Here is a 56747-nt window from a genome sequence, read left to right as displayed (position 1 = left end):
CGCCAGTGTGAAAACAGCGTCTACCGTAACCGCTCTCGGCCTTGCCTTCAGTATCAGATCGGGCGTTGCCTTGGTCCCTGCGTTTCAGGTCTGGTCACCGAAGAGGACTATGCCCGGCAGGTGGACTATGTTCGCCTGTTTTTAGCGGGGAAAGACGATCAGGTGCTGACGCAGCTTATTTCCCGCATGGAAGCAGCGAGCAAAAATCTTGAATTTGAAGAGGCCGCGAGGATCCGCGATCAAATTCAGGCGGTCCGACGTATTACCGAAAAACAGTTTGTCTCCAACACTGGCGACGATCTGGACGTTATTGGCGTCTCCTTTGATGCAGGCATGGCTTGCGTGCACGTCTTGTTCATTCGCCAGGGCAAAGTTCTTGGCAGCCGCAGCTACTTCCCGAAAGTGCCGGCAGGCACCGAACTTAGTGAAGTGGTGGAGACGTTTGTCGGGCAGTTCTACCTGCAGGGCAGCCAGATGCGCACGCTGCCGTCTGAAATTCTGCTCGACTTCGCGCTGGCGGACAAATTGCTGCTGGCGGACTCGTTGAGTGAGCTGGCCGGCCGTAAAGTGAATGTCCAGACCAAACCTCGCGGCGACCGGGCGCGTTACCTGAAGCTGGCCCGTACTAACGCGGCAACGGCGCTGGTGACAAAACTTTCTCAGCAGTCCACCATTCATCAGCGCCTGAAAGCGCTGGCCGAAGTGTTAAACCTTCCAGAAGTGAAACGGATGGAGTGTTTTGATATCAGCCATACGATGGGGGAGCAAACCGTCGCTTCCTGCGTCGTTTTCGACAGTAACGGCCCGCTTCGGGCGGAATACCGTCGCTACAATATTACCGGTATCACGCCGGGCGATGATTATGCCGCGATGAATCAGGTGCTGCGCCGTCGCTATGGTAAAGCTATAGAAGAAAGTAAAATCCCTGACGTGATCCTGATCGACGGCGGGAAGGGGCAACTGGGGCAGGCGAAGGCGGTGTTTGCTGAACTGGATGTGCCCTGGGATAAGCATCATCCTTTATTGCTTGGCGTGGCTAAAGGCAGTGACCGCAAAGCCGGGCTGGAAACATTGTTCTTTGAACCGGAAGGTGAAGGGTTCTCTTTGCCGCCTGATTCTCCGGCGCTGCATGTGATCCAGCACATCCGCGATGATTCCCACGATCACGCGATCTCCGGCCACCGTAAAAAACGGGCGAAGGTGAAAAGTACCAGTTCGCTGGAGACGATTGAAGGCATCGGGCCAAAGCGCCGTCAGATGCTGCTGAAGTATATGGGCGGATTGCAACCGTTAATCAATGCCTCTATTGAGGAGATCGCAAAAGTGCCGGGCATCTCGCAGGCATTGGCAGAAAAGATCTACTACTCGTTGAAACATTAAGGGCTCTGTAGCAACATAGAGACAATTTCCACTTATGACAGATAGTTAACTGGCACTATGCGATTCAATATCCCAACACTGCTCACGCTGTTTCGTGTCATCCTTATCCCGTTCTTTGTGCTGGCGTTTTATCTGCCGTTCAATTGGGCACCTTTCCTTTGTGCGTTCATTTTTTGGCTGGCAGCCATCACCGACTGGTTTGACGGTTTTCTGGCGCGTCGCTGGAACCAGAGCACCCGTTTTGGCGCATTCCTCGATCCGGTTGCCGATAAGGTGATGGTGGTTGTGGCGCTGGTGCTGGTGGCGGAACACTATCATGCCTGGTGGGTGACCCTGCCTGCGGCCACGATGATCGCCCGTGAAATTATTATTTCGGCACTGCGTGAATGGATGGCGGAAATCGGCAAACGCAGCCGCGTGGCGGTTTCCTGGATAGGCAAAACCAAAACGATGGCGCAAATGCTGGCGCTTATCGGCATGCTGTGGCGGCCAAATATGTGGATTGAGTACACAGGTATCGCGCTTTTCTTCGTTGCGGCGGTGCTGACGTTCTGGTCAATGTTCCAATATTTAGCTGCTGCGCGGGGCGATTTGCTCGAACCGTGATCTATCCGGCGCAAAATTCAGCAAACGATTCGTAGTGTTAGAAAATTTCATTGACTCATTGCGTCAGGTAAGTAGAATGCAACGCATCGAAAGGCAGCAAGGTTTGCCGGAAGATAATAAAATCAAGTGATTAGCTTAATAGCTACCAACAGTCACTTGTACAAAAAGCGGGAATAGCTCAGTTGGTAGAGCACGACCTTGCCAAGGTCGGGGTCGCGAGTTCGAGTCTCGTTTCCCGCTCCAAATTCAGGTAATAGAGTTTCTGTTACCGCCTGAAAAGGCAAAAAGATTTTGGCGCGTTAGCAAAGCGGTTATGTAGCGGATTGCAAATCCGTCTAGTCCGGTTCGACTCCGGAACGCGCCTCCAATTTCTTCCCGAGCCCGGATGGTGAAATCGGTAGACACAAGGGATTTAAAATCCCTCGGCCTTTGGCTATGCGGGTTCAAGTCCCGCTCCGGGTACCATGGGAATAAAAAGAATAAAATCAATGATAAGCAGTGTCGTGTAAACCACCTTCGGGTGGTTTTTTATTGCCTGCGATTTGGCACTGTTCCGACCCTGGCAAACAGTGCACGCCGCAAGGGTTGCGGCGTTGTCGTTGATAGCCTGAAAAGATGCTCGCTCATCGCCGTTTTACCCTGAAATATTGATTACGTGAGAGCATCGCCAGGCGCCATTCAGGAAAAATTCTTCCATTGCTCTTCGCTAATGATTTTTAGCGGGATTCCTTTTTCATCTCTGTAAGAGACGGCTTTTTCTATCTTTCGGCCGTGCGCTTTGTATCGCCAGTCCCGGGAGCTCAATGTCCCAATAATCAGATAGTCGAGTTTTTGAGTGATATTACTGATGACATTCGCCCCCTTAAGACGAAGTTCTGCTTCACACAAGCTTCGCTTACCATAAATAAATTCACCCGTAAGACAAACGGTAGCACCTGCGAAATCTAAAGTATCGATATTATCAATGGGCAGCTGTGTTGACAGGCCATCTACAATACCAGATGCTAAATCACATCCCGTAAATGAAATAAGGGCCTGCTTGAGTAATTCACGTTCATCTTCTGTGATAACCCCGTCAGCCAAAATATCTTCTATAAGGCTATACAGCTCTTTGCCGGGATAGTTATTTTTAAGCGCACCATTGACGGAGAGAAACCATCTTAAATACTTTATCTCGGCATCATTGAGCTGGTGGTTCGCCAGCATCCCTTTGCACAGCCCTTCGAGCAGGTGTCGGTCTGATTCAATAGAATCCAGGTTGAGGTGGGGAAGGTCGATGAGCTCCTTCTGAATCTTAAGCAAGTCCGTTTTAAGCGACTTGATTTCTGAGGGCTCAATCACGCCATCGGCCTGTATGTCCGCAATTCTACGACGGATGGCTTTTACGCAATGGTTATCACTGATTTCTTCGGAGTCGAGTAACCAGGTATCTAAATAGAGTATTTCTTTTTGATCAAGGTGACCATCGCTAAGCAGACCATCAATAATGCTAATTAAATTAGCGAATGCCTTGTCCCTGTTTTTAAAATAATTAAATCGAGAATACTCACTCATGTTTATTTCCTCCCTGGATATTAACTGTCATTGGTATTTTACTGGCGTGATTATATCAGGAGCATTTTTGGTTATTCCTTGATGAATCACAACATATTGCTGTTCACTGGCTCATATGCTTACGGCATTAATCATGAGGAAATAAACAAATGAAACTGAGCCAGGAAGGTTTTGCTTTGCTAAAAAAATTTGAAGGTTGTGAACTCTCGGCGTATCAGGATCCCGTGGGAGTCTGGACGATAGGCTATGGCTGGACACAGCCAGTTGAAGGCCGACCGGTTGCTGCCGGAATGGTCATTACTCAGGACGTGGCCGACAGCCTGTTGGGCAGCGGTATCGTGCAGTATGAAAAGGAGGTGGCGGGACTGTTAAAAGTCGATGTGAACCAAAATCAGTTCGATGCCCTGGTTGATTTTGCCTATAACCTTGGCCCCAGGGCCCTGAAAGGTTCTACGCTGCTGAAAAAACTCAATGCCGGTGATTATGCGGGCGCGGCAGAAGAGTTTTCAAAGTGGAACAAAGCTGGCGGTAAGGTTCTAAAAGGGCTGGTTGCGCGCCGGGCTGCAGAGCGTACGCTCTTTTTGTCATAAAATGTTGGGGCTTACTTAGGAATGATAAAGATGCGATGCTAACTCATCGACTAATATCGCACCAGGCAGCCATGAACACTTTCTCCCGACACCCATTTGATGTCGCTTTTCAGGGCCGCACGCTCAAGGCTGACAGTATTTTTGCCAGTAAAGGTCACATTCTGATGATCCACGGTGGTTCAAAAGACCGCGAGGTGGGTCTTCGCTACCGGCACTTAATGGCGGAGCTGGGCTTTGGCAGCACGGCTTTTGATTGCATCGGCCACGGGGAAACTGGTGGGGATCTTTCTCACTCCTCTTTAATCAGCCGCACCGGGCAGGCGCTAGCGGTTGCCGAACATTTAGGTCCTCAGTTGACTGGCTGCATGGGCGTCAGCATGGGGGCGTACAACGCTTTGCACCTGAGCAAATCCGTGCCTTTGCGTTCCCTTATCCTGATGGTGCCGGGCGTGTATCACCCTTCGGCTTACCGGGTAAACTTCGGGCCTGAATTTTCCGCCATTATCCGCCAGCCGCGAAGCTGGGCCGAAAGCGACGCCTGGCAGACTGTGGCTGAATTTGGCGGTAATGTCCTGGTCATCGCCGCGGCAGAAGATCGGGTGATCCCGGCAGAGATCCCACCGCGGCTTTATGATTCGGCGTCGGGGCAGGGCAAACATGCTTTGCTGACCGTGCCGGGTGCTGACCACAACAGCGTCTGGCAGGCGCTACAGCACACCCCATCGCTCTACGACAAAACCTGTCAATTGTTGGTGGAATGCCTGACAAAAGCGGAATGAAAATGACTCGTCGCGCGCAGAACGGGTACACTACGCAAAATTTTATTCAAAACGCGAGACGAGGAAGCCAAAAATGTCCCAGGGACCGCTGAACGAAGACGAAATTATCTGGCTGGATGACATCCTGCTGAAATATGGCACGGCGCATTCGGTGATTGATGTGGCTGAGCTGGACGGGCTACTCACGGCGCTATTGTCGGGGCCAGCTGTGACCGAACCTGCCACCGTGCTGCGGGCGGTATGGGGTGGCGATGTTGAGCCAGAATGGGAAAGCAAAGAAGAGCTGACGCGCTTTAGCGTACTGGTCTTCCAGCATATGAACGACATTGCCGAACGCCTTGCAGAGTACCCGGGTCAGTTTGAGCCTCTGTTTGGTACCAGCGAAGTGGATAACCGCGAAATCACCATCGTGGAAGAGTGGTGCTACGGCTACATGCGCGGTGTGTCACTGGAAAGCTGGCCTTCGCTGCCGGCAGAACTTCAGCCAGAGCTGGACGCCATTGCCCTGCATGGACTGGAAGAGAATGAAGCGAAGTTTGAGAGCCTGACGCCGGAAGCATTTCTGGCGAGCATTGAGGCGATTAAACCTGCGGCACTGGCGCTATACGGGTACTGGCACAGCCAGCGAAACGGCGGGGCGCTGCACTAAAATGAAAATAGCAGGCCGGAATGGCCTGCTATTTCACGGCAATTAAGCCTGAGCGTCCAGGGTAGCCAGCTCTTTATCGACAAAGTAAAGGCCTTCGCCGCTTTTGCCCACCAGACTGAGTTTATCCAGCACGGATTTAAACAGTTTTTCTTCTTCATGCTGCTCGGCAACATACCACTGCAGGAAATTAAAGGTTGGATAATCCTGAGAGGTCATCGCGGAATGTGCCAGCGCATTAATCTGGCGAGTAATTAGCTGCTCGTGCTCGTAGGTGGCTTTAAATAACTCGTCCAGTGAAGCGTATTCTAAATACGGGGACTGAATGGCGTTAATACGCGGCATGCTTCCGGTATCATTTAAATAAGCAAACAGGCGCTGCATGTGCTCCATCTCTTCCTGAGCGTGGCGGCGCAGGAACGCGGCCGCCCCTTCGAAGCTGTGATAGCTGCACCAGGCGCTCATCTGCTGGTAAAGCAGGGATGAGTAGAGTTCAAGGTTCATCTGCTCGTTCAGTTTTTCAATCATTTCCGTCTTCAGCATCACAGGCTCCATATTTTTTGAGGGGCGTTAATATGGCGCTACTTTAATTATTAATTTTCCATAATGCAAAGAAATTGTTAATTATATTAGTGTAATGAGAATGGTTGTTACTATTATTTTATTTGTGACAAAATGAATTAATAATGAGAATTAATCTTGTTCCGCTTCGCTATTTTATTGCCAAATAACGTGTCATGAATTAGTCATATTTAGCCGCGCAAAATGGTAACCATGCTAAGAGTAAGCCTATGTTGTCATTGGAAAATCTTATGGCTAAATATTCTTATGTCCGCCATTTACCTGACGCAGGAGCTGTGGCTAAATACGTTTCTTTCAAAATTAGACTGCACATGAACATTCTTCATTTTCTTCTCGCACTTTTTGTCATCATGGGACTGGCGTGGCTGGTGAGCTTCGATCGTAAAACCATCCGCATCCGCTATTTGTTACAACTTGTCGTCATTGAAGGCCTGCTGGCGTTCTTCTTCCTGCACTCCGACAGCGGGTTGTGGGTGATTAACGGCGTGTCCGGTTTCTTTGGCCATCTTCTGACCTTTGCCGGGCAGGGCAGCGATTTCGTCTTTGGTGGGATGAGTAAAGCGGGCCTCGCGTTTATCTTCCTCGGCGTACTGTGCCCGATAATCTTTATTTCGGCGCTGATCGGTATCCTGCAGCACTTCCGCATTCTGCCGATCATTATTCGCATCGTCGGCACATTGCTTTCTAAAGTGAACGGTCTGGGCAAGCTGGAATCATTCAACGCCGTGAGCTCGTTGATTCTGGGCCAGTCTGAAAACTTCATTGCTTACAAAGGTGTGCTGGGCGACCTTAGCTCTCGCCGCCTGTTCACCATGGCCGCGACGGCGATGTCCACGGTTTCGCTCTCCATCGTCGGGGCTTATATGACGATGCTGGAGCCGAAGTATGTGGTCGCGGCGCTGATCCTGAATATGTTCAGCACGTTTATTATCCTGTCGATCATTAACCCGACCCGCCCTGGCGCTGAGCCAGAAATCAAGCTTGAGAAGCTGCACGAATCCCAAAGCTTCTTTGAAATGCTGGGGGAATACATCCTCGCAGGCTTCAAAGTGGCGATGATTATTCTGGCGATGCTGATTGGCTTTATCGCGCTTATCAGCGCCATTAATGCGCTGTTCGCCACCGTCTTCGGCCTGAGCTTCCAGCAAATTCTGGGCTACGTTTTCTATCCGTTTGCGTGGCTGGTGGGTATTCCTCAGGCGGATGCGCTGAAAGCGGCCGGGATCATGGCGACCAAGCTGGTGGCGAATGAATTTGTGGCGATGATTGAGCTGCAGAAGATCATGGCGACGCTGTCACCGCGCGGGCTGGGGATCCTGTCGGTCTTCCTGGTCTCGTTCGCTAACTTTGCTTCCATCGGCATTGTGGCCGGGGCTATCAAAGGGCTGAACGAAAAGCAGGGGAACGTGGTTTCTCGCTTTGGCCTGCGCCTGGTGTACGGCGCGACGCTGGTCAGCCTGCTGTCGGCAGCGTTTGCCGGGCTGGTACTGTAAAAATAAAAACGGCGGGTTTCCCCGCCGTTTCTTCCCTTCACAACAATCAGAACGCGGCGCAGACCGGCTGGTCAACGCGCATTACGGATTCCTGCGCAAAGCGGGTTTTATAGATAGCGCGCAGTTCGTCTACCTTTTTGCTGCTCTCTGCATCGCTGCCGCGAATCAGCATGATCGCTTTGCTCGGTTCGTGGGTCACTTCACCTTTAGCGTTCAGCCACTGGCCTTTGGCATCATATTCAGTCAGCCCTTCGCGGAAACGTGGGGTCACGTCTTTATCCACAAAGCTGCGCCATTCATTGGCGGTAATTTCCGCCCCGGATGGGCGGCTGATGCCGAAATAGAGCGTGGTTTGCGTCATTGCATCACCAACCTGGCACTGTTTAGCCGGGGCGGTAACCGCTGATGTGGTTTTCGCAGGCGCGACGCAGCCCGCCAGAGCCAGAGCTAAAGCCCCGGCAAGTGTTGCTTTATAAAATACCATTATCCACCTGTCTTACTGTCATCATCATTATTAAAATTAAATGCGGAATGATTCCGCCGCGATATCAAATTACAATTCCGCACTTTTCGCAAGTCACCGAGCATCAACAGGGCAAGAATAATCCCGCAGATGCCGCTGCCGGGCAGTACCCACTGTGCCGGGAAGTACCCGGCAATCGTCCCCGTGACCAGAGGAGCGATTAACGTAATGCCGAGCTGGAGTCGCCAGGTTGCCGCCATGGCAGCACCAACCTGCGGGCTAGGGAAACTGTCCATTACGTTGAGCGTCGCGACCAGATAAAACCAGTTGCTGAACAAATGTGCGAGCACGATGAGCGGCACGGCCAGCCACAATGTGCCCGAGTACGCTACGGCGAAATAACACAAAGTGAAAAGCAGCAGCACCAGCATCAGCGGGAAGCTTTTACCCGCCCGGTTGCGTACCTGTTTTTCACTTAGCAGGATCGGGGCGAGCAGTTGCCCTGCGCTGCGGGCAAACAGCAGCGCCAGGCCATTGGCTGTGTTATCGCCCGGCAACGCAGGGGCCAGAGCAGGGAGCAAAGCCATCACGGGCGCGCCAACCAGGGCAAGACTGGGCAGCAGCAGCAGGCTACGCTTTTGCACCGGGGTAACGTGCCGCCAGCTAAATTTTTCGCTTTCGCCGGGGGCGTTGTTTTCTTCTCCCGTGATAACAAAAGCCGCTGAGGCTCGCCAGAGTAGCCCCATGGCAAAAGTGAAACTGAGCGCATCCAGAAACAACATCAGCCACAGGCTGACGTGGCCATATAACAATGTCCCCATTCCCACGCCGAAGATAACGTTGGCTGCAAACACTAGCGTTTCAATACCTGCGGCGGCGGGCATTAATGCTTTAGATAAGCCTTGTTTGAAGAGCTGGCTGAGCACCGGCACCGTGAGACCGGTGCTAAAAGCGGCGGCGGCCTGGCTCAATAAGAGCATGGTCGGGTGATCATTCAGCAGCGCAAGGCACGGCAGAACCAGACCCGTAAGGCCTAAACCCTCACCGAGAAGCAGAACGGAAAACGCCGGCCAGCGCTTTAATAACCACACGCCAACAAAGCTGGCGGGTAAGCCGGGGGCAAGCGCGAGGACGTAAGCGAGAGAAAGCCAGGCGGGCGTAGCGTGGCTGTTTAACAGCTGGCTAAAGACCAGAACATAGGTCAGGCCGTTACCTACCGAAGAGAACAGGAGCGCCAACCCGAGCAGCGAGAACCAGCGGTGCTGGCGCAGGGCGCGTAGCAATAAAAGAAGCATGTTAATTTCCTGATGAACAAATAGAGTCAAGCCGCCGTGGGAAGACGGCGGCGCGAGATATTTATCGTCAGGAACGGGTTACATTGGTGTCAGGCTTCTCTTTGTGCAGATGTCTCTAAAAATAGAGGAGTATTCACAAATTACCAGTTACTGGTGACGCCCGCATACTGTGGGCCGGTCACGCCACGGCACTGGTACTCCAGCACCACCTGGGTGTTCAGGCAAAGGGTGCCGCTGTAGGTGGTACAGGTCTTGATATCGCTGCCGTAAGGAATGGCGCTGGCATAGCCCCATTGCTGGCACTGGCGCGAAGCCGTGGACTGGGCGAGGAATTTATCCACTTTGGCCGTTTGCAGCGGCGGCAGGCTATAGGCGAGGCGAACAACACCGGCAGGCGCATTGGCATTGAGCGGAACAGGCGTTTTGCTTACTGTGCATCCGCCCAGCAACAGGGCAGTAACGGCCAGAGAAATGCGCTTCATCTTTGATTCATACCTCATACTTAACCGCTTTCATGGTAGCACGCGCGGCGGGCAGAAAAGCCTGTTCAATTAAGCTGGCCGTAAATTCCATAAATTTCGAATTTTAAATAATCCTTAATTCAAATTGTGGAATAAAAAAGTCTTACTTAACATAAATTCCCCACAAAATGCGCGGCGATTTTTTGATCAAATACGCGTCAAGTTTTGCTGAACCGTGCCGACAATAGCGCTACGGCGCGATTTAATTTCACTTATGCAGGTATACAAGGGAATAAATCAGGACGCGCGTCGCTAAAGCCGCACAGGAAGTGCATTTTATTTTTACCGGGGAACCAAAAAATGAACATTATTCGCAATATTAAAATTCGCGCGATGGTGGTGCTGATACAAATCTTTTCAACGCTGGCTTGGATCTGCGTGGCGGGCGCGACGCTGTGGCTATTACATAACCTCAAACAACAGCTTGCGCTGAACCCGGATCAGTTGACGTGGATTAACACGGCCCAACGGATGCTGATGCTCTCCATCGCCATCAGCATCGCGATCGTCATTTTTACAGAACGCTATCTGTGGTTTTGCCTGGTGAAGCCGGTCAATACGATCCGCCACCACATGCATGTCCTGGCGCAGGGCGAACTGGTTGCCGCGCTGCCGGATTTGGGGCGTAACTGCATAGGCCTGATGGTGCCGCCGATTCAAAAGATGCAGGAAAACTGGCAAAGGGCGGTGAGCCGGATCCGGGACAGCGCCGAGGCTATTCGCAGCAACGCCACCGAAGTGTCCGGGGTGAATACCGACCTGTCATCCCGCTCGGAACAGCAGGCGGCCGCGCTGGAGCAGACTAGCGCCAGCATGGCGCAGCTGAACAGTACGGTGAAGCTGAACGCCGACAATGCGAATCACGCCAGTCACCTCGCGCAGAATGCCACTAACACCGCGGTAAACGGCGGGGATTCTGTGAAGCAGGTGGTGAAGACCATGGACGTGATTGCCAGCAGCGCGAATAAAATTGTCGATATCACCACGGTGATTAACAGCATCGCTTTCCAGACCAACATTCTGGCGCTAAACGCCGCGGTGGAAGCGGCAAGGGCGGGAGAGCAGGGCAAAGGCTTTGCGGTCGTCGCCAGCGAAGTGCGTAACCTGGCCAGCCGCAGCGCCGGGGCCGCCAAAGAGATTGAAACGCTGCTCAACGACTCGGTCAGTAATATTCACACCGGGTCGCAGCAGGTGCGAAAAGCAGGAGAGGCAATGGACGAGATCCTCCGCGCCGTGAAGCAGGTCAACGACATTATGGGGGAGATTGCCAGCGCTTCCCTGGAGCAAAGTCAGGGCATCGGGCAGGTCGGGATCGCCGTTAGGGAAATGGACAGCGTGACGCAGCAGAACGTGAACCTGGTCCAGAAGTCGGTACTCTCTTCCGTTGAACTGGAGAAGCAGGCGCACCATCTGCATGACGCGGTGGCGATGTTCCGACTTAACGCAGTCTGAAAATCACGTAAATGACAAAGCAGCCTCCGGGCTGCTTTTTTTACGTCTTATACATGCGCGGAAACAAAAATATGTGACGCAGCTTGGTTAAATAATATTCCCCGCAGGCATTGGTGTCAGGCACCATGCGGATAGTTAAAATTCGGCTAAGCTTATGCTTTTTAGGCACATTTACAAGCGATCGCGAGTGTCGCACTATGCGGGCTCTTATTGAGCAAGGAGTTTCTGAAGCAATGCGTAAACCTCTGGTATTGTCGGCGCTGGTCGCCGCGCTGGCCCTGGCCTTAAGCGGCTGTGATGACGCTAAAAAAGAGACCGCGGCGGCACCCGCCCCGGCAAAAGAAGCGCAGCAGGGCGGCAGCCTGATAATCGGCATCACCTCCGGCGACCCGCTGGCCATGAACCCGCTGTACGCCAGCGATCGTACTACGTTAACCATCATGCAGGCGCTTTACTCGCCGCTGTACAGCTACAACGGCGATAAGATCGAGTGGGGCCTGGCGGAAAGCCTGACGCCGTCGGCCGACAACCTCACCTGGACGCTGAAACTCAAGCCCGACCTGAAATGGCAGGATGGGCAGCCGATCACCGCCGATGACGTGGTGTTCACCTTTAATAAACTGCTCGATGAAAAGCAGCACAGTTTCTTCCGCAGCATGTTTGTTTATGGCAACAAGCCGCTGGCCGTGAGCAAAGTGGATCCGCTGACGGTTAAATTTACGCTGCCGCAGGTCAGCGCCGCGTTCGCCGGTACGCTGGTGCAAATCTTCCCGATCCCACAGCATATCTTCGGCAGCGAAGCGGGCGATCTGGAAAAAAGTACCCGCAATGATGCGCCCGTCGGCTCCGGCCCGTTCAAGTTTAAAGAGTACCGGGCGGGGCAGTACTACGCCCTGACGCGGTTTGATGATTACTGGAACGGCAAACCGAAACTCGACTCGGTCACCTACCGTTTTGCGAAGGATGCCAACTCGGCCAACCTCGCGCTGCAGAACGGCGAAATCAATCTCAAAATGGTCGATCCGCAGGATGTTTCGCGCCTGAAAGCCACCGGCAAGTTTGATTTTGTTATTTACCCGGAAGGGCGCCTGGCCTACATGACGTTTAACCAGAACGTTGACAGCATGAAGAGCAAAGATCTGCGCCAGGCTATCGCGTATGCGCTGAACAAAGATGACCTTGTGCAAACGGCGTTCACCTCGCTCGATTATGCCAAACCTGCGGCTTCTATTTTGACCCCGGATACCCTCTACCAAACCAGCGATGTGGAGCCGTATAAATTCGATCTCGAAAAAGCCAAAGCATTGTTTAAAGCGTCCGGGCAGCCGGAGGGCCTGAAGCTGCGCCTGGCTTACATCAACAGCAATAAAACCCAGGAAAGCATGGGGCTCTACATTCAGCAGCAGCTGAAGGCGATAGGCATCAACGTTGAACTGCTGCCTCTGGATGCGAACGCGATGTCTCAGCGCAGCCAGGACATGAAAAACACGGCCTATGAGCTAAGCCTGGGGGGTTACATCATGGGCTCTGAGCCGGATGGCTATAAATCGCTGTATATGAGCAACGAAGCCTACAACTACGCGCATTATAAAAACCCGGTGTTTGATGCGTTGTGGGAGCAGGGCGCAACGGAAACGGATGCGGCTAAGCGCGCGGCTATCTACAAGCAGATCCAGCAAACCGTCGCCAGCGATATGGCCTGGTACCCAATTGCTTACACCAACGCGGTGGTGGCCGTGGACAAACGTTTTGGCGGGACGAAAGAAGCCGAGCCTAAGCCCGTTTATATGTTCCAGGATCTGTCTAAGATTTATCAACAATAACAATGAGTGATCCTCCTCTCGGCCCGTTTTGTGCAGGCCGGGCGGAGGAAGGCGAAACTATGAATAACCTTCTTTTCCGGCGTTTACTGCAGCTGCTCCCGATGCTGCTTTTTATCTCGCTGGTCTCTTTTTTACTGGTGAAGCTGGCCCCCGGCGATCCTGTGCAGGCGTATATCACTCCTCGCATGAGCCCGGAGGATATCGAACGTATCCGCCAGAGTATGGGGCTGGATAAACCGCTGCCGGTGCAGTACCTGCTGTGGCTGAAAAATCTGCTGCAGGGCGATCTTGGCTACTCCCTGATTTACCACCGTCCGGTGCTGACGATGATTGGCGAGCGTATCCCGGCCACCCTTGGCCTGATGGGCGCGTCCCTGGTGTTAGCTATCCTGCTGGCGATCCCGCTTGGGCTGCTGGCGGGCGCGTTCAAACACCGCTGGCTCGACCATGTTCTGAACCTGTTCGCTTACGTCGGGATCTCGGTACCGATCTTCTGGTTTGGCATCCTGCTGATTACCGTGTTTTCGATGCAGCTGAACTGGCTGCCGAGCATGGGGATGCGAACCATTGGCGCGGAGGATTCCTGGCTCGATGTGATTCGTCACGGTATTCTGCCCTGTATCGCTCTGACGTTTTACAACCTCTCCAGCTACGTGCGCTACATCCGGTCGAATACTATCAGCCAGCTGTCCGCCGACTATGTGCAAACCCAGTTGGCCTACGGGGCGACCCGCCGCACCATTCTGTTCCGGCACGTGCTGAAGAACGTGCTGCTGCCGGTGATCACGCTGTTTGGCCTCTCTTTTGGCGAGCTGGTGGTGGGCGCCTACGTGACGGAAAGCGTCTTTTCCTGGCCGGGGATGGGGTTGCTGGGGATCCAGGCTATCACCTCCCTCGACTACCCGCTGATCATGGCCATTATTTTGCTTTCAGCATTGGTGCTGATCGTAGGGAATCTGCTGGCCGATCTTCTGTATCGCGTGGCGGATCCGCGCATTAAGGCGCTGAGATAACTATGAGCAGAAGATGGAATCAGGTTAAACAAGGCCTGAAACACAGCCGCCCCGCGCAGCTTTCTCTGGCGGTGTTGGTGATTTTTGCGCTGGCTTCATTATCGGCTTTTCTAAGTCCGTGGGACCCCAATCAGATGTCGCTGCAGGCGAGAATGCTGCCGCCGGGGGCGGGCCACTGGTTTGGCACGGATGAATATGGCCGGGACTATTTCACCCGCGCGCTTTACGGCGGGCAAATCTCCCTGATGGTCGGGTTTTTAGCCATGCTGTTTTCCACGCTAATTGGCACGCTGGTGGGTACCGTCAGCGGCTACTTTGGCGGGAAAATTGATAACCTGCTGATGAGGCTGGTGGACATCTTAATGGCGATCCCGGCGTTTTTCCTGCTGCTGGTGCTCAATGCTTACCTGAAGCCTGGGATTGCTAACATCATTTTAATTATCAGCGCGCTGACCTGGATGAATATGTCGCGGCTGGTACGGGCAGAAACGTTGACGCTGAAAGAGCGGGAATACGTGATTTATGCCCGGGCTTCCGGGGAGCATCCGCTGATGATTGTCGCGCGGCACATCATCCCGAATATTTTGCCGACGATTATCGTGGCGGCAACGTTGAATATCGCCTCGGCGATTTTAATGGAGTCAACATTGAGCTTTCTTGGTCTTGGCGTGCAGCAGCCGGATGCCTCCTGGGGCAGCATGCTGAATAACGCTCAGTCCTATATCGGTGAAGCCTCCTGGCTTGCTATGTTCCCGGGCGTGCTAATCCTGCTGACGGTGCTGAGTTTTAACGTTCTCGGCGATGTGTTCCGGACTGCTTTCGAGCCGGGGGCAAATCGCGATGCGTAATTTGCTGGAAATAGAAAACCTGAAAACCTCTTTCTATACCCGCGAGGGCGAAGTTCAGGCGGTACGCGGCGTTACCTTCAGCGTGCAGCGCGGGGAGGTTGTTGGCATTGTGGGCGAGTCTGGCTGTGGCAAAAGCGTTACCTGCAAATCGGTTATCAATTTGCTGGGCAGTCACGGCAAAGTGGTGGGAGGCCATATCCGTTTTCAGGGAGAAGACCTCGCGCGTAAAACGGCAGAGCAAATGCGCCACCTTCGCGGCAGCGAAATCGCGATGATTTTCCAGGATCCGATGACGGCGTTAAACCCGGTGCTGACTATCGGACGACAGATGAGTGAGATCCTGATTCGCCACCAGAGTTTGAGTAAGAAGGCGGCGAAAGAGAAGGCGATCGCGATGCTGGGGCAAGTGGGCATCAGCCAGCCGGAGAAACGTTATGACCAGTACCCGCACGAGTTTAGCGGTGGGATGCGCCAGCGGGTGATGATCGCCATCGCGCTGTCGTGCCATCCGTCATTGCTGATTGCCGACGAGCCGACCACCGCGCTGGACGTGACGATTCAGGCGCAAATTCTGCGCCTGCTGAAACACCTTCAGCAGCAGACGGACACCGCGATTTTACTGATCACTCACGACCTCGGCGTGGTGGCGCAAGTCTGTTCCCGGGTGGTGGTGATGTATGGCGGGCTGGTTATGGAACAGGGCAGCGTTGAAGCGATTTTTTATCGCCCCGCACATCCTTACACGCGAGGTTTGCTGGCCTCGCTGCCTCGGCCGGACGCTAACGAAGAGCGCTTATCGCCGATTGAGGGCAGCCCTCCGGGTCTACTCAACCCGCCGCCCGGCTGTCCTTTTGCCGCGCGTTGCCCGCAGCGCATGGCCATTTGCGACACGGCGGCACCCAAACACACGCTTGCCGACGGCCATGAAGTCAACTGCTGGCTGTGGGAAAAAGAGGCCGTTCATGCCTGAAATTACTCCTTTGATTCGCGTGCGTAATCTGCACAAGCATTTCATCGCTCGTCGGGGCTGGTTCGGGCCGGGGACTACGGTCAAAGCCGTGGATGGCGTGAGTTTCGATATTTTTCCGGGGGAAACTTACGGCCTGGTGGGGGAATCGGGCTGCGGTAAATCGACGCTCGGGCGAAGCGTATTGCGGCTATTTGAACTGACCGACGGGGAAATTGAGTTCGATGGGCAAAATATTGCGGCGCTTAACGAGCGCCAGCTAAAGCCTGTTCGCCGTCGGATGCAGGCCGTTTTCCAGGATCCCTATTCGTCGCTAAACCCCGGCATGACGGTGGCGCAGCTGATCGCTGAGCCAATGCGTATCCACGGTTATGATGCGGCACGGCGTAAAGCCCGCACTCTGGAGCTGCTCGGGCAGGTGGGATTAAACCCTGAGCATCTGAACCGCTTTCCCCATGAGTTCAGCGGTGGCCAGCGGCAGCGCATCAGCATTGCCCGCGCGCTGGCGGTGAATCCTGAATTTATTCTTTGCGATGAGCCGCTGTCTGCCCTCGATGTCTCTGTGCAGGCGCAGGTGGTGAATATCCTGCAGGATCTGCAGCAGGCCTTCGGGCTGACTTATCTTTTTATCGCCCACGATTTGTCGATGGTTCGCCACATTTCTGACCGTATTGGGGTGATGTACCTGGGATCGCTTGTGGAGGAAGCGCCAGCGGAAACGCTGTATCACCAGCCTGCTCATCCGTACACCCGGGCGCTGCTCGCGTCCATTCCCGTTGCCGACCCGCATGTTCAGATGCTGGAGCAGGGAGGGATAAAGGGCGAAATAGCCGGTGATACAGGGGAGAGCGTTGGCTGCAAGTTTGCCAGCCGCTGCCCGCGAGCGATGGGCCAATGTCAGCAGCAAGCTCCCCGCATGCAGGAGATCTCACCGGGTCACCGCGTGGCCTGTTGGTTGTTCGAAAAATGAGTTGGCGGGGGCATTTGCTCCCGCTTCTTCTCTCTGCCAACGAATGGGCTGTTGCCTCGTACGGAGGCGCGCAGGTAGACTGTCGCGCAAATAAAACAGGAGATTAAAATGGCCGAACAACTCTCTGCCGATCAGGAACTGGTTTCCGATGTCGTGGCGTGCCAGTTAGTGATTAAACAAATTCTCGACGTGATTGATGTGATCGCGCCCGTTGAAGTCCGTGACAAGATGGCCGAACAGCTGAAAACCATCGATTTTACTACCCATCCGGCGGCCGTTGACCCGGTCACGCGCCGTGCGATTCAAAAAGCTATTGCTTTGATTGAGCTGAAGTTTACTCAGCAGAAAGAAGCGCACTGAAGCTTTTATCCGCTGCCAGAAAGCAAAAGCGCCGCCTGGTTGCGGTGCTTTTTATCTGAGTCGAAGCTGTTCAGTGATAGTCTCGTTCGACAAAGCTGAGCACGCGCCTGTCGGTCTGGCTCATACACAGGCCCGCTTTTTTTGCGTCGCGCACTTCTTCAAGAATCGTTTGTAGCCGTTCTCCCTCACGATCCTGCTCTAAGCCTAGCGCCATTAAAAAACTCACAATCTTACCGGCATTGATGGCTTTAGCTTCTTCCTTAAGCGTGGTCAGCGTTTCTTGCCTGAGATGATAGTCATCCAGCGTTTGTTGAAACAGCTCTTCCAGCGTCAGGCAGTCGCAGTCTGGGGGGACATGGTGCCGACGCTAGGCATGCCGCCGGATTGCTTCATAAAATTGAAGACCCGCATCATGTGGGTCACGTTGTTTTGAGCCTGACTGCGTAAAAAATTCGCACTCCCTGTCAGGCTATGTTTGGCACACCAGGCACTCAGGTGCAGACACAGATGGGAGGCGTAGAATTCACGATTAATTTGCGCATTCAGTTTCTGGATCATGCTGGCAGTAGGCATATCAATATCCTTATTTCATGAGCAATTTTATGAAGAGATGAAATAAACATACGCTGCTATTAATGGTGAGAAAAGTCCTAAGTGGCGCTATTTTTCATTTCTTTAATTTTATTTAAGATAAAAGAAGCTTAATTCTTTGTTCCTTGTGTTGTTACATAACTTGCTGTATTTGATATAAAATATATTTTTCTCATTGGCGTGGTGCTATCTCTGTGGGGCTATGTCAAAAGTGCGATTAATTGGATTTGTTTATTTTCCAATGTGAATCATTTTATCTTTTTTGGTTGTGTTTTAGATTTTGATTTATGCGCATCGAGATCATGTTTGTCTGTTTTGCATCTTATACGGAGGTTTGAAGATCCGTGGTTAAAAAAGTTTTGCTCTCAGGTGTCACGCTGTTCCGCGGCTAAGGAGATCTCTTGTTGTGCAAGAACAGGTGATGAGTACAAAAAACAAGCTGTTTTGGGCCAGGGAAAACACCAGAATCTGCTGGTACGGCTAATGAATTGATTTTTTTATCTATCGGAAAAAAGTATGCCTTAGTGAGGCGATAATGCCGCGCAAGGGAGTCCGCATCTCGCTTGCAACGTGTCCTCACAGTAAGCCGTACCTCATTAACAATGATGAAACATGGAAATCCAGCCGTTTATTGGAGCGTGTTTTTTCTTCTTTCCAGCGGCAGTGAAACGGCAGGATAAAAACGCGATTTTTGAAAAATTATCGTGATTAGTCGCTATGGAATAATCGAATAAGCAGCGGAGTTGGGGGTGAAAAAGCGGAGCAGGCTCCGCTTTCTGTCAGGGAAAGACTTAAAGCGGGACTAGCAACACATCGACCCGGCTGGAAGCCACAACAGTCTTGGCCGAACACATGACTTTGCTGAAAAAACTCTGATTATGATTACCGCAAAGGACTAAATCGACATCGTGTTTTTCACAGATATCCAGAATGTGCTCGCTTAGTTCCCCTGTGGAAATAATTACCTTTTCAACAGGATATTGCGCTTTCTCTTTTAGCTCATCGAGAAAAAGATGGGTTTCTTCCAGCATCAGATCGCGCAAACTTTCCAGCATAGGGGCGGCAAGCTGGTTATACAGTTCGGGATCTGACGCGAGCGTGACGAGGGTAATTTTTCCGTTGACGGGTTTAACGATGGAGACGGCCTTTTGTACCAGACGATGGCTTTCAGGCGTGATAGCAACGGCAACCAGCACATGACGATAGCTCATATAACCCCTCCACATTTAGTGTGAATTGTTAACATTTTCTTACACCAGTTGTGCCCGAGGCGCAACGCTTGTCGCGGTACGAAATGTGAAGCCACTCATAGAAATTGTTTAGTTATTCTTATGAAACGAATTTGCAACATTGTTTCGTAGACGAAATGTAAAAATTTTCCATCAGACGAATGGATTAATTTCAGAACCTGGATCGCGCGATAACTTTCGGTAACAGGCGCTTTTGAAATCATAACGGTCAGTTAAAATGCCGCTATAATTTAACTTAAGTCCATGAATAACAGCAGATTACTCCGAATAGCTTTCACAAAGTGTGATCGCTAAGGTATTCCTGGCCGCCCGTATCGGATAAAAAGCAATGACAACTCATAGAGTTGTGATCTTTCCGTGTCACTATTCATCTGTCGGCTTCGGTAAAATTCTTAATCAGATGAAAAAGTAAGCAAATGAAAAGCGATTCTGATGCTTTTCATCCCAAAGGATGATGTATTTATGTGATCTGCGTCACATAAATTCCAAAATCGCAGGTGCCCGCATTGTATGTGCCAGGGGCTGCGAGTAGAGTTTGCCCGAATTAGGAAAAATCTTAGTTTTTTGTAATAAAATGATGAACGACAACAGGCGTTCGGGCTCTGTCAGGGAAAGGGCTTCTTCTGTGGGATGCGAAGGAGTTTAGTCAGAGCTAAAGATTTATCCGTGCATTTTGGCCGTAACGATTGTTTTAATTTAACCGGGGAGACCCGGCGACATCGCGGGGTGCGGTAACAACCCCCTAATAGTTCAGAAAACAGTAATGGCGCGAGATATGCGCTTCGGCTTCTTACAACTGTAAGTTTCTGGAGAATTTACTCGCGCTGACACGTTACTGTCATCCGACATATTTAGGCTGGGCCGCATACAATAATAGTTGGTTATTCGGGATGGAAAAAATGCATACTTCCGAGTTGCTAAAACATATTTACGACATCAATTTGTCGTACTTATTGCTTGCACAGCGTCTTATTAGTCAGGACAAAGCCTCTGCTATGTTTCGCTTAGGTATCGCTGAAGATATGGCAAATACGCTTGGGGAACTCACGTTGCCTCAAATGGTAAAATTGGCAGAAACTAACCAATTAGTTTGTCAGTTCCGGTTTAGCGAAAGTCAGGCAATTACTCGCTTAACACAAGACTCCCGTGTGGATGATTTACAGCAAATTCATACCGGTATTTTGTTATCTACCCGTTTATTGAATGAGGTGTCGACGCCTGCCGAGGCACCTAAGAAAAAAAGGGCATAACAAATGAGCGAGAAAAGTATTGTCCAGGAAGCTCGCGACATTCAGCTCGCTATGGAGCTGATAACACTGGGTGCCCGACTGCAAATGCTGGAAAGCGAAACGCAGTTGAGCCGTGGTCGCCTGATCAAACTCTACAAAGAACTCCGTGGAAGTCCTCCTCCAAAAGGGATGCTGCCTTTCTCTACTGATTGGTTTATGACCTGGGAGCAAAATATTCATGCTTCCATGTTCTGTAATGCCTGGCAGTTTTTACTTCGTAGTGGGCTATGTACCGGCGTTGATGCGGTGATCAAAGCCTATCGACTCTACCTTGAACAATGTCCTTCTCAGTCTGACGGCCCTCTCTTGGCGCTGACTCGCGCGTGGACGCTGGTTCGATTTGTTGAGAGCGGTATGCTCCAACTGAGCCAGTGTAACTGCTGTGGAGGCAATTTTATTACCCACGCACACCAGCCTGTCGGCAGCTTTGCCTGCAGTCTGTGCCAGCCGCCATCGAGGGCGGTAAAAAGACGTAAACTTTCCCAGAATGCTGCCGATATTATTCCACAACTGCTGGATGACCAGGTGGAACAGGCTGTGTAACAGATTCTGTGTTTGCGTATTCCAGCAGCGGTGAGAGATTACCGCTGCTTTTTTTATGCCCAAACACGACGCTACACCTGCCTCCTGGGCATCCTCGCTACACTCAACGGCGTAAGGATGATCTCGTGCTGATTTTAATAGGTTACCTGGTTGTTTTAGGGACAGTGTTCGGCGGTTACATGTTGACCGGCGGCCACCTTGGCGCACTTTATCAACCTGCTGAATTTGTGATCATTGGTGGGGCGGGTATTGGGGCGTTTATTGTAGGGAATAACGGCAAGGCGATTAAGGGCACCTTAAAAGCGCTGCCGTTGCTCTTCAGACGCTCAAAATATACCAAAAGCATGTATATGGACTTAATGGCATTGCTTTATCGTCTGATGGCTAAGTCGCGTCAGCAGGGTATGTTTTCACTCGAAAGAGACATTGAAAACCCTAAAGAAAGCGAAATCTTCGCCAGCTACCCGCGTATTCTAGCGGACACCATGATGCTTGATTTTATTGTCGATTATTTGCGTTTAATCATCAGCGGAAATATGAATACATTCGAAATTGAAGCGCTGATGGATGAAGAAATCGAGACCCATGAAAGCGAAGCGGAAATACCGGCCAACAGCCTTGCGTTAATGGGGGATTCATTACCGGCCTTCGGTATCGTTGCTGCGGTAATGGGGGTTGTTCATGCCCTGGCATCCGCTGACCGCCCCGCAGCGGAATTAGGCGCATTAATTGCGCACGCCATGGTGGGAACTTTCCTCGGTATTTTACTGGCCTACGGTTTTATTTCCCCATTAGCGAGCGTGCTGCGCCAAAAAAGCGCTGAAACGACTAAAATGATGCAGTGCGTGAAGGTCACTCTACTCTCCAGCCTCAACGGTTATGCGCCGCCAATCGCGGTGGAATTTGGCCGTAAAACGCTTTATTCCAGCGAGCGTCCATCGTTCATTGAGCTGGAGGAACACGTCAGAGCGGTACGTTCCCCGAACGCGCAGCGCGCGACGGAAGAAGAAGTATGAAAAATCAGTCCCATCCCATCGTTGTCGTAAAGCGCCGCAAGCACAAGGGACACGGCGGGGCGGCTCACGGCTCCTGGAAAATTGCCTACGCGGACTTTATGACCGCGATGATGGCTTTCTTTCTGGTCATGTGGCTGATTTCCATCTCCAGCCCGAAAGAGCTGGCGCAAATTGCGGATTACTTCCGCACTCCGCTGGCTCAGGCCATTACCGGCGGCCAGCGTATCGCCGACAGCGAAAGTCCCATTCCCGGTGGCGGTGACGACGTCACTCAGCAGCAGGGCGAAGTGAAAAAACAGCCCAACATCGAAGAACTGCGCAAGCGCATGGAAGCCAACCGCCTGAAGAAAATCAAAGGGGATTTGGACCAGTTGATTGAGTCTGACCCTAAGCTGCGTGCGCTGCGTCCGCATCTGCAAATCGACCTGGTTCAGGAAGGGTTGCGGATTCAGATTATCGACAGCCAGAACCGCCCGATGTTTAAAAACGGCAGTGCGGAGGTCGAGCCTTACATGCGCGACATCCTGCGCAAAATCGCCCCGGTGCTGAACGGTATTCCTAACAAGATCAGTTTGTCCGGCCATACCGATGACCTGCCTTATGCCAACGGCGAGCGCGGCTACAGCAACTGGGAGCTTTCCGCCGACCGTGCGAATGCTTCCCGCCGTGAGCTGGTGGCAGGCGGCCTCGACGATGGCAAAGTGCTGCGCGTCATCGGGATGTCCTCGCAGATGAGCCTCTCCAAACGCGGAGGCGGGGACGCCATTAACCGTCGCATCAGTTTGCTGGTGCTTAATAAACAGACCGAAGACGCCATCATGCATGAGAACTCAGAGAGCGAGAACCAGCCTCTCAGCGTTCTGCAGCAGGATCCAACGGCGGCTCCGGCGAATAACACAGTTGCGCCACAACCAGGCACGAGGTGATAGCGTGAGCATGGATATTAGCGATTTTTACCAGACATTTTTTGACGAAGCCGACGAACTGTTGGCCGATATGGAGCAGCATCTCCTGGATTTGGTGCCTGAGGCGCCGGACTCCGAACAGTTGAACGCTATTTTCCGTGCGGCCCACTCCATCAAGGGCGGAGCGGGGACATTTGGCTTCTCCATCCTGCAGGAAACGACCCACCTGATGGAGAACCTGCTTGACGAAGCGCGGCGCGGTGAGATGCAGCTCAACACCGATATCATCAACCTGTTTTTGGAAACCAAGGATATTATGCAGGAACAGTTGGACGCCTATAAAAACTCTGAAGAGCCGGATGCCGCAAGCTTCGACTACATCTGCAAAGCGCTGCGTCAGCTTGCCCTGGAAGCCAAAGGCGAGGCACCCTCGGCGCCGGCCAAACTCTCCGTGGTTGAAACTGAACAACCTGCGTCGGCTCCTGCCGACAGCGGCGGTAAGCTGCGCGTAGTGATTGATGGCTTGAAAGAGGCTGAGCGTGACCTGATGCTCGAAGAGCTGGGGAACCTGGGTACCCTGAGCGAAGTAGTTAAAGATACCGCTTCCGTAACGGCCACGCTGGAAACCAGCGTCAGCGAAGACGATATTACTGCTGTACTTTGCTTCGTGATTGAGCCAGAGCAAATCAGCTTTGTGCCGGTTACAGCAGCCAGCGCGCCAGCGGTGGCAGAAACCACTTCGGTGGCGGTGCCTGAAGCGCCTGCTCAAACGGCAGTTGCCGTGCAAAAAGCTGGTTTGCCTGAGCCGCTAACCCCTGCGACAGGGCGCGTTGAGCGCGATAAACCTGCCGCTCGCGCATCCGAATCGACCAGCATTCGCGTAGCGGTAGAGAAAGTTGACCAGTTGATTAACCTGGTTGGTGAACTGGTGATCACCCAGTCCATGCTGGCCCAGCGTTCTAACGAGCTCGACCCGGTCAACCATGGCGATTTGATCACCAGCATGGGGCAGCTGCAGCGTAACGCGCGCGACCTCCAGGAGTCGGTGATGTCTATCCGCATGATGCCGATGGAATACGTCTTCAGCCGTTTCCCACGCCTGGTCCGCGATCTGGCCGGGAAGCTGAACAAGCAGGTAGAACTGACGCTGATGGGCAGCTCCACCGAGCTGGATAAGAGCCTGATCGAGCGCATTATCGATCCGTTAACGCACCTGGTACGTAACAGCCTTGACCACGGTATCGAGTCGCCGGAAAAACGCCGTGCGGCAGGGAAGTCAGAAGTCGGTAACCTGATTCTGTCTGCGGAGCATCAGGGCGGGAATATCTGTATCGAAGTAACCGATGACGGGGCTGGGCTTAACCGCGAACGTATTCTGGCGAAGGCGATTTCCCAGGGGATGCCGGTCAGTGAAAGCATGACCGATGATGAAGTTGGGATGCTTATTTTCGCCCCGGGCTTCTCCACCGCCGAGCAGGTCACCGACGTGTCTGGCCGTGGTGTGGGCATGGACGTGGTGAAACGTAACATCCAGGAAATGGGCGGCCACGTCGAAATCCAGTCGAAAGCCGGGGCAGGGACAACTATTCGCATTCTGCTGCCACTGACGCTCGCTATCCTCGATGGCATGTCGGTTAAGGTGAGTGACGAAGTCTTTATTCTGCCGCTGAACGCTGTGATGGAATCTCTGCAGCCGCAGGAAGAAGATCTGCACCCGCTGGCGGGCGGCGAGCGCGTGCTGGAAGTACGTGGGGAATATCTGCCGCTGGTTGAGCTGTGGAAAGTCTTTGACGTTCAGGGCGCCAAAACCGAAGCCACGCAGGGCATCGTTGTGATCCTGCAAAGCGCCGGACGCCGCTACGCGCTGTTGGTTGACCAACTGATTGGCCAGCATCAGGTTGTGGTGAAAAACCTTGAAAGCAACTACCGCAAGGTGCCGGGCATTTCTGCAGCCACCATTTTGGGTGACGGCAGCGTGGCGCTGATCGTCGATGTTTCTGCGCTGCAGGGGCTAAACCGTGAACAACGTCTGGCGCTAACCGTCGCCTGATTAACCGCTTAAAAGAATAGGTACGCAAATGACTGCACTAACGAATGTGACAAAACTGACCGGGGAAAATGTAGGCCAGGAGTTTCTGGTGTTCACCCTCGGCGCTGAAGAGTACGGCATTGATATCCTGAAAGTGCAGGAGATCCGCGGTTACGATCAGGTGACGCGCATCGCGAACACGCCTGCTTTTATCAAAGGCGTTACCAACCTGCGCGGCGTTATCGTGCCGATTATCGACCTGCGCCTGAAGTTCGAACAGGATGGCGTGGAATATAACGACAATACCGTGGTTATCGTGCTGAATCTGGAAAAACGCGTGGTCGGGATTGTGGTTGACGGCGTGTCTGACGTGCTGTCACTGACCGCTGACCAGATTCGTCCTGCGCCAGAGTTCGCTGTGACGCTGTCGACCGAATATCTTACCGGTCTGGGCGCGCTGGGTGAACGTATGCTGATTCTGGTGAACATCGAGAAGCTGCTGAACAGCGAAGAGATGGAGTTGCTGGATTCTGCGGTTGCTTAATCGCATTTAATCGAAAGAAGAAGGGCTACCCGAGGGTAGCCCTTCTTTTATGCCTTAACTTCTTCCACCGGCACGGTGTCAGTGTCGGTGTCTTCCAGCATCCCTTCGTTCTTGGACAGCATCGCGGTAGCCACGCCGTTGCCCAGCACGTTGATCGCCGAGCGACCCATATCCAGGAAGTGGTCAATCCCCATTAACAGCAGGATCCCCGCCACCGGAATATTGAAGCTTGGAATTGTTGCCGCCAGTACAACCAGCGCGGAGCGCGGCACGCCCGCAATCCCTTTGGACGCCAGCATCAGCGTCAGCATCAGCACGGCAATCTCAGAGAGGGAGAGGTGCACGTTGTAAGCCTGGGCAATAAACATGGAAGCGAAGGAGCAGTAGACCATCGACCCCACCAGGTTAAAGGAGTAGCCGATGGGCAGCACAAACGAGGCGATGTTACGGGAGCAACCAAAGCGCGTCAGCTGATCCAGCGTTTTCGGATACGCCGCTTCGGAGCTGCTGGTGGTAAAGGCCACCAGAACAGGATCTTTCAGCATCGCCAGCAGGCGGAACACGTCACGCTTCAGCACCATGTAGCCAACGCTAATCAGCACGATGCAGGTGAGCACGATAGCCACATAGTAGCCGCCGATAAACGAAGCGTAATTGAGCAGAATGCCCAGGCCCTGGGTGGCAATCACTGAAGAGATGGCGGCGAAAATAGCCAGCGGCGCGACATACATCACATAACCGGTCACTTTCAGCATGATGTGGGAGACAACGTCCAGCGCGCTCACCAACGGGGCGTTAAATTTCTCGCCCAAAGAAGCACCGGCAATACCGAAGAACATCGAGAACACCACAATCTGCAGGATTTCGTTGTCCGACATCGCCCCGGCAATGCTGGTTGGGATGGTATGGGAAATAAAGGCTTTCAGCGTCATCCCGCTGACCGCCAGACCGGTCTGCACGGCTTCAGCCGGCACTTCCAGGTTCATGCCCGCACCCGGATGCTCCAGGGTGACAATAAACAAGCCGACCAGAATAGACAGCACGGAAGAAGAGACAAACCAGATCATCGCTTTACCGCCTACGCGGCCAATGGTGGAGGTTTCGCCCAGCTTCATGATACCGACTGTCAGCGTGCTAAAGACCAATGGCGCAATCACCATCTTGATCAGTCGCAGGAAGATATCGGTAAACAGCGTGATGTTATCGGCGTAGCTTTTGATAACGTCGGCGGCGGCGTATTCGTGGATGGCCGCGCCGGTGAAGATCCCCGCTATCATGAACAGAATGATGAATAGCGTGAGTTTGTTTGAACTTGCCACTGACTTAGTAACCCCGTAGTTGACTGTAGTTAATGTGTGTTTTTTTGTAACTTACTGACCCCTATATAATTATTGTTTCCGGGCCGTAAATGCGCGGAGCATAAATTGAATCAAACCGCGCCGATATACAACTCTTTTTTATAAATTCTGTTAATTGTTAATTAAGCAGCACTTAATCATTATTTGTGATTAACGTCACAAAATAGCGGATATATTCTTTTCACTTTGCAGGCTTCTGAGGTGTGTGCTGGTTAACGACTTGTTTTGATTGGTAATAATGTGTCAATCGGCCGCTAAGGCGAATTTTGGGGGGGAGTCTGGTTATTTCCCATTCTCTAAACTAAATTTCAACTAAGTGATGGCGTAACGTACTGATTTTTTTCTTACCGAGAGGTCTATAAAGGGGGCGGTCAGACACTGTTTTGCCTGCTTGTGAAGTGAACGATTGGGATTAATTTGTGGGCAGAACCATGCTCCCCGCAGCATGAACGGTATTTAGAGTCAGCCATTTGGCTTCATGACGAATTATATAAACGACAAGTTATGGTGTCCGCCGTCTTTATTAAAGCGGAATATAAACTAACGTTAAATCATCCCGTGCCGCTTCGTTGTGTATTCACGAAGCACGATTGAGTCATTTGAATGAGGGTAAGGATATGAATTCAGCCACTGCAGCACGCTTAATTCTCTCTTGTACTGCGTTTGCGATTATTCCATCGGCTAATGCTGCGGTGGCAAACGGTACATTTCAGGTCCTCATTACTATTACGAAGTCCTGTGCAGTAACGGCGGGTACGGCCTCGAATATTAACCTGGGTTCGGTTGCAGCTAGCGCAGTAAACACCTCGCAAAGTAATACTTTCACCGTTAACTGCTCCAAGGCAACGCCCTATTTTATTGGGCTTGCGCCTTCTGCGGCCAACGGCGGAACCACCACCGGTTCGGGGGCAATGTCGTCTGTGCTTAACGCCGCAACCAACACCGACAAAGTCCCTTATCAGTTGAACCAAACCTCGGCTACCGGGCCAGTTTGGGGTAACACCGCTACCACATCGACAGTGGGTAACGGTGTGGCGGGGGTGGGCACAGGGCTTGCTATCTCGTATACGGTTTATGCCACTGCGGCTAGCGCCAACTACACGCCAGACAGCTATGCGGATACTGTGACCGTCAACGTTAACTACTGATTTCAGGACAACGGATGAAAATGAAATTAGGCGGACGCCCGGCCTGCGCATGCCTGTTGCTGGCGCTGGCCCTGGGACAAAATGCGTTGGCCGGTGGCCTGCAGATATCGCCGGTTAACCTGACGTTGAGCGCCGCACAAAATGCGGACGGTATATGGTTAAGTAATGAAGGGACTGCGCCGCTCAACGCGCAGGTTCGGGTGTTTAACTGGCAGCAAAGCGGCAATGCCGACAGGCTGTCAACCTCTCAGGGGCTGGTCATTAGTCCGCCCATCGTGACGCTGCCCGCCGGGGAGCGTCAACTTGTCCGCGTGATCCGCACGACGCCTGCCACCAATCAGGTGGAACAGGCCTACCGTTTGTTTATTGATGAACTTCCGCCTGCCAAAGTGCAGAAAAATACCCTTCAATTTGTTATGCGCTATTCCGTCCCGGTGTTTTTGCAGCCTGTCGGGCAGGCTGAAAACACAGCGAAGCTAAAATGGGCATTGGTGCAAACCGATGGCAAAACATTTGTCGATGTGAGTAATCAGGGAAACAGCCACGCCCAGCTTTCTGCCATGACATTTATTCAGGCTAATGGGGCGCGAAAAACGATTACGCCAGGTCTGTTAGGTTATGTTCTTCCAGGTTCAACTATGCGGTGGATAATATCTTCGTCTGCCAGTGATGCTTATCACAGTGGAAAGGTTGAAGTCACTATCAATGGTCAAAAAACAGAACAAAATCTATGACTGGCCATATTCTTTGGTAAATATTGTATTGCTTAATGGTTTATTTTTCTCAGGCATGACAGCAGCACAAAATACTAATAATGACTTACCTCAGAATGCGGCCAGCAATGATACAGCTCAGCCTGTAGGCGTGGATTTATATCTGGACACGACGGTGAACGGGAATGCCGTGGGTCTGGTTCATCTTGGCTACGCGCAGGGAAAACTTTACGGCGACGCAATGGCCCTGCGTCAGTTGGGCTTTCGCCTGCCGGAAAATGCAAAGCCGCCGTATTACCTGGATGACATTGCTCAGGTCAAAGTTGACTATAACGTTCAGCAACAAACCCTGGCCCTGACCGCACCGCTAAGCCTGTTAGATCTGAAAACCACCCAGCTCAACCAGTCCGACATGTCCGCGCCGAAGGCCGCCAATGCCTTTGGGGCATTGCTGAATTACGACCTCTACGGCGACAGTGGCAAGAGCAACAACTTCAACACGTTCAGTGAGTTCCGGGCGTTTAACTCGGCAGGCGTCCTGAGTTCGACCCAGCTTACCCGCTACAGCACGGAACAGAATAGCAATCAGTCTTTTAGCCGCCTGGACACCAGCTGGCGCTCCTCCTTTCCCGATAAAATGCTGGCGGTAACCCTTGGCGATACGCTCACCAGCTCGCTTTCTTGGTCCCGCCAGACCCGCATTGCCGGGGTGAAAATTGGCACGGATTTTGGCCTCAACCCTTATATGCCGACGACGCCGCTGCCCGCGTTTCTGGGTTCGGCCACGCTGCCCTCAAGCGTTGAGCTGTATGTCAACGGGGTTAAATACTATAACGGCGAGGTTCCGGCGGGCAGTTTCCAGTTAAATACGCTGCCAAACATCACCGGCGCAGGGGATGCTCAGGTGATGATGACCGATGCCCTCGGCAGAACCAGCGTGCAGAACTTCTCTTTTTACAACGATCAGCTTCTGCTGAGGGAAGGATTGACGGACTGGTCGCTTGAGCTGGGCGTGGTCAGAAAAAACTACGGCTATTCCTCTTTCGATTACGCCAGCGAACCGGCGATCAGCGGCACCTGGCGACGTGGCTTTAGCAACAGCCTGACTGCAGGTGGCCATATGGAGGCCAGCGACAGCCTGGTCAACGGTGGCGTTAGCAGCGACTGGATCCCCTGGAGTCAGTCCGGGACGATTTCAACCGCGCTGGCGGCAAGCTCGGACGCCGGGGAGAGCGGCTATTTATATAGTCTCGGGTACCGCTGGTCCGGCGGGCGCTTCAACTTTAGCTCCAGCGCCACGGCTACCTCCGGCGACTATCACGATGTGGCGACGCGGTATGGCGCCCCGCCGGCTGCCTTCAGCGGCAGCGCGGTGGTGGGGTATAACTTTGGCGTAGGGGGGAATCTCAGCCTGAGTTACCTGCAGTTTCGCTACCCTGACCAAAGCGCTATTCGTTACGCCAACGCCAGCTGGTTTAAACCGATCACGGAAAACATCTCTTTAAGCGCCAGCTTTAACCAGAACATTGATGATACCCGCGACCGCAGCGTCTACCTGATGTTGACAGTCAGTACCAGCAATAGCCTGACGGCCGGCGCGACGGTGCAGCGCACCGGTGACAAGATGGGCTATCAGCTCAATGCCAGCCAGAATCCACCGTCCGAGGGCGGTGTCGGCTGGAACGTAGCTGCCAGCCAGCAAAGTTCCCAGCAAACCGGGCAGGGCGAAGTGGGTTACCTGGGGCGCTATGGCCGCGTATATACCGGCTTCCGCAGCATTCCTGACAACAATTATGGCTATGCGGGGGCGACGGGGTCGCTGGTGATGATGGGCGGCGGCGTGTTTGCCGCCCGGGAAATCAACAACGGGTTTGCCGTGGTCTCTACGGACGGGATCCCCGGTGTACCGGTCAAGCTGCAGCATAATCTGGTAGGCAACAGCGACAGCAGCGGACGGCTGCTGGTGACGCCGCTCAACAGCTACCAGAACAACCTGATCAGTATCGATCCGATGAACCTGCCGGCCAACATGCGGATCCGCAGCGTTAGCCTGAACGCGACCCCATCCGACCGCTCCGGGACGCTGGTGAATTTTGATATCAAGCCGGTTCGCGCTGCCCAGATAAGTCTGGTTGACGCTAAAGGCAAAACTATCGCCGAAGGCAGCCCGGTCAGGCTGATGACGGGCATCGGGCAGGACTCGATTGTCGGGTTTGATGGCATGACCTATTTCGATGCGCTTGAGCTACATAATCAGCTACGGGTGACGACAGGAAGCGGCATTTGTGTGGCTGAGTTTGACTATCCAGAGAATCAGAAAAACGTACCGACTATTGGCCCGGTTGTGTGCCGATAGCGTAACTGTGGACTTTGCTACAGGAGTGAACCGCATGAGATTAAAACAATTGTTGCTGCTGGCGGTGCTCTTGCTGTCCCCCGGGATTAGCCATGCGGTCGTGTGCTCGGTGAGTAACGTGCAAAACGTTAACTTTGGCACCCTCAACCCGCTGGCGACAGGCACGCCGAACACGTCGATGACCTTCGATTACAGCTGTTCCAAACAATTGGGCGATCTTCTTGCCGGGGTGACGCTCTGCTTCAATATCGACGGGGCCGGGGTAGGGAACCACAAAATGTCCTTTGCCGGGCCACCGGCCAGTACGCTGTCCTATGAGCTTTATCAGGGCACATTGAGCGGGGGGGCGTGGGGAAGCCAGTTCCAGTCGGGAACAACGTACCCGGTGGTGCAGCTCAATTTGCTTAACCTGACGCCCGTCACCGGCAGCCTGACGGTCTACGCCCAAATGACGCTGCCGCAAATATCCGCCGCGCCAGGCGGCTATCAAGATACTTACACCAGCGGCATGATGACAGTCACAATGAACACCGGCCTGTTGGCACCGCCCGCAAGCTGCGGTACGGGCGTGACGGCAAACTTTCCCTTCAACGTGGTGGCGACAGTGGGCAAGCAGTGCAACGTCAGCTATGCCAATAACGTTAGCTTTGGGCCGGTGACGTCCACGCAAACCAATGTGGCTTCGAATAACACCATCGGGATTGCCTGCACCAACGGCACGCTTTACACCGTGGGCCTGACGCCATCGAACGGCAACACGGGCGGCACCGGGGTATTGTCAGGCACAGGAAGTAATACCGACAAGGTGCCTTATCAGCTAAGGCAAGTTACCGGAACATCCGGGGCGGTGTGGGGCAATACGTCGCAGAACATGCCGTCCAGTACCGGCACTGGGTCTGCGCAGCAGTTCCCGGTCTATGTCACTATTCCGAGCACCAATTACACGCCAGATAGCTATGCCGACACGGTGACCATTACCGTAACCTATTGATCGTTCCCCTGCCTGACAGACAGCCGGTTGCCGTGGCGCAACCGGTTAATTTCCCTGTGACTTAACGTAAAGTTCCCGCGGGCCGTGCCGATAACCTCGGGAACAAGTCGTTAAAAGGGCGTCCTATGTTAAAGCGTATTCGCGTTGTCACCATGCTGATGATGGTGCTGGTGGTGTTCGCGCTGCTGCAAATCATTTCCGGTGGAATGTTCTTTAATTCGTTAAAAAACAATAATGATAACTCCAAAGTCTCCCGCGAACTCCGGGTGCAGCAGGCTGAATTAAATCAGGCATGGGTTCTGATGCTGCACACGCGCATTAACCTTAGTCGCTCCGCCGCGCGCATGATGATGGATCCGGCTAATAGTCAGAGCGCCGCCAAAACCGATCTGCTGAACAATGCGAAGAAATCCCTCGCCAGCGCCGAGCAGCACTACAACAAATTTAAACAGGTTGCGCCCATTTCCGCCGAGATGAACACCGTGGTGAAAGATATCGACGGTGATTACCAGACCTATCATCAGGCGCTGGCGGAGCTGATTGGCTACCTGGAAAGCGGCAACATGGATGCCTATTTCGGCCAGTCGACCCAGGGCATGCAGAATGCGCTCGAAAAAGCCTACGACGGCTACCTGGCGCTGAACGATCACATGTATGAAGCCTCGTACGTCGACAGCCGCGACGGTTACACCTTTGCTATCTGGCAGTTGGGGGTTTTAGCCCTGGCGCTGGCCGCAGTCATTCTGCTGGTCTGGGTCGGGATGCGTCAGATCCTGCTGAAGCCGTTGAACGTGGTGATTGGCCATATCCGCGAGATTGCGGCCGGTAACCTGACGGAAAAAATTAACGTTGAAGGCAAAAACGAGCTGACCCAGTTGGCCTCCAGCGTGCAGCACATGCAGCAGGAACTGATTACCACGGTCAGCAGCGTGCGCGAAGGGTCGGATGCCATTTACAGCGGCACCACCGAAATTGCCGCAGGCAACAACGATCTTTCATCCCGCACCGAGCAACAGGCGGCGTCCCTGGAAGAAACCGCTGCCAGCATGGAGCAGCTCACCGCCACCGTTAAGCAGAACGCCGACAACGCACGTCAGGCTTCTCAGCTGGCGCTGAATGCGTCCGAAACCGCGCAGCGCGGCGGTAAGGTTGTGGATGGCGTGGTGAAAACCATGCATGACATCGCGGGTTCCTCCAAGAAAATTGCCGACATCATTAGCGTGATTGACGGCATTGCCTTCCAGACCAACATTCTGGCGCTGAACGCGGCGGTAGAAGCTGCACGTGCGGGTGAGCAAGGACGCGGCTTCGCGGTTGTCGCCGGGGAAGTGCGTAACTTAGCCAGCCGCAGTGCCCAGGCGGCGAAAGAAATTAAGTTGCTGATTGAAGATTCCGTTTCACGCGTGGACACAGGTTCCGTGCTGGTTGAAAGCGCAGGGGAAACCATGAGCGACATCGTGAACGCGGTGACGCGGGTCACGGACATCATGGGAGAAATCGCCTCCGCTTCTGACGAGCAAAGCCGGGGTATCGACCAGGTCGCCCTCGCCGTGTCTGAGATGGACAGAGTGACGCAGCAGAACGCCTCGCTGGTGGAAGAGTCTGCTGCTGCGGCCGCCGCGCTGGAGGAGCAGGCCAGCCGCCTGACTCAATCGGTCGCGACGTTCCGTTTGCAAGGGAATGCGGGTAGTAAAAAACCTGCAGCGGCCGCGCCGGTAGCGCAAAGCCCTGTGGTTCATGCCCCGCGTACTCCGGCCCGGCCCGGGGATAACGATAACTGGGAAACTTTCTGATCAGATGAATACCGGCCTGCAGGCCGGCAGAGGGAAGCTTTGATGTTAAACCGTATCCGGATCTCGACCACGCTTTTCCTGATTTTGATTGTCTGCGGCGTTTTGCAGATTGGCAGTAATGGGTTGTCTTTTTGGGCTTTTCGTGACGATTTCCAGAACCTGAAAAGGGTTGAGGTTAGCAATCAGCAGCGCGACGCGTTAACCCAAAGCCGGGCCGCGTTACTGCAGGCCAGCAATGCCTTGAACCGGGCGGGCACGCTGACGGCACTCAGCTATCCACCGGACGATATTAAGCGCCTGATGGCGGATGCCCGCAGCAGCCTGAAGCAGGCGGATATGCTGTTTAACCAGTTCCTTGAAATCCCGCAGAAAGGGGGCGAGGCCGAGACAATGCTGGCGTCGACGAAAGAGAGCTATGCGGCATTCAGAGACGATCTCCAGCATCAGGCAACATGGCTCGAGAACAACCAGCTTTCCGACTTTATGACCGCGCCGGTACAGAAATCGCAGGGCGTTTTTGATGCGAACTTCAATGCCTGGCAGCAGAGCATTAATCAGATTGTGCAAACCGCGAGCGGCGACAGCCAGAAAAATTACCATATCTCTGCGGTGATATTCACCGTGGTGACGATCATCGCCGTGGTGCTGTTGCTCGGCTCCCTGGCCTGGTCGCGCAAGATGATTGTGCAGCCGCTGGCGATTGTCCGTAGCCACTTTGACAGCATCGCCGCTGGTGACCTGGCGAAGCCTATTTCGGTCTTCGGGCGCAATGAGATCTCGGAGATATTCGCCAGCCTGAAAAACATGCAGACGGCATTAAAAGAGACGGTCAGCCAGGTGCGCAGCGGCACTCGCTCAATGCACGCCGGTATTGGCGAAATTGCCGCAGGCAACAGCGACCTGTCGGCCCGCACTGAGCAACAGGCTGCTTCCCTGGCCGAAACCGCAGCCAGCATGGAACAGCTCACGGCTACGGTCGGGCAGAACGCCGATAACGCTCGCCAGGCCGCGCAGCTTTCCCGCAGCGCGGCTGATACCGCGAAACAGGGCGGGCAGCAGGCGGCAAATGTGGCAAATACCATGCGTGATATTGCGGGAAGTTCGCAGAAGATTAGTGATATTACCAGCGTGATCGACGGTATTGCGTTCCAGACCAATATCCTTGCGCTGAACGCGGCGGTAGAAGCGGCGCGCGCCGGGGAGCAGGGACGTGGTTTTGCGGTGGTTGCCGGGGAGGTTCGCAACCTGGCCAGCCGCAGCGCGCAGGCGGCCAAAGAGATCAAAGTGTTAATTGAAGAGTCCGTTGATCGCGTACAGCAGGGGTCGAAGCTGGTCGATACGGCGGCGACAACGATGGCTGAAATTGTCCGTTCGGTCACCCAGGTGAACGACATTATGGGCGAAATTGCCTCGGCGTCAGATGAACAGCGCCGTGGGATTGAGCAAGTCGCCCAGGCGGTCAGCCAGATGGATCAGGTCACGCAGCAAAACGCCGCGCTGGTGGAAGAAGCCGCCAGCGCCACCGATGCGCTGGCGGGGCAGGCTGAATATCTTTCCGGTGTGGTGGCGGTATTTCACCTGAGCGGTGCCGACGCTGAGCCCGCAGCCAGTGAATTCGCCGCGACCGGAGAATGGGTAACATCTTGAAGGGAATAAAGAAGGCGCTATGACATCATCGACGCCCACCGGGCAACAGTCATTAATGCTACAGATGACACAGCGTCTGCCGCTGTCCGACGCGCATTTTCGTCGGATATGCCAGTTGATCTATCAGCGTGCGGGTATCGTGCTGGCCGACCATAAACGGGACATGGTTTATAACCGTCTGGTTCGCCGCCTGCGTCTGCTGGGTCTGGATGATTTTGGCCGCTATTTAGGCATGCTTGAGGCCAACTCCAGCAGCGCCGAATGGCAGGCGTTTATCAACTCGCTGACCACTAACCTGACCGCTTTTTTTCGCGAAGGACACCATTTCCCCATTCTTGCGGAGCATGCCCGCAAACGCAGCGGGGACTATAAAGTCTGGAGCGCCGCGGCTTCGACTGGCGAAGAACCCTATTCCATCGCCATCACCCTGGCGGATGTGCTGGGGGGCGGCGCGGGCCGCTGGAAGGTGTTTGCCAGCGATATCGACACGCAAGTGCTGGAGAAAGCGCAGAGCGGCGTTTATCGCCAGGAAGAGCTGAAAACGCTTTCGCCGGTCCAGATGCAGCGCTATTTCATGCGCGGCACGGGGCCGCATGAGGGGCTGGTCCGGGTGCGCAGTGAACTGTCGAATCATATTGATTTTGCGCCGATCAACCTGCTGGACAAGCAGGCGCCGGTGCCGGGGCCGTTTGACGCCATTTTTTGCCGCAATGTAATGATTTATTTCGATAAACCTACACAGCAGGCGATTTTGCAGCGCTTTGTTCCGCTGCTGAAACCCGGCGGGCTGCTGTTTGCCGGGCATTCGGAGAACTTCAGTAACCTCAGCCGCGACTTCTGGCTGCGTGGTCAGACGGTCTATGGCCTGAGTAAGGAAAGAACATGACGAAAATACGTGTCTTATCGGTCGATGACTCTGCGCTGATGCGGCAGATAATGACGGAAATTATCAACAGTCATAGCGATATGGAAATGGTTGCTACCGCCCCGGACCCGCTGGTGGCGCGCGATCTGATTAAAAAGTTCAATCCGGATGTGTTAACGCTGGATGTCGAAATGCCGCGTATGGATGGCCTCGACTTCCTTGAAAAGCTGATGCGCCTGCGGCCTATGCCGGTGGTGATGGTTTCTTCGCTGACCGGTAAAGGCTCAGAAGTGACGCTGCGCGCGCTGGAACTGGGGGCGATCGACTTTGTGACCAAGCCGCAACTGGGCATTCGCGAAGGGATGCTGGCCTACAGCGAAATGATTGCTGAAAAGGTGCGAACCGCCGCCAGGGCTAAGATTGCCGCACATGCGCCAGCCGCCGTGCCAGCAACCCTGAAGGCCGGGCCGCTGCTGAGTTCGGAAAAATTGATTGCGATTGGGGCTTCAACCGGCGGTACCGAAGCGATTCGCCATGTGCTGCAGCCGCTGCCGCTTTCCAGCCCGGCGCTGTTGATTACCCAGCATATGCCGCCGGGTTTCACCCGTTCGTTCGCCGAACGGCTGAACAAGCTGTGCCAGATCAGCGTTAAAGAGGCAGAAGACGGCGAGCGCGTGCTGCCGGGCCATGCCTATATCGCCCCGGGCGATAAGCATATGGAGCTGGCGCGCAGCGGCGCAAACTATCAAATCAAATTACATGACGGCCCACCCGTGAACCGGCATCGCCCGGCCGTGGATGTGCTGTTCCATTCGGTGGCGAAACACGCGGGGCGTAACGCCGTGGGCGTGATCCTCACCGGGATGGGTAATGACGGTGCCGCCGGGATGCTGGCGATGCACCAGGCAGGGGCGTGGACCATAGCCCAAAACGAAGCAAGTTGTGTGGTGTTCGGCATGCCGCGTGAGGCCATCAATTCCGGTGGCGTCAGCGAAGTGGTCGATTTAAGCCAGGTTAGCCAGCAGATGCTGGCGAAAATTAGTGCCGGACAGGCAATACGTATTTAACTGAAGGAGCCCGGATTTTATGGCGGACAAAGAACTCAAGTTTCTGGTCGTAGACGACTTTTCAACCATGCGCCGTATCGTGCGTAACCTGCTTAAAGAGCTGGGTTTTAATAACGTTGAAGAAGCGGAAGACGGCGTAGATGCGCTGAACAAACTGCAGGCCGGTGGTTTTGGTTTTGTGATTTCTGACTGGAACATGCCGAACATGGACGGTCTGGAACTGCTGAAAACCATTCGTGCCGACGGCGCGATGTCAGCGATGCCGGTGCTGATGGTCACGGCAGAAGCGAAGAAAGAAAACATCATTGCAGCCGCACAGGCCGGGGCAAGCGGCTACGTCGTTAAGCCATTCACTGCGGCAACACTGGAAGAGAAACTGGGCAAAATTTTCGAAAAGCTCGGCATGTAAGGAGGCGCAAATGCACTCATCAACAAACCCGGCAACAGAGATACACGAGCATTCACCGACCGATATCATTGCACGTATCGGCAGCCTGACCCGTATGCTGCGCGACAGCCTGCGTGAACTGGGGCTCGACCAGGCTATTGCTGAAGCGGCTGAAGCTATTCCTGATGCCCGCGATCGCCTGGACTATGTCGTGCAGATGACCGCGCAGGCCGCCGAGCGCGCCCTGAACTGTGTGGAGCTGTCTCAGCCTCACCAGAACCAGCTGGAAAGCGAAGCGAAAGCGCTGAGCGGCCGCTGGGATGCATGGTTTGAAAATCCGATCGAGCTGAAAGATGCGCGCGAACTGGTGACCGATACCCGCAGCTACCTGTCAGGCGTCCCGGAGCACACCAGCTTCACCAACGCCCAACTGCTGGAAATCATGATGGCGCAGGATTTCCAGGACCTTACCGGCCAGGTTATCAAGCGCATGATGGACGTTATCCAGGAGATCGAACGCCAGCTGTTGATGGTGCTGTTGGAAAACATGCCGGAGCCGGACGCTCGCGCCAGGCGCGTGAATGAAGGCTTGCTGAACGGCCCGCAGCTTGATGCTACCGCCGCCGGCGTGGTGGCAAGCCAGGATCAGGTTGATGATTTGCTGGACAGCTTAGGCTTTTAAAATAGCGGCGGCCGCTCTCACGTGCGTGGGGGAGGCCGCTCGTTAACGTCAAAATAAACGTACAAAAACGTTTGTAATTCCTCTATTAGCCCAACCGTGCTCTGGCATGCTGTCCTTGAAAATGCGGCCACGAGATTGTTGCGGTGTCTGAAGATAGCGATCAGGAAAAAACAGAAGCCCCCACGGCCCACCGACTTGAAAAGGCGCGTGAAGAGGGGCAGATCCCGCGTTCCCGTGAACTGACTTCCCTGCTGATGTTGCTGGTGGGGCTGTGCATTATCTGGATGGGCGGAGCGTCGCTGGGCAAGATGCTCGGCGCGATGCTGTCTGATGGCTTGCACTTTGACCATAAAATCATCAACGACCCCAGCCTGATCGTGAATCAGATTAGCCATTTGATAAAACTTGCGGTGATGGCGCTGCTGCCGCTGATCTCCGGCCTGGTTATTGTCGCGATAGCCGCGCCGATGCTGCTGGGGGGCGTGAACTTTAGCGCCAAGTCGATCAAGTTCAATCTCGGCAAGCTCAACCCGATTGCCGGTATTAAGCGAATGTTTTCCATGCAGACGGCAGCCGAGCTGCTCAAGGCGCTGCTGAAAGCGGTGCTGGTGGGCTGCGTGGCCGCCTGGTATTTGTGGCACAACTGGCCGGCGATGATGCGCCTGATGAGTGAGTCTCCGGTTACTGCCCTGGCCAGCGCGCTCAACATGGTGGCGCTTTGCGCCCTGCTGGTGATTCTGGGCCTCATCCCTATGGTGGGATTTGACGTCTTCTTCCAGATCTACAGCCACATTAAAAAGTTACGCATGACCCGCCAGGACATTCGTGACGAGTACAAACAGAACGAGGGTGACCCGCACATTAAAGGGCGTATTCGTCAGCAACAAAGAGCCATTGCCCGCCGTCGCATGATGGCCGATGTGCCAAAAGCTGACGTTATTGTGACCAACCCGACCCACTATGCGGTGGCCCTGCAGTACGACGAAAACAAAATGAGCGCGCCTAAAGTCCTGGCGAAAGGTGCCGGACTGATCGCTCAGCGTATTAAAGAAATTGGTAATGAAAACCGCATCCCGATGCTGGAAGCCCCCCCGCTGGCGCGTGCGCTGTACCGCCATGCGGAAATTGGGCAGCAGATCCCCGGCCAGCTTTATTCTGCCGTGGCGGAAGTGCTGGCCTGGGTCTGGCAGCTGCGCCGCTGGCGCGTAGCGGGCGGTTTAATTCCGAAGAAACCTGAAAATCTGCCGGTGCCTGAGGCGCTGGACTTTGCAAACGAGAAGGACTCCGATGGCTAATCTGGCTGCGATGTTGCGCCTGCCGGGCAACATGAAATCTGGGCAATGGCAAATTCTTGCGGGACCGGTACTGATCCTGCTGATTCTGTCGATGATGGTGCTGCCGCTGCCGCCGTTTGTCCTCGACCTGCTGTTTACCTTTAACATCGCGCTGTCGATCATGGTGCTGCTGGTGGCGATGTTCACCCAGCGCACGCTGGATTTCGCGGCATTCCCGACCATTCTGCTGTTTACCACTTTGCTGCGCCTTGCGCTGAACGTAGCGTCTACCCGAATTATCCTGCTTGAAGGCCATACCGGCGCGGCGGCGGCGGGTAAAGTGGTTGAAGCCTTTGGCCACTTCCTGGTGGGCGGCAACTTCGCCATCGGTATCGTGGTGTTTATCATCCTCGTTATCATCAACTTTATGGTTATCACCAAGGGTGCAGGGCGTATCGCCGAAGTTGGAGCGCGTTTTGTGCTGGACGGGATGCCGGGTAAACAGATGGCGATTGATGCCGATCTGAACGCCGGGATCATTGGTGAAGAGGAGGCGAAAAAACGCCGCTCGGAAGTGACCCAGGAAGCGGATTTCTACGGCTCGATGGACGGGGCAAGTAAGTTTGTGCGCGGCGACGCCGTGGCCGGGCTTATCATCATGGTGATTAACGTGGTGGGCGGCCTGATGGTCGGGGTTATCCAGCACGATATGGCGATGGGGGCGGCAGCACAGAGCTATACGTTGCTGACCATCGGTGACGGCCTGGTAGCGCAGATCCCGGCGCTGGTGATTTCCACCGCAGCGGGCGTGATCGTTACCCGCGTGGCGACTGACCAGGACGTCGGCGAGCAGATGGTGACCCAGCTGTTCAACAACCCGCGCGTGATGCTGTTGGCCGCTGGCGTACTGGGACTGCTCGGCATGGTGCCGGGCATGCCGAACTTTGTTTTCCTGCTGTTTACCGCAGCGTTACTGGGCTTAGCCTGGTGGATGCGTGGCCGCCAGATGGCCGCGCCGGAAGCGCCTCAGCCGGTGAAAATGCCGGAAAATGCTCAGGCTGTGGAAGCCACCTGGAATGACGTACAGCTGGAAGATCCGCTGGGCATGGAAGTGGGTTATCGTCTGATTCCGATGGTGGATTTCCAGCAGGATGGCGAACTGCTGGGCCGTATTCGCAGTATTCGTAAAAAATTCGCCCAGGAGATGGGGTTCCTGCCGCCGGTGGTGCATATCCGCGACAATATGGATCTGCCCCCTGCGCGCTACCGTATTTTGATGAAGGGCGTAGAAATCGGCAGCGGGGATGCTTATCCTGGTCGCTGGCTGGCGATCAACCCCGGCACGGCCGCCGGGACGTTACCGGGCGAGGCGACCATTGATCCGGCCTTTGGCCTGGCTGCCATCTGGATTGAAAGCGCGTTGAAAGAGCAGGCGCAGATTCAGGGCTTTACCGTGGTTGAAGCGAGTACCGTGGTGGCCACACACCTGAACCACCTTATCGGGCAGTTTGCGCCAGAGCTTTTTGGCCGTCAGGAAGCGCAGCAGCTGCTTGACCGCGTAACGCAGGAAATGCCGAAGCTGACGGAAGATCTCATCCCGGCAGTGGTGACGCTGACCACGCTGCATAAAGTGCTGCAAAACCTGCTGGAAGAGAAGGTGCCTATCCGCGATATGCGCACCATTCTCGAAACGCTGGCGGAGCACGCGCCTATTCAAAGCGATCCGCATGAGCTTACCGCCGTGGTTCGCGTGGCGCTGGGCAGGGCTATCACGCAGCAATGGTTCCCTGGCACCGGTGAAGTGCAGGTTATCGGCCTGGATGCTTCCCTTGAACGTCTGCTGCTGCAGGCGCTGCAGGGCGGGGGCGGTCTTGAACCGGGGCTGGCGGATCGCCTGCTGGAACAGACTCAGGATGCGTTACAGCGCCAGGAAATGCTGGGTGCGCCGCCGGTGCTGTTGGTGAACCACGCCCTGCGTCCGCTGCTGGCGCGTTTCTTACGCAGAACCTTGCCGCAGCTGGTGGTGCTTTCTAGCCTGGAGCTGTCCGACAACCGCAACATCCGCATGACGGCCACAATCGGAGCGAAATAAATGAAAGCGTTACTTTTGATGCTGCTGGTGCCGTTTGGCGCGCTGGCGTTAGGTGAGGGCTCGTGGCAGGACAGTGGCATTGGCGTGACCCTGAGCAACCGGGGCGTGTCGGCCTCGTCCCGCCCGTTGAAACCGATGCAGCCCGTCAGCGGCAGAATGACGCTGATTGCCTGGACCTACGTGCTGGATGGCCCGACGCCTGCGGGGCTGACCGTCAAACTTTGTTCGCCAACGAATTGCACCCCGCTTGAGGGGGAAAATGGCACCACGCGCGGCCTGACCAACACCGATGCAAATCAGCCCTTACGGTTTGTCTGGGAAGTGCCGGGCGGTGGTTCTATGTATCCGCCGCTGCGGGTGCGTAGTAATCAGGTTATCGTTAACTACGTCCAGTAAGCCTCTGGTTTCGCCAACCGGGCTGTATGCGTGTTAATGCATTGTTCTCCTGACAATGTCTGATTCGTCTAAAAAAGAAAACCCGGCACAGTGGCCGGGTTTGTTGTTTCTACGTCTGAGACTTACATACGTTCTACGGTGTTGATACCCAACGTGTCCAGACCCAGCTTCAGCGTTTTTGCGGTAAGCAGCGCCAGCTTCAGGCGGCTATTGCGGGTCGCTTCATCGGCGGCGCTGAGAATCGGGCAGTGCTCGTAGAAGCCGGAGAACAGGCCGGCAACATCGTACAGATAGGCACACATCACATGCGGCGTACCGTCGCGAGCTACCACGTTCAGTGTCTCTTCAAACTGCAGCAGGCGGGCGGCCAACTGGGCTTCACGATCTTCTGTAATGATGACCTTCGCTTTCAGCAGTTCAGCTTCGTCGAGGTCGGCTTTACGGAACACGGACAGGACGCGGGTGTAAGCGTACTGCATGTACGGCGCGGTGTTCCCTTCGAAGGCCAGCATGTTGTCCCAGTCGAAGATGTAGTCGGTGGTACGGCTCTTGGACAGGTCGGCGTATTTCACCGCGCCAATGCCGACGGCTTTGGCCAGGTTTTCCAGTTCGTCCGCAGGCATGTCCGGGTTCTTCGCTGCAACCAGACCGCGGGCGCGCTCCATTGCCTCATCCAGCAGGTCGGTCAGCTTCACGGTGCCGCCGGAGCGGGTTTTGAACGGCTTGCCGTCTTTGCCCAGCATCATGCCGAACATCTGGTGTTCCAGGGTGACGGACTCAGGCACGTAGCCTGCTTTACGCACGATGGTCCACGCCTGCATCAGGTGCTGGTGCTGACGGGAGTCGATGAAGTAGAGCACGCGGTCGGCATGCAGGGTTTCGTAGCGATATTTGGCACAGGCGATATCGGTGGTGGTGTACAGGTACCCGCCATCTTTCTTCTGGATGATAACACCCATCGGGTCGCCGTCTTTGTTCTTGAACTCGTCCAGGAACACCACGGTTGCGCCTTCGCTTTCTACCGCCAGACCTTTTTCTTTCAGATCAGTGACGATGCCCGGCAGCATTGGGTTATAGAGGCTTTCGCCCATCACATCATCGCGGGTCAGCGTCACGTTGAGGCGTTCGTAGGTTTTCTGGTTCTGCGTCATGGTGATGTCGACCAGCTTGCGCCACATCTCACGGCAGTATTCATCGCCGCCCTGTAGCTTAACCACGTAACCACGGGCGCGCTCGGCAAAGACTTCGTCTTCGTCGTAGTGTTTTTTGGCCGCACGGTAAAACTCTTCCAGGTCGGCCAGCGCCATTTCGCCCGCGTTTTCCTGCTGTTGTTTTTCCAGGAACGCGATCAGCATGCCGAACTGAGTACCCCAGTCGCCAACGTGGTTGGCACGGATGACTTTGTGGCCAAGGAACTCGAGGGTACGCACTGCCGCGTCACCGATGATGGTGGAGCGGATATGGCCCACGTGCATTTCTTTGGCAACGTTTGGCGCGGAATAGTCGACGACGATAGTTTGCGGTTCAGACACGCTCACGCCAACGCGATCGGACGCTACGGCCTCATCGATGTTTTTCGCCAGAAATGCCGGGTCGAGGAAGATGTTGATAAAGCCTGGACCGGCAATCTCTACTTTGCTGGCGATCCCGGTTAGATCGAGGTTAGCGATGACCTTCTCTGCAACCTGTCGCGGCGGCATGCCCAGCGTTTTGGCAACGGACATCACGCCATTGGCCTGATAGTCGCCGAACTGGACTTTTGCTGACTGACGAACCTGCGGTTCGCAGTCCGCTGGCGCACCTGCAGCAATCAGCGCCTGGCTGACTTTTTCTGAGAGAAGAGACTGAATATTCACCGGGATACCTTACAATTTGTACTGGGCTGCCACATCAAGGGCCGCCTAAAAATGAGGAAAGAAAACAGGGCGTGAGTATAACGTTATTTGCGCTCTGACGTCAGCAAAAGCCTCGCTTGCGGGCAATGCAATTATTATTAACGGCGCAATGAATAACCATTCATCGGTATTTGGCTCTGACGGGGAGTTGGCGACCTGCCAGGAACAGGGTAGATTACGCGGTTTCTGAAAAAGAGGATGGCGGCATGGCACACTGGCAGGCGGTAGATGAACTGCATGATATTTCGGCAGATCTGCCAAGATTTACGAAAGCGTTAACAGAACTTGCCACCCGGCTTGGGCTGGAGATTGCGCCCCTGGATGCCGATCACATTTCTTTGCGCTGCCACCAGAACGCGACTGCCGAACGCTGGCGTGCAGGGCTGGAAAAATGTGGCACGCTGCTGAGTGAAAATATCATCAATGGCCGCCCGATCTGTTTATTCAAGCTCGATGAGCCGGTGTGCGTTGAACACTGGCGGTTTACGGTTGTGGAACTGCCGTGGCCTGGGGAAAAACGTTACCCGCATGAAGGCTGGGAACACGTTGAAATTGTGCTGCCGGGCGAACCAGCAACGCTTAACGCCCGGGCGCTGGACTTGTTGTCTGACGCCGGGCTGCGTGAAACGGGCATTTCGGTGAAAACCAGCTCGCCTAAAGGCGATCGCGAAAGATTGCCTAACCCAACGCTTGCGGTCACCGACGGTAAAGTGACCATCAAATTCCATCCCTGGAGTATTGAGCAGATCGTTGCCAGCGAACAGGCCGACTGATTAGCGCTGTTGCACCGCGTTTTGCAGGCGGTTGATGGCTTCATCAAGGAGTGCCGCCGTGCAGCCAAAATTGATTCGGACAAACTGTTGCTCGCCAAAATCTATGCCGGGAGAAAAGCCCAGCCCGGCGTTGAGGAAGAATTCCGCCGGGTTCTCTATGCCTAATCCGCTGGCATCAACCCAGCCGAGATAAGTGGCTTCCGGCGATATCATCGTTAAACCTGGCGTGGCATTTACCGCTTGCGTCAGCCTGTCCCGGTTAGCGCGCAGATAAACCAGCAGCGCCTGCAGCCACGCATCGCCGTCTCGCCAGGCCGCTTCCGCCGCCGTCAGGGCAAGAATATCTACCTCCGGAACAATGCCCGCCCGCGCGGCTTTGAATCTACGCCGCAGTTCAGGATTGGGAATAACCGCCACCGAGGCGCCAAGCCCGGCAATATTAAAGGTTTTGGACGGGGAGAGTAGCGTCACCGAACGCTGCGCAGCATCTTCACTTAATGTCGCGAAAGGAATGTGTGTTACGCCGGGCTCAAGCAATAAGTCACAGTGGATTTCGTCGGAACAGACAATTAAATCGTGGCGCTGCGCAAAGGCCAGATGCTGCTCGAGTTCGTTACGGCGGTAAACCGTGCCGCCTGGGTTCTGCGGGTTGCAAAGCATTAATAGTTTTTCATTCCCCGTCATACCAGCCGCTAATGCCTCAAGCTCGAGAATCCAGCGTTTTTCTTTCAGCCTGAGCGGCGCGTTAATCTGCGTACGCTGTGCAAGGTTGGAAGCTTTACGAAACGGCGGGTATATCGGCGTCGGGGCTATCGTCGATTCAGAGGCGGCGGTAAAGGCTCGAACGCAGAGATTCAGGCCGGAAACAACGCCAGGCAAAAAGACCAGCCATTCGGGTTTGATGCGCCACTGGTAGCGGCTGGCGAGTCTTTCGGTGAGAACATCTATCAGTTCATGCGGGCGCTTGCCGTAGCCAAATACGCCGTGCCGGACGCGCGCCTGAAGTGCCTCAAGAATGCAGGACGGGGAGCGAAAATCCATATCAGCTACCCACATGGGCAGCACGTTTTCAGCAAATTTATTCCACTTCGAACTGTCGGTGTGACGCCTGTCGATCCCTTCATCAAAATTGAATGCCATAGTACGCTACCTTTTTGTGAACCTCTTTTAAGATTATCATTCAGTGACGGGGACACAACCGGCGAACTGCAGGTTTTATCAGGAGTAATCAATGGCTTTGCTTGAAATATGCTGTTATGGAATAGATTGTGCGGTGACTGCAGAACAGGCGGGTGCGGACAGAATTGAACTCTGCTCGGCGCCTAAAGAAGGTGGGCTGACACCCTCTGCTGGCGTGCTGCGTCAGGTGCGAAAGAAAGTGTCGATCCCGGTGCATCCGATAATTCGCCCGCGCGGCGGTGATTTTTGCTACACCGACGGCGAATTTGCCACCATGCTCGAGGATATTGCATTTGTGCGCGAACTCGGTTTCCCTGGGTTTGTGATCGGGATGCTGGATGAAGACGGCAATATTGATTTACCGCGGATGGAGCAGGTGATGCAGGCCGCTGAGGGCATGGCCGTGACGTTCCACCGGGCTTTTGATATGTGCCATCATCCGCTGCAGGCGTTTGAGCAACTGGCGGCGTTAGGCGTAGCGAGAATACTGACTTCAGGGCAGCAGCAAACGGCTGAAACGGGAATCTCACTTCTTCGGGAACTAAAACAGCATTCTGGTGCTCCAATTATTATGGCTGGCGCAGGCGTGCGTCTGAGCAACCTCAATAAGTTTGTTGCAAACGGCATTGAGGAGCTGCACAGCTCGGCGGGGCGGTCGGTGCCTTCCCCGATGCGCTATCGCAAAGCAGGCGTGTCGATGAGCGCCGATGCTGAAGCCGATGAATTTAATCGCTACTGCGTGGATGGTGATGTAGTAGCGGCCATGAAAAACGCGCTTGCGGGCGCAAACTCGCCGCGCTGAAAAGATTTCTACCGCGCATCATGTCGCCCAATATGATGCTTGCTCGTACCAGGCCCCGGCGTATTGCTGGGGCTTTTTTTATTTTGTAACCAGTGACGCGTTGTGTAACGGATTCTGCATTTTCTGCACACATTGTTTAACATCGTTTGCCAGCCACTGACGTTACAAAACACCCCATTGTGAATAATCCTCTCCGACAACTATCCATGTTAGAGGGAATTAAAAATGAAAAAAATAACTGCAACTGTCATCCTGGCTCTGTCATCCGTCTTTGCATCTGCCGCTTTTGCCGCACCGTTGCCTCAAGTACTTAACGGTAGCGCTGCTGGTGAGGAGCAGATTGGCGTTGTGTCCGTTCGAGGCGTATCCGGTAGCACCGATGACGCCATCAATCAGCTCCAGGTCAAAGCCGAAAAAATTGGCGGCAGCAAAATTAATATTACTGGCCTAAGCACCCCGAGCGACTCCAGCCTGTGGAGCGGAACCGCACAGGTCTATCGCTAAACGGTAGCGAAGATAAAAAACCCGGCAATCAGCGCCGGGTTTTTTATTTGCGGATTATGGCTTGCGGGCTACCAGAACGGCACGACGCGGGGCAGGATAACCTTCAATGGTTTTGCTGCTGTCGTTCGGGTCAAGGAAGTCACCCAGCGATTCGGTGATCATCCACGACGTGCGGCGCTGTTCTTCCTGAGTGGTGACGCAGTGGTCGACAATTTTCACGTCGACAAAACCGCATTTCTCCAGCCAGTTCTTCAATGCCAGCGCGGACGGGATGTAGTAAACGTTGCGCATCTGCGCGTAACGCTCGCCCGGCACTAAGACGGTATTTTCATCGCCTTCCACGACCAGCGTTTCCAGCACCAGTTCTCCCTCTTTGACCAGCTGATTTTTCAACTGCCAGAGGTGATCCAGCGGCGAGCGGCGATGGTAAAGCACGCCCATCGAGAACACGGTATCAAAGGCATTCAGCTCCGGAAGCTGCTCAATACCCAGCGGCAGAACGTGGGCGCGCTGATCGTTGCCCAACAGCTTGCGCACGGCTTCGAACTGGCAAATAAACAGCTGCATCGGGTCAATACCAACTGCCAACTGCGCGCCTGCGCCAATCATGCGCCACAGGTGATAGCCGCTGCCGCAGCCCACGTCGAGGATGGTTCGCCCGGCAAGAGGGGAGATATGTCGCAAGACGCGATCCCATTTAAGATCTGAGCGCCATTCGGTGTCGATATCTACGCCATACAGTGAGTAGGGCCCTTTGCGCCAGGGCATCAGGTTGCGGAGCAGCTTTTCAATGCCAAGCTGTTGGCCTTCGCTTAGCGGCGTGGCAGATTCAGCGGTGACGCTGTGCAAGAGGTCCAGACGATGAGGCGTCATCTCCGGCAGATAGTTCACCGTGTTGTACCAGTGCTTGAACTGGCCGTGCAGGGATTCACGCTGCCAGCTGGCAATTTGCGCGGGCAGGGTTTCCAGCCACGGGGCCAGGTGGTTTTTTGCAATCAGCTGATAAAAATTACCGAAATCAATCACGCGACTTCTCCGGATTTGACGGCTACCAGAGAGCCAAAGTTAAAGCACTGGAACCACAGTTCGGCGTGCTCAAAGCCCGCCTGCTTGAGGCGTTTTTTATGGGTTTCGACCGAGTCGGTCAGCATCACGTTTTCCAGCATGCTGCGCTTCTGGCTGATTTCCAGTTCGCTGTAGCCGTTGGCGCGCTTAAAGTCGTGGTGCATGTTAAACAGCAGTTCGCCGACTTCGGCATCTTCAAAGCTGAATTTCTCGGAAAGCACCAGCGCGCCGCCCGGCTTCAGGCCCTGCCAGATTTTATTCAGCAACAGTTGACGGTCGTCGGGCTCAAGGAATTGCAGCGTGAAATTCAGCACCACCATCGAGGCATTTTCGATGGCGATATGGCGGATATCGCCTTCGATGACCTCGACGGGCGTTTGCGCTTTAAAGGCGTCAAGATGACGACGGCAGCGTTCGACCATCGCCGGCGAGTTGTCGACGGCGATGATTTTGCAGCTATCATGATGAATGTTGCGTCGTACCGATAATGTTGCCGCGCCCAAAGAGCAGCCGAGGTCGTAAACCTGGCTGTGGGGCTGCACGAAGCGCTCCGCCAGCATGCCAATCATGGAGATAATATTGGAGTAACCTGGCACCGAGCGCTGGATCATATCGGGGAAGACTTCGGCTACCCGTTCATCAAAGGTCCAGTCGCCCAGTTTGGCTATCGGGGCGGAAAACAGCGTATCGCGGTCAGACATAACGTTAAATCCGGAAATTCGAAAGGGGCGTATTTTGCGTTAATGGAGCGAGAAAACCAACTCCCACGGCATATACCATAAGTTAGCCAGTACCATCAGCAGCAGCGCGCACCAGGTGGCGCTCATGCCGGAACGACGCCAGCGAATAAGACGATGATGGTATCCGTAGTAATGCAGCAGGCGTCCGGCCAGCAGCATAATACCGCAAATATGCACCATCCAGGTTTCGGCGCCGTCCATCTCCATCAGCAATAAAAGCAGCAGGGAAATGGGAATGTATTCCACCGCATTACCGTGAATGCGAATGGCGCTTTGGAGTTCACTAAAGCCACCGTCGCCGTAGGAGACGCGGTACTGCATTCGCAGGCGAACAACGTCGAACGAAAACTTAATTAACAGCAGAGCAGCCAGCACCGCATAAAGCGCGCTTACCATATTAACTCCATGTCGAAATAGTTACGGCTCAGGCTATGATAGCTCGCAAGTGAAGCACTGTCGCTAGTGGTCAGAAAAGTGTGGCCTGCTGTGGGATAGCGGGCGGGGCACCTATTTCAGGGAAAGCGTGCTGCAGCGCGGGCCACAGGGTATGAACCAGCTCCGGCGCCTGGGCGATGTCCGGGGTGTGCAGAAACAGGTAGGGTGTTGTTTTCGTCGCCCATTCTGGCAGTTTTTTTAACCAGACATCGAACAGGGCGGCGTTTTGTTCCATGTTGTCGCTGCCGATAAACCGCACCAGCGGGTTTGAAGCGGTCACGATGGCATGCACCGGGACTTTGGGCTTTTTACGCTGGGCCTCTCGTACCGCTTCGTTGTGCGGTACTGCGCTGTGAATCGGGCGGCTGTCGAGAATGGCACGATTCACTTTCCGTTCATGCAGGCCGCGATTCAGCGTCTGTTCATCCGCACCTTTGTCGAAAAAGGCCGGGTGCCGCACTTCAACGCCATAGGTGAATTCTGCGGGCAATGCATCCAGAAAATTCCATAACGACGGGAGATCGCCAGGCCCGAAGGTGGCAGGTAACTGCAGCCAGTATTGGCCTATTCTGCCCGCCAGTGGTGACATACGTTCGAAAAACTCGGCGGTGAGATCGCCGCAGTTGCGAAGGGCTGCGGTATGGGAAATGGTGGCGGGAAATTTAAAACAGAAGCGAAAACTGTCGCCTGTCATTTCCCGCCAGCGCTGTACGATTTCCGCTTTTGGCAGAGCGTACAGCGTGGTGTTGCCTTCCACACAGTTGAAGTGGCGAGCATAATCTTCCAGCGACGTGATGCCCAGCCGGTTCCATTTCGGGTGCTGCCACTGAGGAAGGCCGATATAAATCATAGCGAAGCGATTATCTCTTCGGTGCTGCGAATGCGGGAGATGCGCGGGAAGATGAACTTAAGGCTGTGATTATGCTGCTCGGCGCTGGCTGCGCTGCAGGCATCCTCAGCCAGAACTAATGAGAACCCCATTTCCCAGGCGTTACGGGCGGTGGACTCGACGCCAATATTGGTTGAAATGCCGCAAAGGACGATGGTGTCGATGCCGCGGCGGCGCAATTGTAGCTCGAGATCGGTGCCGTAAAACGCGCCCCACTGGCGTTTAGTGACTTCAATGTCGCTCTCTTTTTTACCGAGCGCAGTCGGATAGCTCCACCAGTTTTCAGGCAGGGCATGGCCCGGAGGGGCGGCATCAACAGGTTGTTTTAGCGCTTCAGCGTAATCGGCCGACCAGCCCACGCGTACCATCACCACCGGCGAACCGTTAGCGCGGAATTTTTCCGCCAGGCGCGCTGCACGAGCCACGACGTCGCTGGCGCCGTGCGGGCCACCGGCAAACGGTAAAATGCCGTCCTGCAGGTCAATCACCACCAGGGCAGTACGAGATGCGTTGAGTTGTGTCATTGTGACTCCGGTTAACATTGGGGTTAAGGGTCAATACCTTACGCTGGAAGCCAGGTTGCTGAGTTTACAAATTTTGTTAATTTTTGTGAGAATCTGCAATATCGGCGCTGCGATTCGCGCCAGTCGGCGGTTTCGGGGTTATCGCCAGCCATTATTTCCAGTATAATAGCCCCCTTTTTTCATCCAGTTGTGACAGTCGAAATAGCTGCCACCAAAGCGCCTGCCGTCGCAGGTGGCGGGTCGCGTGCAGCTGATTAAGGGATATCTCATGCGTACAGTATATTGCGGGCAGCTCAATCAATCCCATGTGGGACAGCAAGTAACGCTTAGTGGGTGGGTCAATCGTCGCCGTGACCTCGGTAGCCTTATCTTTATTGATATGCGCGATCGTGAAGGCATCGTGCAGGTGTTTTTCGACCCGGACCGTCAGGAAGCGTTCCAGCTCGCCTCTGAACTGCGTAATGAGTTCTGTATTCAGGTTGTTGGCACCGTGCGTGCTCGCGACGAGCGCAACGTTAATAAAGATATGGCGACCGGTGAAGTGGAAGTGTTTGCCACCGAACTGACCATCATCAACCGCTCTGACGTGCTGCCGCTGGACTCCAACCACGTTAATACCGAAGAAGCGCGCCTGAAGTACCGTTATCTGGATCTTCGCCGCCCAGAAATGGCTCAGCGCCTGAAAACTCGTGCAAAAATTACCAGCTTCGTGCGCCGCTTTATGGACGACCACGGTTTCCTCGATATCGAAACCCCAATGCTGACCAAAGCCACGCCAGAAGGTGCACGTGACTATCTGGTGCCTTCACGCGTCCATAAAGGCAAATTCTACGCGTTGCCGCAGTCTCCTCAGCTGTTCAAACAGCTGCTGATGATGTCCGGCTTTGACCGCTACTATCAGATCGTGAAATGTTTCCGCGACGAAGACCTGCGCGCTGACCGTCAGCCAGAATTTACCCAGATCGACGTTGAAACGTCCTTCATGACCGCGCCACAGGTGCGTGAAGTGATGGAAGATCTGGTGCGCAAACTGTGGATCAATACCATTAACGTTGACCTGGGCGACTTCCCGGTGATGACTTTCGCCGAAGCTGAGCGCCGCTACGGTTCCGACAAGCCGGACCTGCGTAACCCGCTGGAGCTGGTGGATGTGGCTGACCTGGTCAAAGACGTAGAGTTTAAAGTCTTCTCTGGCCCGGCAAACCACGCGAAAGGCCGCGTTGCCGCGCTGCGTGTGCCGGGTGGCGCACAGATCAGCCGTAAACAGATTGACGACTACGGCAAGTTCATTGAAATTTACGGCGCTCGCGGCCTGGCGTACATCAAGGTTAACGAGCGTGCGAAAGGCATTGAAGGCATCACCAGCCCGGTCGCCAAGTTCCTGAACGCGGATATCGTTGAAGCTATCTTGGCACGTACTGGCGCAGCCGACGGTGACATGATCTTCTTCGGCGCGGACAGCAAGAAAGTGGTTGCCGACGCGCTGGGCGCACTGCGTCTGAAAATCGGTAAAGACCTGCAGATTACCGATGAGAAAAAATGGGCACCGCTGTGGGTGGTTGACTTCCCAATGTTTGAAGACAACGGTGAAGGCGGCCTGACCGCGATGCATCACCCGTTCACCGCGCCAAAAGACATGACGCCGGAAGAACTGGCGGCTCAGCCGGAAACCGCGATTGCCAACGCCTACGATATGGTTATCAACGGCTACGAAGTGGGTGGTGGCTCCGTGCGTATTCACAACGGTCAGATGCAGCAGACCGTGTTCGGCATTCTGGGCATCAACGAGCAGGAACAGCGCGAGAAATTTGGCTTCCTGCTGGATGCGCTGAAGTACGGCACGCCGCCTCATGCAGGCCTGGCGTTTGGTCTGGATCGCCTGACCATGCTGCTGACCGGCACCGACAACATCCGTGACGTTATCGCCTTCCCGAAAACCACGGCTGCCGCCTGTCTGATGACCGAAGCACCAAGCTTCGCTAACCCGGCTTCGCTTGCCGAGCTGGGGATTGAAGTCATCAAAAAGGCAGAGAAAAACTGATGCCTTATAAGCGTCCCGTTTCGGTTCTGGTGGTCATTTACGCAGAAGATACGAAGCGGGTGCTGATGTTACAGCGGCGCGACGATCCGGATTTTTGGCAGTCGGTCACCGGCAGCCTCGAAGAAGGGGAAAGCGCGCTGCATGCCGCCCGGCGTGAAGTAAAGGAAGAGGTCGCTATCGACGTGTTCAATGAGCCTCTGTCGTTAGTTGACTGCCAGCGCCGGGTGGAGTTTGAGATATTTACTCATTTGCGTCATCGCTATGCGCCGGGGATCACGCGCAATACGGAATCGTGGTTCTGTCTTGCGCTGCCTCATGAACGCCAGATTACGATTACCGAACATCTGGCCTGGAAATGGGTGCCCGCCGAAGAGGCGGCCCTGATGACCAAGTCATGGAGCAACCGGCAGGCGATTGAAGAGTTTGTAATTGATGCCGCCTGATACAGGCGCTTTTGGAGATTGTTATGGCAGGTCATAGTAAGTGGGCCAACACGAAACACCGCAAAGCGGCACAGGATGCCAAGCGCGGTAAGATTTTCACCAAAATTATTCGCGAGCTGGTGACGGCTGCCCGTCTGGGCGGCGGCGATGCAGGGTCTAACCCGCGTCTGCGCGCAGCTATCGATAAAGCGTTGTCAAACAACATGACGCGCGACACCCTGAACCGTGCGATTGCACGTGGCGTGGGCGGCGATGATGATGCGAACATGGAAACCATCATTTATGAAGGTTACGGCCCTGGCGGCTCTGCCGTGATGGTGGAATGTCTGAGCGACAACCGTAACCGTACCGTTGCCGAAGTACGCCACGCGTTCAACAAATGCGGCGGGAACCTGGGCACCGACGGCTCCGTAGCTTATCTGTTCAGCAAGAAAGGCGTTATCTCCTTCGAAGCTGGCGACGAAGATCAGATCATGGAAGCGGCGCTGGAAGCCGGTGCTGAAGACGTCGTGACTTTCGATGACGGTGCTATCGACGTTTACACCGCGTGGGAAGAGATGGGCGCAGTGAAAGATGCGCTGGAAGCGGCGGGCCTGAAGGCGGACAACGCAGAAGTTTCAATGATCCCTTCCACCAAAGCAGACATGGATGCGGACACCGCGCCTAAGCTGATGCGTCTGATCGACATGCTGGAAGATTGTGATGACGTGCAGGAGGTTTACCACAACGGTGAGATCTCCGACGAGGTGGCTGCTACCCTTTAATGGCGCAGCCAATATCTGACCTGTACTCAGGAGACGCGTGATGGCGATTATTCTCGGCATCGACCCGGGGTCACGCGTCACCGGTTACGGCGTTATTCGCCAGACCGGGCGGCAGTTGACCTATCTGGGTAGCGGCTGTATCCGAACGCAGGTTGCCGACTTACCCTCGCGTCTGAAGCTTATCTACGCGGGGGTGAGCGAAATCATTACCCAGTTCCAGCCCGAGTATTTTGCCATCGAGCAGGTGTTTATGGCGAAAAATGCGGATTCCGCGCTTAAGCTGGGGCAGGCGCGCGGCGCGGCCATTGTCGCGGCGGTGAATGCGGACCTGCCGGTGTTTGAGTACGCGGCACGTCAGGTAAAGCAAACCGTGGTGGGCATAGGCAGCGCGGAGAAAAGTCAGGTGCAGCACATGGTGCGCACGTTGCTTAAGCTTCCGGCTAATCCTCAAGCTGATGCGGCGGATGCGTTGGCTATCGCCATCACGCATTGCCATGTGACGCAAAACGCGGCCCAGATGAGCGAATCGCGGCTCAACCTGGCGCGGGGACGATTAAAATAATTAAGGCTGGATATCTATCCAGCCTTTTTTATATCATAGCGTTACTTTTTCGCGCATCAACGTAAAAACGCAGGAGCACAATGTGATAGGTCGACTCAGAGGCATCGTTCTGGAAAAGCAGCCCCCATTGGTATTGCTGGAAACCAACGGCGTGGGTTACGAAGTTTATATGCCGATGACCTGCTTCTATGAGCTGCCGGACATTGGCAAAGAAGCGGTGGTGTTCACTCAGTTCGTGGTGCGTGAAGACGCTCAACTGCTCTACGGGTTTAACAATAAGCAGGAACGGACGCTGTTTCGCGAGCTGATTAAAGTAAACGGTGTAGGGCCAAAACTGGCGCTGGCTATTCTTTCCGGGATGTCGGCTCAGCAATTTGTTAACGCCGTCGAGCGTGAAGAAATTGGCTCCCTGATCAAGCTACCGGGCGTGGGTAAGAAAACCGCCGAACGCCTGATCGTTGAAATGAAAGACCGCTTCAAAGGCATGCATGGCGACCTGTTTACGCCGGCGGCCGATCTGGTGCTGACCTCGCCGGATAACGGCCAGGCGGACGATGCGGAGCAGGAAGCCGTTGCCGCCCTCGTTTCTCTGGGCTATAAACCACAGGAAGCCAGCCGTATGGTCAGCAAAGTGGGCCGCGCCGGTGCCGACAGCGAAACCCTGATCCGCGAAGCGCTCCGCGCGGCGCTATGAGGTAGAGGATGATTGAAGCAGACCGCCTGGTATCCCCAGGAAATATTACCCAGGATGAGCTAATCGATCGTGCCATTCGCCCGAAGCTGCTCGAAGAGTATGTCGGGCAGCCGCACGTGCGCTCGCAGATGGAAATCTTTATTCAGGCGGCCAAGCTGCGCGGCGATGCGCTCGATCATCTGCTGATTTTTGGCCCTCCGGGGCTGGGGAAAACCACCCTGGCTAACATCGTGGCCAACGAGATGGGCGTGAATTTGCGAACCACCTCCGGTCCGGTGCTGGAAAAAGCCGGCGATCTGGCGGCGATGCTGACCAATCTTGAGCCTCACGACGTACTGTTTATTGATGAGATTCACCGTCTTTCCCCGGTGGTGGAAGAAGTGCTGTATCCGGCGATGGAAGACTATCAGCTGGATATCATGATTGGCGAAGGCCCCGCTGCACGTTCGATTAAAATCGATCTCCCTCCGTTCACCCTGATTGGCGCGACCACCCGCGCGGGCTCCCTGACTTCGCCGCTGCGCGACCGTTTCGGCATTGTGCAGCGCCTGGAATTTTATCAGGTGGCCGATCTGCAGCATATTGTCGGGCGCAGCGCCAGCGTGCTTGGGCTGGAGATGAGCGATGATGGTGCTCTGGAAGTTGCCCGCCGCGCACGCGGTACGCCGCGTATTGCTAACCGTTTACTTCGCCGCGTGCGCGACTTTGCCGAAGTGAAGCATGACGGGGCGATTACTGCCGAAGTAGCAGCGCAGGCGCTGGACATGCTGAATGTGGATAGCGAAGGGTTTGATTACATGGACCGTAAGCTGTTGCTGGCGGTGATCGACAAGTTCCTCGGCGGCCCGGTTGGGCTGGATAACCTTGCCGCAGCGATAGGCGAGGAGCGAGAAACCATTGAGGATGTGCTGGAGCCGTTCCTGATTCAGCAGGGTTTCCTGCAGCGAACGCCGCGCGGGCGTATTGCGACGCCGCGGGCCTGGACTCACTTTGGTATTGTCCCTCCGGCTCAGCCGTGAATATTCCGCAATAAAAAAGGCGCCTCAGGGCGCCTTCAGATTGATGACAAAGTCCTGGCCGTGAGGCCGGGACTTTGATCTAATAAGGTCAGTGCAAAAAACGGACTGACCGCCATGCTCAGAGAACTTTCCCCGCAGC

At 54.5% G+C, this 56747-nt stretch carries 55 protein-coding genes, 3 tRNA genes and 1 pseudogene (1 of these 59 running past the window's edge); 44 read left to right on the top strand and 15 right to left on the bottom strand.

The features are described 5' to 3' along the window. From uvrC to B9Y90_RS19905, 5 genes are all read left to right on the top strand, one after another. Positions 1-1380, top strand: partial view of an excinuclease ABC subunit UvrC gene (gene uvrC, locus B9Y90_RS19925; protein ID WP_085542291.1) — the 3' portion only. Its footprint begins 453 nt before the window's first position; 1380 of the gene's 1833 nt are visible here — the last part of the coding sequence; its start codon lies off the left edge, out of view; it ends in the stop codon at positions 1378-1380. A gap of 57 nt (positions 1381-1437) precedes the next feature. Further along, entirely contained in the window at positions 1438-1986 is a 549-nt protein-coding gene (gene pgsA, locus B9Y90_RS19920) for a CDP-diacylglycerol--glycerol-3-phosphate 3-phosphatidyltransferase (protein WP_039294681.1), read from the top strand. A 167-nt stretch (positions 1987-2153) separates the two neighbouring features. After that, positions 2154-2229: transfer RNA gene (locus tag B9Y90_RS19915), tRNA-Gly, on the top strand. Positions 2230-2279: 50 nt separating this feature from the next. Further along, positions 2280-2353: transfer RNA gene (locus B9Y90_RS19910), tRNA-Cys, on the top strand. Between the two features lie 12 nt (positions 2354-2365). After that, positions 2366-2451 (top strand) — tRNA-Leu (locus B9Y90_RS19905). A 213-nt stretch (positions 2452-2664) separates the two neighbouring features. Here B9Y90_RS19905 and B9Y90_RS19900 read toward each other — a convergent pair. After that, positions 2665-3540 (bottom strand): BRCT domain-containing protein, encoded by an 876-nt coding sequence (locus B9Y90_RS19900; RefSeq protein ID WP_085542290.1) that lies wholly within the window; start codon positions 3538-3540, stop codon positions 2665-2667. A 149-nt stretch (positions 3541-3689) separates the two neighbouring features. Here B9Y90_RS19900 and B9Y90_RS19895 point away from each other — a divergent pair, with 149 nt between their 5' ends. From B9Y90_RS19895 to B9Y90_RS19885, 3 genes are all read left to right on the top strand, one after another. Beyond that, a complete protein-coding gene (locus B9Y90_RS19895) occupies positions 3690-4130 on the top strand; it encodes a lysozyme (RefSeq protein ID WP_085542289.1) in 441 nt (146 codons plus the stop codon). A gap of 71 nt (positions 4131-4201) precedes the next feature. Further along, complete coding sequence (locus B9Y90_RS19890; protein WP_176227884.1) at positions 4202-4909, top strand: alpha/beta hydrolase family protein; 708 nt, start codon at positions 4202-4204, stop codon at positions 4907-4909. Between the two features lie 73 nt (positions 4910-4982). Then, the gene (locus B9Y90_RS19885; protein ID WP_085542287.1) at positions 4983-5558 is read left to right on the top strand and encodes a UPF0149 family protein; all 576 of its coding nucleotides are present in this window, start codon (positions 4983-4985) and stop codon (positions 5556-5558) included. Between the two features lie 42 nt (positions 5559-5600). Here the strand turns inward: B9Y90_RS19885 and ftnA are convergent, their stop codons facing one another. Further along, positions 5601-6098 carry a non-heme ferritin gene (ftnA, locus tag B9Y90_RS19880; RefSeq protein WP_039294673.1) on the bottom strand — a complete coding sequence of 166 codons (498 nt, stop codon included), beginning with the start codon at positions 6096-6098 and terminating at the stop codon, positions 5601-5603. Between the two features lie 350 nt (positions 6099-6448). Between ftnA and B9Y90_RS19875 the strand changes: the two genes are divergently transcribed. Continuing rightward, positions 6449-7630 (top strand): NupC/NupG family nucleoside CNT transporter, encoded by a 1182-nt coding sequence (locus B9Y90_RS19875; RefSeq protein ID WP_039296928.1) that lies wholly within the window; start codon positions 6449-6451, stop codon positions 7628-7630. A 46-nt stretch (positions 7631-7676) separates the two neighbouring features. Here B9Y90_RS19875 and B9Y90_RS19870 read toward each other — a convergent pair whose 3' ends face one another. From B9Y90_RS19870 to yecR, 3 genes are all read right to left on the bottom strand, one after another. Beyond that, positions 7677-8114, bottom strand: a complete 438-nt coding sequence (locus B9Y90_RS19870; RefSeq protein ID WP_039294670.1) for a DUF3574 domain-containing protein — start codon at positions 8112-8114, stop codon at positions 7677-7679. Beyond that, positions 8114-9388, bottom strand: a complete 1275-nt coding sequence (locus tag B9Y90_RS19865) for an MFS transporter (RefSeq protein ID WP_085542286.1) — start codon at positions 9386-9388, stop codon at positions 8114-8116. Before B9Y90_RS19865 ends, B9Y90_RS19870 begins: the two co-directional genes overlap by 1 nt. Positions 9389-9528: 140 nt before the next feature. Beyond that, entirely contained in the window at positions 9529-9870 is a 342-nt protein-coding gene (gene yecR, locus B9Y90_RS19860; protein ID WP_085542285.1) for a YecR family lipoprotein, read from the bottom strand. Positions 9871-10209: 339 nt separating this feature from the next. On the opposite strand from yecR, the gene B9Y90_RS19855 reads away from it, so the two are divergent. The 7 genes from B9Y90_RS19855 to B9Y90_RS19825 all read left to right on the top strand — a co-directional run bounded on the left by B9Y90_RS19855 (position 10210) and on the right by B9Y90_RS19825 (position 17342). Continuing rightward, positions 10210-11361, top strand: coding sequence for a methyl-accepting chemotaxis protein (locus B9Y90_RS19855; RefSeq protein WP_085542284.1), 1152 nt, complete (start codon positions 10210-10212; stop codon positions 11359-11361). Positions 11362-11594: 233 nt separating this feature from the next. After that, the gene (locus B9Y90_RS19850) at positions 11595-13184 is read left to right on the top strand and encodes an ABC transporter substrate-binding protein (RefSeq protein ID WP_085542283.1); all 1590 of its coding nucleotides are present in this window, start codon (positions 11595-11597) and stop codon (positions 13182-13184) included. 59 nt (positions 13185-13243) lie between these two features. After that, positions 13244-14197, top strand: a complete 954-nt coding sequence (locus B9Y90_RS19845; RefSeq protein WP_085542296.1) for an ABC transporter permease — start codon at positions 13244-13246, stop codon at positions 14195-14197. Between the two features lie 2 nt (positions 14198-14199). Next, the gene (locus tag B9Y90_RS19840) at positions 14200-15045 is read left to right on the top strand and encodes an ABC transporter permease (RefSeq protein ID WP_085542282.1); all 846 of its coding nucleotides are present in this window, start codon (positions 14200-14202) and stop codon (positions 15043-15045) included. Next, positions 15038-16015 (top strand): ABC transporter ATP-binding protein, encoded by a 978-nt coding sequence (locus B9Y90_RS19835; RefSeq protein ID WP_085542281.1) that lies wholly within the window; start codon positions 15038-15040, stop codon positions 16013-16015. Before B9Y90_RS19840 ends, B9Y90_RS19835 begins: the two co-directional genes overlap by 8 nt. Beyond that, positions 16008-16982, top strand: coding sequence for an ABC transporter ATP-binding protein (locus B9Y90_RS19830; RefSeq protein WP_085542280.1), 975 nt, complete (start codon positions 16008-16010; stop codon positions 16980-16982). Before B9Y90_RS19835 ends, B9Y90_RS19830 begins: the two co-directional genes overlap by 8 nt. A 108-nt stretch (positions 16983-17090) precedes the next feature. Continuing rightward, positions 17091-17342, top strand: coding sequence for a DUF2766 family protein (locus B9Y90_RS19825; protein WP_008453864.1), 252 nt, complete (start codon positions 17091-17093; stop codon positions 17340-17342). A gap of 70 nt (positions 17343-17412) precedes the next feature. On the opposite strand, the pseudogene B9Y90_RS19820 reads toward B9Y90_RS19825, so the two are convergent. Continuing rightward, positions 17413-17915 (bottom strand): annotated as a pseudogene (locus tag B9Y90_RS19820) (non-heme ferritin-like protein). 809 nt (positions 17916-18724) lie between these two features. Beyond that, a complete protein-coding gene (gene uspC, locus B9Y90_RS19815) occupies positions 18725-19144 on the bottom strand; it encodes a universal stress protein UspC (protein ID WP_039294639.1) in 420 nt (139 codons plus the stop codon). A gap of 938 nt (positions 19145-20082) precedes the next feature. Here uspC and flhD point away from each other — a divergent pair. From flhD to cheW, 6 genes are all read left to right on the top strand, one after another. Continuing rightward, entirely contained in the window at positions 20083-20433 is a 351-nt protein-coding gene (gene flhD, locus B9Y90_RS19810; protein ID WP_039294637.1) for a flagellar transcriptional regulator FlhD, read from the top strand. 3 nt (positions 20434-20436) lie between these two features. Beyond that, complete coding sequence (gene flhC, locus B9Y90_RS19805; protein ID WP_039294634.1) at positions 20437-21015, top strand: flagellar transcriptional regulator FlhC; 579 nt, start codon at positions 20437-20439, stop codon at positions 21013-21015. Between the two features lie 125 nt (positions 21016-21140). Next, a complete protein-coding gene (motA, locus tag B9Y90_RS19800; protein ID WP_008453872.1) occupies positions 21141-22031 on the top strand; it encodes a flagellar motor stator protein MotA in 891 nt (296 codons plus the stop codon). Further along, positions 22028-22957, top strand: coding sequence for a flagellar motor protein MotB (gene motB, locus B9Y90_RS19795; protein WP_039294631.1), 930 nt, complete (start codon positions 22028-22030; stop codon positions 22955-22957). The genes motA and motB overlap by 4 nt, the downstream gene beginning before the upstream one ends. 10 nt (positions 22958-22967) lie before the next feature. Continuing rightward, the gene (cheA, locus tag B9Y90_RS19790; RefSeq protein ID WP_231560196.1) at positions 22968-24986 is read left to right on the top strand and encodes a chemotaxis protein CheA; all 2019 of its coding nucleotides are present in this window, start codon (positions 22968-22970) and stop codon (positions 24984-24986) included. A gap of 28 nt (positions 24987-25014) precedes the next feature. Next, positions 25015-25509 carry a chemotaxis protein CheW gene (cheW, locus tag B9Y90_RS19785; RefSeq protein ID WP_008453882.1) on the top strand — a complete coding sequence of 165 codons (495 nt, stop codon included), beginning with the start codon at positions 25015-25017 and terminating at the stop codon, positions 25507-25509. 47 nt (positions 25510-25556) lie between these two features. Here the strand turns inward: cheW and B9Y90_RS19780 are convergent, their stop codons facing one another. Beyond that, positions 25557-26828, bottom strand: a complete 1272-nt coding sequence (locus B9Y90_RS19780; protein ID WP_085542279.1) for a dicarboxylate/amino acid:cation symporter — start codon at positions 26826-26828, stop codon at positions 25557-25559. 656 nt (positions 26829-27484) lie between these two features. Between B9Y90_RS19780 and B9Y90_RS19775 the strand changes: the two genes are divergently transcribed. The 13 genes from B9Y90_RS19775 to flhE all read left to right on the top strand — a co-directional run bounded on the left by B9Y90_RS19775 (position 27485) and on the right by flhE (position 42279). Further along, the gene (locus B9Y90_RS19775; RefSeq protein WP_085542278.1) at positions 27485-28015 is read left to right on the top strand and encodes a Csu type fimbrial protein; all 531 of its coding nucleotides are present in this window, start codon (positions 27485-27487) and stop codon (positions 28013-28015) included. A 14-nt stretch (positions 28016-28029) separates the two neighbouring features. Continuing rightward, positions 28030-28749: a fimbrial biogenesis chaperone gene (locus B9Y90_RS19770; RefSeq protein WP_085542277.1), complete on the top strand. Its 720-nt coding sequence runs from the start codon at positions 28030-28032 to the stop codon at positions 28747-28749. A 55-nt stretch (positions 28750-28804) separates the two neighbouring features. Next, positions 28805-31084, top strand: coding sequence for a fimbria/pilus outer membrane usher protein (locus tag B9Y90_RS19765; RefSeq protein WP_085542295.1), 2280 nt, complete (start codon positions 28805-28807; stop codon positions 31082-31084). A 34-nt stretch (positions 31085-31118) separates the two neighbouring features. After that, positions 31119-32075 carry a Csu type fimbrial protein gene (locus tag B9Y90_RS19760; RefSeq protein ID WP_085542276.1) on the top strand — a complete coding sequence of 319 codons (957 nt, stop codon included), beginning with the start codon at positions 31119-31121 and terminating at the stop codon, positions 32073-32075. Between the two features lie 125 nt (positions 32076-32200). Next, positions 32201-33868 (top strand): methyl-accepting chemotaxis protein II, encoded by a 1668-nt coding sequence (gene tar, locus B9Y90_RS19755; RefSeq protein WP_085542275.1) that lies wholly within the window; start codon positions 32201-32203, stop codon positions 33866-33868. A gap of 42 nt (positions 33869-33910) precedes the next feature. Then, positions 33911-35515: a methyl-accepting chemotaxis protein gene (locus B9Y90_RS19750; protein ID WP_085542274.1), complete on the top strand. Its 1605-nt coding sequence runs from the start codon at positions 33911-33913 to the stop codon at positions 35513-35515. Between the two features lie 19 nt (positions 35516-35534). Beyond that, positions 35535-36401 (top strand): protein-glutamate O-methyltransferase CheR, encoded by an 867-nt coding sequence (cheR, locus tag B9Y90_RS19745; protein ID WP_008453898.1) that lies wholly within the window; start codon positions 35535-35537, stop codon positions 36399-36401. Next, on the top strand, positions 36398-37447 hold the full coding sequence (locus B9Y90_RS19740; protein ID WP_039294605.1) for a protein-glutamate methylesterase/protein-glutamine glutaminase: 1050 nt from the start codon (positions 36398-36400) through the stop codon (positions 37445-37447). Before cheR ends, B9Y90_RS19740 begins: the two co-directional genes overlap by 4 nt. Before the next feature lie 19 nt (positions 37448-37466). After that, positions 37467-37856 (top strand): chemotaxis response regulator CheY, encoded by a 390-nt coding sequence (gene cheY, locus B9Y90_RS19735; protein ID WP_008453900.1) that lies wholly within the window; start codon positions 37467-37469, stop codon positions 37854-37856. Positions 37857-37866: 10 nt separating this feature from the next. Continuing rightward, positions 37867-38517, top strand: a complete 651-nt coding sequence (gene cheZ / locus B9Y90_RS19730) for a protein phosphatase CheZ (RefSeq protein ID WP_045782960.1) — start codon at positions 37867-37869, stop codon at positions 38515-38517. Positions 38518-38660: 143 nt separating this feature from the next. Further along, the gene (flhB, locus tag B9Y90_RS19725; RefSeq protein ID WP_008453902.1) at positions 38661-39812 is read left to right on the top strand and encodes a flagellar biosynthesis protein FlhB; all 1152 of its coding nucleotides are present in this window, start codon (positions 38661-38663) and stop codon (positions 39810-39812) included. Next, a complete protein-coding gene (gene flhA, locus B9Y90_RS19720; RefSeq protein ID WP_039294601.1) occupies positions 39805-41883 on the top strand; it encodes a flagellar biosynthesis protein FlhA in 2079 nt (692 codons plus the stop codon). Before flhB ends, flhA begins: the two co-directional genes overlap by 8 nt. Continuing rightward, positions 41884-42279 (top strand): flagellar protein FlhE, encoded by a 396-nt coding sequence (gene flhE, locus B9Y90_RS19715; RefSeq protein WP_085542273.1) that lies wholly within the window; start codon positions 41884-41886, stop codon positions 42277-42279. It begins immediately after the preceding gene. 122 nt (positions 42280-42401) lie between these two features. Here the strand turns inward: flhE and argS are convergent, their stop codons facing one another. Next, a complete protein-coding gene (gene argS, locus B9Y90_RS19710) occupies positions 42402-44135 on the bottom strand; it encodes an arginine--tRNA ligase (RefSeq protein ID WP_085542272.1) in 1734 nt (577 codons plus the stop codon). A gap of 245 nt (positions 44136-44380) precedes the next feature. Here argS and B9Y90_RS19705 point away from each other — a divergent pair, with 245 nt between their 5' ends. Then, positions 44381-44947, top strand: a complete 567-nt coding sequence (locus B9Y90_RS19705) for a VOC family protein (RefSeq protein WP_085542271.1) — start codon at positions 44381-44383, stop codon at positions 44945-44947. On the opposite strand, the gene B9Y90_RS19700 is transcribed toward B9Y90_RS19705, so the two are convergent. Continuing rightward, complete coding sequence (locus B9Y90_RS19700) at positions 44948-46087, bottom strand: MalY/PatB family protein (protein WP_085542270.1); 1140 nt, start codon at positions 46085-46087, stop codon at positions 44948-44950. A gap of 91 nt (positions 46088-46178) precedes the next feature. Between B9Y90_RS19700 and cutC the strand changes: the two genes are divergently transcribed. Together cutC and B9Y90_RS19690 are read left to right on the top strand one after the other, a co-directional pair. Further along, the gene (gene cutC / locus B9Y90_RS19695; RefSeq protein WP_085542269.1) at positions 46179-46928 is read left to right on the top strand and encodes a copper homeostasis protein CutC; all 750 of its coding nucleotides are present in this window, start codon (positions 46179-46181) and stop codon (positions 46926-46928) included. A gap of 225 nt (positions 46929-47153) precedes the next feature. After that, positions 47154-47432 (top strand): YdgH/BhsA/McbA family protein, encoded by a 279-nt coding sequence (locus tag B9Y90_RS19690; protein ID WP_039294590.1) that lies wholly within the window; start codon positions 47154-47156, stop codon positions 47430-47432. A gap of 54 nt (positions 47433-47486) precedes the next feature. On the opposite strand, the gene cmoB is transcribed toward B9Y90_RS19690, so the two are convergent. From cmoB to B9Y90_RS19665, 5 genes are all read right to left on the bottom strand, one after another. Then, positions 47487-48458 (bottom strand): tRNA 5-methoxyuridine(34)/uridine 5-oxyacetic acid(34) synthase CmoB, encoded by a 972-nt coding sequence (cmoB, locus tag B9Y90_RS19685; RefSeq protein ID WP_085542268.1) that lies wholly within the window; start codon positions 48456-48458, stop codon positions 47487-47489. Then, a complete protein-coding gene (cmoA, locus tag B9Y90_RS19680; protein ID WP_039294586.1) occupies positions 48455-49198 on the bottom strand; it encodes a carboxy-S-adenosyl-L-methionine synthase CmoA in 744 nt (247 codons plus the stop codon). Before cmoA ends, cmoB begins: the two co-directional genes overlap by 4 nt. 39 nt (positions 49199-49237) lie before the next feature. Further along, the gene (locus tag B9Y90_RS19675) at positions 49238-49633 is read right to left on the bottom strand and encodes an MAPEG family protein (RefSeq protein ID WP_039294583.1); all 396 of its coding nucleotides are present in this window, start codon (positions 49631-49633) and stop codon (positions 49238-49240) included. A 70-nt stretch (positions 49634-49703) separates the two neighbouring features. Then, the gene (locus B9Y90_RS19670; RefSeq protein WP_085542267.1) at positions 49704-50522 is read right to left on the bottom strand and encodes a DUF72 domain-containing protein; all 819 of its coding nucleotides are present in this window, start codon (positions 50520-50522) and stop codon (positions 49704-49706) included. Then, complete coding sequence (locus tag B9Y90_RS19665; protein ID WP_085542266.1) at positions 50519-51085, bottom strand: hydrolase; 567 nt, start codon at positions 51083-51085, stop codon at positions 50519-50521. Before B9Y90_RS19665 ends, B9Y90_RS19670 begins: the two co-directional genes overlap by 4 nt. A 268-nt stretch (positions 51086-51353) precedes the next feature. Between B9Y90_RS19665 and aspS the strand changes: the two genes are divergently transcribed. From aspS to ruvB, 6 genes are all read left to right on the top strand, one after another. Then, complete coding sequence (gene aspS, locus B9Y90_RS19660; RefSeq protein ID WP_085542265.1) at positions 51354-53126, top strand: aspartate--tRNA ligase; 1773 nt, start codon at positions 51354-51356, stop codon at positions 53124-53126. Further along, the gene (gene nudB / locus B9Y90_RS19655; protein ID WP_085542264.1) at positions 53126-53569 is read left to right on the top strand and encodes a dihydroneopterin triphosphate diphosphatase; all 444 of its coding nucleotides are present in this window, start codon (positions 53126-53128) and stop codon (positions 53567-53569) included. Before aspS ends, nudB begins: the two co-directional genes overlap by 1 nt. A gap of 23 nt (positions 53570-53592) precedes the next feature. Further along, the gene (locus B9Y90_RS19650) at positions 53593-54333 is read left to right on the top strand and encodes a YebC/PmpR family DNA-binding transcriptional regulator (RefSeq protein WP_039294570.1); all 741 of its coding nucleotides are present in this window, start codon (positions 53593-53595) and stop codon (positions 54331-54333) included. Between the two features lie 40 nt (positions 54334-54373). After that, on the top strand, positions 54374-54895 hold the full coding sequence (ruvC, locus tag B9Y90_RS19645) for a crossover junction endodeoxyribonuclease RuvC (protein ID WP_016536954.1): 522 nt from the start codon (positions 54374-54376) through the stop codon (positions 54893-54895). An 82-nt stretch (positions 54896-54977) separates the two neighbouring features. After that, the gene (ruvA, locus tag B9Y90_RS19640; protein WP_008453936.1) at positions 54978-55589 is read left to right on the top strand and encodes a Holliday junction branch migration protein RuvA; all 612 of its coding nucleotides are present in this window, start codon (positions 54978-54980) and stop codon (positions 55587-55589) included. An 8-nt stretch (positions 55590-55597) separates the two neighbouring features. Then, complete coding sequence (gene ruvB / locus B9Y90_RS19635) at positions 55598-56608, top strand: Holliday junction branch migration DNA helicase RuvB (RefSeq protein WP_008453938.1); 1011 nt, start codon at positions 55598-55600, stop codon at positions 56606-56608. The last annotated feature ends 139 nt before the right edge of the window (positions 56609-56747 follow it).

Source organism: Cedecea sp. NFIX57 (assembly GCF_900177785.1).
GTDB classification, from domain to species: Bacteria; Pseudomonadota; Gammaproteobacteria; order Enterobacterales; family Enterobacteriaceae; genus Cedecea; species Cedecea neteri_C.
This window is presented reverse-complemented; position numbering and strand designations above follow the sequence as displayed.

What these genes read in the sequence shown, in the direction of transcription:
- yecR (WP_085542285.1), bottom strand. Translation starts at nt 9,870, where the DNA reads ATGAAGCGCATTTCTCTGGCCGTTACTGCCCTGTTGCTGGGCGGATGC.
- B9Y90_RS19765 (WP_085542295.1), top strand. Translation starts at nt 28,805, where the DNA reads ATGACAGCAGCACAAAATACTAATAATGACTTACCTCAGAATGCGGCC.
- B9Y90_RS19870 (WP_039294670.1), bottom strand. Translation starts at nt 8,114, where the DNA reads ATGGTATTTTATAAAGCAACACTTGCCGGGGCTTTAGCTCTGGCTCTG.
- flhA (WP_039294601.1), top strand. Translation starts at nt 39,805, where the DNA reads ATGGCTAATCTGGCTGCGATGTTGCGCCTGCCGGGCAACATGAAATCT.
- uspC (WP_039294639.1), bottom strand. Translation starts at nt 19,144, where the DNA reads ATGAGCTATCGTCATGTGCTGGTTGCCGTTGCTATCACGCCTGAAAGC.
- B9Y90_RS19760 (WP_085542276.1), top strand. Translation starts at nt 31,119, where the DNA reads ATGAGATTAAAACAATTGTTGCTGCTGGCGGTGCTCTTGCTGTCCCCC.
- B9Y90_RS19840 (WP_085542282.1), top strand. Translation starts at nt 14,200, where the DNA reads ATGAGCAGAAGATGGAATCAGGTTAAACAAGGCCTGAAACACAGCCGC.
- B9Y90_RS19670 (WP_085542267.1), bottom strand. Translation starts at nt 50,522, where the DNA reads ATGATTTATATCGGCCTTCCTCAGTGGCAGCACCCGAAATGGAACCGG.
- tar (WP_085542275.1), top strand. Translation starts at nt 32,201, where the DNA reads ATGTTAAAGCGTATTCGCGTTGTCACCATGCTGATGATGGTGCTGGTG.
- motB (WP_039294631.1), top strand. Translation starts at nt 22,028, where the DNA reads ATGAAAAATCAGTCCCATCCCATCGTTGTCGTAAAGCGCCGCAAGCAC.
- B9Y90_RS19700 (WP_085542270.1), bottom strand. Translation starts at nt 46,087, where the DNA reads ATGGCATTCAATTTTGATGAAGGGATCGACAGGCGTCACACCGACAGT.
- aspS (WP_085542265.1), top strand. Translation starts at nt 51,354, where the DNA reads ATGCGTACAGTATATTGCGGGCAGCTCAATCAATCCCATGTGGGACAG.
- flhD (WP_039294637.1), top strand. Translation starts at nt 20,083, where the DNA reads ATGCATACTTCCGAGTTGCTAAAACATATTTACGACATCAATTTGTCG.
- cheY (WP_008453900.1), top strand. Translation starts at nt 37,467, where the DNA reads ATGGCGGACAAAGAACTCAAGTTTCTGGTCGTAGACGACTTTTCAACC.
- B9Y90_RS19875 (WP_039296928.1), top strand. Translation starts at nt 6,449, where the DNA reads ATGAACATTCTTCATTTTCTTCTCGCACTTTTTGTCATCATGGGACTG.
- B9Y90_RS19845 (WP_085542296.1), top strand. Translation starts at nt 13,244, where the DNA reads ATGAATAACCTTCTTTTCCGGCGTTTACTGCAGCTGCTCCCGATGCTG.
- cheZ (WP_045782960.1), top strand. Translation starts at nt 37,867, where the DNA reads ATGCACTCATCAACAAACCCGGCAACAGAGATACACGAGCATTCACCG.
- B9Y90_RS19900 (WP_085542290.1), bottom strand. Translation starts at nt 3,540, where the DNA reads ATGAGTGAGTATTCTCGATTTAATTATTTTAAAAACAGGGACAAGGCA.
- nudB (WP_085542264.1), top strand. Translation starts at nt 53,126, where the DNA reads ATGCCTTATAAGCGTCCCGTTTCGGTTCTGGTGGTCATTTACGCAGAA.
- flhE (WP_085542273.1), top strand. Translation starts at nt 41,884, where the DNA reads ATGAAAGCGTTACTTTTGATGCTGCTGGTGCCGTTTGGCGCGCTGGCG.
- flhC (WP_039294634.1), top strand. Translation starts at nt 20,437, where the DNA reads ATGAGCGAGAAAAGTATTGTCCAGGAAGCTCGCGACATTCAGCTCGCT.
- ruvC (WP_016536954.1), top strand. Translation starts at nt 54,374, where the DNA reads ATGGCGATTATTCTCGGCATCGACCCGGGGTCACGCGTCACCGGTTAC.
- B9Y90_RS19705 (WP_085542271.1), top strand. Translation starts at nt 44,381, where the DNA reads ATGGCACACTGGCAGGCGGTAGATGAACTGCATGATATTTCGGCAGAT.
- B9Y90_RS19690 (WP_039294590.1), top strand. Translation starts at nt 47,154, where the DNA reads ATGAAAAAAATAACTGCAACTGTCATCCTGGCTCTGTCATCCGTCTTT.
- ftnA (WP_039294673.1), bottom strand. Translation starts at nt 6,098, where the DNA reads ATGCTGAAGACGGAAATGATTGAAAAACTGAACGAGCAGATGAACCTT.
- pgsA (WP_039294681.1), top strand. Translation starts at nt 1,438, where the DNA reads ATGCGATTCAATATCCCAACACTGCTCACGCTGTTTCGTGTCATCCTT.
- B9Y90_RS19650 (WP_039294570.1), top strand. Translation starts at nt 53,593, where the DNA reads ATGGCAGGTCATAGTAAGTGGGCCAACACGAAACACCGCAAAGCGGCA.
- B9Y90_RS19750 (WP_085542274.1), top strand. Translation starts at nt 33,911, where the DNA reads ATGTTAAACCGTATCCGGATCTCGACCACGCTTTTCCTGATTTTGATT.
- cheR (WP_008453898.1), top strand. Translation starts at nt 35,535, where the DNA reads ATGACATCATCGACGCCCACCGGGCAACAGTCATTAATGCTACAGATG.
- B9Y90_RS19740 (WP_039294605.1), top strand. Translation starts at nt 36,398, where the DNA reads ATGACGAAAATACGTGTCTTATCGGTCGATGACTCTGCGCTGATGCGG.
- B9Y90_RS19885 (WP_085542287.1), top strand. Translation starts at nt 4,983, where the DNA reads ATGTCCCAGGGACCGCTGAACGAAGACGAAATTATCTGGCTGGATGAC.
- B9Y90_RS19830 (WP_085542280.1), top strand. Translation starts at nt 16,008, where the DNA reads ATGCCTGAAATTACTCCTTTGATTCGCGTGCGTAATCTGCACAAGCAT.
- B9Y90_RS19895 (WP_085542289.1), top strand. Translation starts at nt 3,690, where the DNA reads ATGAAACTGAGCCAGGAAGGTTTTGCTTTGCTAAAAAAATTTGAAGGT.
- B9Y90_RS19775 (WP_085542278.1), top strand. Translation starts at nt 27,485, where the DNA reads ATGAATTCAGCCACTGCAGCACGCTTAATTCTCTCTTGTACTGCGTTT.
- B9Y90_RS19665 (WP_085542266.1), bottom strand. Translation starts at nt 51,085, where the DNA reads ATGACACAACTCAACGCATCTCGTACTGCCCTGGTGGTGATTGACCTG.
- B9Y90_RS19770 (WP_085542277.1), top strand. Translation starts at nt 28,030, where the DNA reads ATGAAAATGAAATTAGGCGGACGCCCGGCCTGCGCATGCCTGTTGCTG.
- B9Y90_RS19675 (WP_039294583.1), bottom strand. Translation starts at nt 49,633, where the DNA reads ATGGTAAGCGCGCTTTATGCGGTGCTGGCTGCTCTGCTGTTAATTAAG.
- B9Y90_RS19855 (WP_085542284.1), top strand. Translation starts at nt 10,210, where the DNA reads ATGAACATTATTCGCAATATTAAAATTCGCGCGATGGTGGTGCTGATA.
- B9Y90_RS19865 (WP_085542286.1), bottom strand. Translation starts at nt 9,388, where the DNA reads ATGCTTCTTTTATTGCTACGCGCCCTGCGCCAGCACCGCTGGTTCTCG.
- B9Y90_RS19850 (WP_085542283.1), top strand. Translation starts at nt 11,595, where the DNA reads ATGCGTAAACCTCTGGTATTGTCGGCGCTGGTCGCCGCGCTGGCCCTG.
- cheA (WP_231560196.1), top strand. Translation starts at nt 22,968, where the DNA reads ATGGATATTAGCGATTTTTACCAGACATTTTTTGACGAAGCCGACGAA.
- cmoA (WP_039294586.1), bottom strand. Translation starts at nt 49,198, where the DNA reads ATGTCTGACCGCGATACGCTGTTTTCCGCCCCGATAGCCAAACTGGGC.
- B9Y90_RS19825 (WP_008453864.1), top strand. Translation starts at nt 17,091, where the DNA reads ATGGCCGAACAACTCTCTGCCGATCAGGAACTGGTTTCCGATGTCGTG.
- B9Y90_RS19890 (WP_176227884.1), top strand. Translation starts at nt 4,202, where the DNA reads ATGAACACTTTCTCCCGACACCCATTTGATGTCGCTTTTCAGGGCCGC.
- ruvB (WP_008453938.1), top strand. Translation starts at nt 55,598, where the DNA reads ATGATTGAAGCAGACCGCCTGGTATCCCCAGGAAATATTACCCAGGAT.
- cheW (WP_008453882.1), top strand. Translation starts at nt 25,015, where the DNA reads ATGACTGCACTAACGAATGTGACAAAACTGACCGGGGAAAATGTAGGC.
- B9Y90_RS19835 (WP_085542281.1), top strand. Translation starts at nt 15,038, where the DNA reads ATGCGTAATTTGCTGGAAATAGAAAACCTGAAAACCTCTTTCTATACC.
- cutC (WP_085542269.1), top strand. Translation starts at nt 46,179, where the DNA reads ATGGCTTTGCTTGAAATATGCTGTTATGGAATAGATTGTGCGGTGACT.